The following is a 57182-nucleotide window of genomic DNA, read 5'->3' on the forward strand; positions in this document are numbered from 1 at the left end:
CGCAGCGTTGCTGCGAAGTGGAGCGCCATATTAACCGCTTCACTTTTAAAGTCAACAAGAAAATTTAATTTTTCTTAATTAAGCTTTCCGTTTAACTTTAACCTTCACTTTGGTTTGCGTTTTCTCTTGCAGCCCGCCGTGTCAGTGGATGCGCATTATAGGGAGATCCAAATTTGGATCAAGTGTTTTTTTTAAAAAAATGATAAAAACAATAAGACTGTGCATTATACAAACAACACGATGCTGCCATTTACAAAGTTGATCCGTATATGTACTTTTCTTTAACTCACCTATTTTAAGTTTCCATCAATTAAGTCTAAAATACGCCGATTTTTATATTATAGGAACATTGATTCAATGAAGAAATCAATCTTAGCACTTACCTTATTAACGAGCATGAACGCTTTTGCAACGGACAGCGAACAAAGCAACGTCACCTTTTCTCTTACAGCTGGTTATGTGTTTGGTGGTGATACAGTTGGAGAATTAATATATGAAGACAATGACTCGCAAAGCATTAAAGCGGGTCAAGGCTTCATTTTAGGAGCTGGCTTTTTATATGAGTTTAATTCTAAATGGTCACTAGATGTGAGCGCGAATTATCAAAGTGATACAGCTACTGCAAGTAATGGGGATTTGTCTTTCGAACGACTTGCGTTCAATGCAGTACCTTACTACAAAATTAACGACTCTTTTTCAGTAGGCTTAGGTTTAGGCATTCACACTAGTGTGGAATTAAGCAATGATTTTGGTGCTGATGTTGAATTCAGCAACGAAAGCGCTTTTATTAGCAGCGTCCGTTATCATTTTGAAACTATCCCGGCCGACTTAGAGTTTAGACATACTCGTGTTGAATATTCGGTAGACCGTATTGGCAGTTCAAACTACTCCTCGTACGATGCAACAGTTGATGGCAATAACACTGGATTATTATTCCACTGGAAATTCTAGTTAAACCTATTTCCATTTGTCCTACTAATAAGTGGGCATAGAAACAAAAAAGCCGAGCTAGTGCTCGGCTTTTTCGTGTCTTATAAAGACTTACTCTGCAGACTGCGCGTCTTCTTGAACTTCTTCAGTCGCAACTGGGCGATCTAGTAGTTCAATGTAAGCCATTGGCGCATTGTCACCTGCACGGAAGCCACACTTTAGAATACGAGTGTAACCACCTGGACGATCCGCGAAACGAGGACCGATCTCAGAGAACAATTTACCAACTACTTCTTTATCACGCGTGCGAGCAAACGCTAAACGACGGTTTGCTACACTGTCAGTCTTAGCCAGTGTGATTAAAGGCTCAATTACACGGCGCAACTCTTTCGCTTTAGGCAAAGTTGTTTTGATGATTTCGTGCTTCACCAAAGAACCAGCCATATTGCTGAACATCGCTTTGCGATGGCTGCTGTTACGGTTTAATTGACGACCACTCTTACGATGGCGCATGACCCTATCCTTCTAACTAAACTAATATAGTAATCTGATTATTCAGCTAGACTTGCAGGCGGCCAATTTTCTAAGCGCATGCCTAGAGAAAGACCACGAGAAGCTAGCACGTCTTTAATCTCTGTTAGAGATTTCTTACCAAGGTTTGGCGTCTTAAGAAGCTCAACCTCAGTACGCTGTACCAGATCACCGATATATTGAATTTGCTCGGCTTTCAGACAGTTTGCAGAACGTACTGTTAGCTCTAAATCATCAACAGGACGAAGTAGAATCGGATCAAACTCCGGCTTCTCTTCTTTTTCTTCTGGCTCAGAAACATCACGCAAGTCTACAAACGCTTCTAGCTGTTCAGCTAGGATTGTAGATGCACGACGGATCGCTTCTTCAGGATCTAGTGTGCCATTAGTTTCCATATCGATGATTAGTTTATCTAAGTCAGTACGCTGCTCAACACGGGCTGATTCAACCGAGTACGCAATACGCTCAACTGGACTGAATGAAGCATCAAGCAACAGACGACCAATTGGGCGCTCATCGTCATCAGAGGATAAACGACTTGACGCCGGAACATAACCACGACCGCGCTCAACACGGATACGCATACTGATATCGCTATTGTCAGCAGTTAGGTGACAAATAACGTGCTCAGGATTAGCAATTGTTACATCGCCGTCGTGCTGGATGTCAGCCGCAGTCACAGGGCCTACACCAGACTTAGTCAGGGTAAGGAAAACTTCATCTTTACCTTCTAAAGTAACTGCTAAGCCTTTAAGGTTTAACAGAATTTCAATGATGTCTTCTTGTACGCCTTCTTTCGCGCTGTACTCGTGTAATACACCGTCGATCTCTACTTCTGTCACTGCACAACCCGGCATAGACGAAAGAAGAATACGACGTAAAGCATTACCTAAAGTGTGACCAAAGCCACGCTCTAGAGGCTCTAAAACTACTTTAGAACGGGTTGAGTTGATAGCGTCGATATCGACTAATCTTGGTTTTAGGAATTCGGTTACAGAACCCTGCATTTTATCCTCTCTTAACTCTTAACTTTACTTCGAGTAAAGTTCGACGATTAGTTGTTCATTAATGTCCGCAGACAGATCAGAACGCTCAGGTAGGCGCTTGAAAGTACCTTCCATTTTCTTACCGTCAACTTCAATCCAAGTCGGCTTTTCGCGTTGCTCAGCCAACTCTAGAGCAGCGATGATACGCGCTTGTTTCTTAGACTTCTCACGGATTACTACTACATCTTCTGGAGTAATAACGAAAGAAGGAATGTTCACAACACGACCATTAACCATAATCGCTTTGTGGCTTACTAGCTGACGTGCTTCAGCACGTGTGCTCGCAAAACCCATGCGATATACAACATTGTCTAGACGTTGCTCTAGAAGCTGTAACAAGTTTTCACCTGTGTTACCTTTAATGCGAGCAGCTTCTTTATAGTAGTTGCGGAATTGCTTTTCAAGTACACCGTAGATACGACGAACTTTTTGCTTTTCACGTAACTGTAAACCGTAGTCAGATAGACGACCTTTACGTGCGCCGTGCTGACCAGGTGCTGTTTCTAGTTTACACTTAGAGTCAATTGCTCTTACGCCGCTTTTAAGGAACAGGTCAGTACCTTCACGACGACTCAGCTTGAGCTTAGGGCCCAAATATCTTGCCATGTTCTTTCTCCTAACCTATTAATTATACGCGACGTTTCTTCGGTGGACGACAACCATTATGTGGGATTGGCGTCACGTCAGTGATGTTTGTGATACGGAAACCAGCAGCATTCAATGCACGTACAGCAGACTCACGGCCTGGACCTGGACCCTTAATGAATACTTCTAGGTTCTTAAGACCGTACTCTTGTGCAGCAGTACCTGCGCGCTCAGCAGCAACCTGTGCAGCGAACGGAGTAGACTTACGAGAACCACGGAAACCTGAACCACCCGCAGTCGCCCAAGAAAGAGCATTACCTTGACGGTCAGTGATGGTCACAATAGTGTTGTTGAAAGAAGCATGAACGTGAGCCATACCATCAACAACTTGCTTTTTGACCTTTTTACGACGAATTGGTGCTTTTGCCATAACTTACCCCACCTTATTTCTTGATAGGCTTGCGTGGACCCTTACGAGTACGCGCGTTAGTCTTAGTACGTTGACCACGAAGTGGTAACGAACGACGGTGACGTAAGCCACGGAAACAACCAAGGTCCATAAGACGTTTGATGTTTAGTGTTACTTCACGACGAAGATCACCTTCAACAGTGTACTTGCCAACTTCTTCACGAAGGATGTCAAGAGTTTCGTCGTTTAACTCGCCGATTTTAGTAGTTTCAGCGATACCTGTCGCAGCTAAGATAGCCTTAGCGCGAGTTTTACCTACACCATAGATGCTTGTTAAACCGATAACAGCATGCTTATGGTCAGGAACGTTAATGCCTGCGATACGGGCCACTAACATATCTCCTATAAATAAACCTGATTATCATCTTGCTGGAAAGCCCGTATAGGATACCCAACCGACATTCAGGTTTTACCAATGAAACAGGCTAAGTAATTTACTTAGCCTGCACGACTAGATTTCTTAGCCTTGCCTTTGCTTGTGCTTAGGCTCACTGCAGATCACACGTACTACACCAGCACGCTTGATAACTTTACAGTTACGGCAAATTTTCTTAACGGAAGCACGTACTTTCATAACTCAACTCCGTAACAGACCCTATCGGCCGTAGCCTTTAAGGTTTGCTTTTTTCAGCACAGAATCATATTGATGAGACATCAAATGAGTCTGTACTTGTGCCATAAAGTCCATGATAACAACAACGATAATCAAAATTGATGTACCGCCGAAGTAGAATGGCGTTTGCCATGCCATGGTCATAAACTCGGGCACCAGACAGATAAAGGTAATGTACATTGCACCTGCCAATGTCAGGCGTGTCATCACTTTATCAATGTATTTAGACGTCTGCTCACCTGGGCGATAACCTGGAATAAATGCGCCAGATTTTTTCAAATTATCTGCTGTCTCACGCGGGTTAAACACCAACGCTGTGTAGAAGAAGCAGAAGAAAATAATCGCTGCGGCTAGTACCATTGCGTACAGTGGCTGACCTGGGGTCAACACAGCTGATACTGCTTGTAGTGCATCAGCAAGTGGACCTTCACCTTGGCCGAACCAGCTTGCAATTGTACCAGGGAACAGAATGATGCTGCTAGCAAATATTGGTGGAATAACCCCTGCCATGTTAACTTTCAATGGTAAATGCGTACTCTGTGCTGCAAAAACCTGACGGCCTTGCTGGCGTTTAGCATAGTTAACAACGATACGACGTTGACCACGCTCAAAGAACACTACCATATAAGTTACCGCGACAACGATAAACGCAATAAGTGCTAAGATAAAGACATTCAAATCGCCTTGGCGCGCCATTTCTGCTGTCGAACCGATTGCAGACGGCAGGTTAGCTACGATACCAACAAATATCAGTACTGAGATACCGTTACCGATACCACGCTCTGTAATTTGTTCGCCCAGCCACATCAGGAACATAGTACCAGTCACTAAACTCACAACAGCTGTGAAGTAGAAACCGAAACCAGGATTCACAACTAAGCCTTGCATCATGTTTGGCAGGTTAGTTGCGATACCGATCGACTGTATTGTAGCAAGCACGAGCGTGCCGTAACGCGTGTACTGGCTGATTTTCTTACGACCTTGCTCACCCTCTTTTTTCAGCTCTATCATCGCAGGATGTATATGCGTTAATAGCTGCATGATAATTGAGGCTGAGATATAAGGCATAATACCCAGCGCTAGTACAGATGCACGCTCAAGCGCACCACCACTGAACATGTTAAACATGGCAAAGATGGTGCCCTTTTGTTGCTCGAAGAACTCGGCAAGTACAGCGGCGTCAATCCCAGGGATAGGCACGAACGAACCTAAACGGTAAATAATGATGGCACCCAATACAAATAGTAATCGGCGCTTCAACTCCGCAAGCCCACTTTGTGCGCTTTGCATATCTTGACCTGGTTTAGCCATAATGTACTTCCTTAGTCTTCGACCTTGCCTCCGGCAGCTTCGATAGCTTCGCGAGCACCTTTAGACACTCTAATGCCTTTAACAGTAACTGCGCGTGAAACTTCGCCAGATTTAACAACTTTAACGAACTGAATGTTCTTCTTAACGATACCAGCTGCTTGTAGTGTGCTTAGTTCTACCACATCGCCTTCAACCTTCGCGATTTCGAAAAGGTTTACTTCAGCAGATACTAATGATTTGCGTGAAGTGAAGCCAAATTTTGGTAGACGGCGTTGCATAGGCATTTGACCGCCTTCAAAACCAACACGTACTTTACCGCCAGAACGCGATTTTTGACCTTTGTGACCACGACCACCAGTCTTACCTAGACCAGAGCCGATACCACGACCAACACGCTTACCAGCAGTTTTTGAACCTGCAGCAGGAGAAAGTGTATTCAATTGCATCGAATTAGCCCTCAACCTTAACCATGTAAGAAACTTGGTTGATCATACCACGTACTGCTGGCGTATCTTCTAGCTCAACAGTATGGTTGATACGACGTAAACCAAGGCCACGTAATGTAGCTTTATGCTTCGGTAAACGACCGATTGAGCTACGTACTTGTGTTACTTTAACTGTGTTTGCCATGGTTTCTTACCCCAAGATTTCATCTACGCTAAGACCACGTTTCGCAGCGATCTTCTCTGGAGAGTTCATGTTCTCTAGAGCAGAAATTGTTGCGCGAACGATGTTGATCGGGTTAGTAGAACCGTATGCTTTTGAAAGTACGTTCTGTACACCAGCAACTTCTAGTACTGCACGCATCGCACCACCGGCGATGATACCTGTACCTTCAGATGCAGGCTGCATGTACACTTTAGAACCCGCGTGGCGACCCTTGATTGGGTGCTGTAGCGTGTGACCGTTAAGGTCAACATTTACCATGTTACGACGCGCTTTTTCCATTGCTTTTTGAATAGCAGCTGGAACTTCACGTGCTTTACCGTAACCAAAACCTACTTTACCTGCGCCATCACCAACTACAGTTAGTGCAGTGAAGCTAAAGATACGACCACCTTTAACCACTTTAGACACACGGTTTACCGCGATTAGCTTTTCAGCCAAATCAGGCTGTTGTTGCTTTGCTTCTACGTTAGCCATTGTCTACTCCTAGAATTGCAGACCGGCTTCACGCGCTGCATCAGCAAGCGCCTTCACACGGCCGTGATATTTAAAGCCACTGCGGTCAAAAGCAAGTTTTTCGATGCCTTTGTCAGCCGCGCGTTCAGCAACTGCTTTACCAACTGCTTGTGCAGCTTCGATGTTGCCAGTGCCTTTAACTGTTTCAGCAATTGCTTTTTCAACAGTAGAAGCAGCAGCCAGTACAATACCCTCAACGTTTACGATTTGAGCGTATATGTGACGTGGCGTGCGGTGGATAACAAGACGCGTTGTGCCTTGTTCGATAATATTTCTACGAGTGCGCTTAGCACGACGTAGACGAGCTGTTTTCTTATCCATCGTCTTACCTTACTTCTTCTTAGCCTCTTTACGACGCACATGCTCATCAGCGTAACGTACACCTTTACCTTTATAAGGCTCTGGTTCACGGTATGAGCGGATGTTAGCAGCAGTTTGACCAACAAGCTGCTTGTCTGCGCCTTTAACAACGATTTCAGTTTGGCTTGGAGCTTCGATAGTGATACCCGCTGGGATCTCGAAGTTCACTGGGTGTGAGAAGCCAAGAGTTAAGTCTAAAACTTTACCCTTAACTGCAGCACGGTAACCAACACCGACTAGTTGTAGTTTCTTTTCAAAACCTTCGTTAACGCCGATGATCATGTTATTGATCAGAGCGCGTGCAGTACCAGCTTGAGCCCAAGCATTTGCTACTTCACGAGGTGCAGTAGTGATAACGTTGTCGTTAAGAACAACTTCAACTGCGTCGTTAAGAACGCGAGTCAATTCACCATTTTTACCTTTAACTTTGATTTCCTGGCCGTTAATTGCAACTTCAACACCGGCAGGAACAGCAATAGGAGCCTTCGCAATACGAGACATAGTTCCCCTCCGATTAAGCTACAAAGCCAATGATTTCACCACCAACACCAGCGGTACGCGCAGCGCGGTCTGTCATCAGGCCTTTAGAAGTTGATACGATAGCGATACCTAGACCACCCATTACCTTAGGTAATTCGTCACGTCTCTTATAGATACGTAGACCAGGGCGGCTAACACGCTGGATGCTTTCGATAACAGCTTTGCCTTCGAAGTACTTAAGTTCGATTGTCAATTCTGCTTTTACGTCGCCTGATACTGAATAACCAGTGATGAAACCTTCGTTTTTCAGTACGTCAGCAACAGCTACTTTCAGCTTTGAAGTTGGCATCGTTACTGATACCTTCTTCGCAGACTGACCGTTACGGATGCGTGTAAACAAATCCGCGATTGGATCTTGCAAGCTCATGTCTTACTCCCGTGATTCTATTACCAAGAAGCCTTTTTAAGGCCAGGAATTTCACCGCGCATAGCTGCTTCGCGAACTTTAATACGGCTTAAGCCGAACTTGCGAAGGTAACCATGTGGGCGGCCCGTAATGTTACAACGATTACGTTGACGTGAAGGGCTAGAATCACGCGGTAAAGACTGAAGCTTTAATACCGCGTCCCAACGCTCATCATCAGATGTTTTAACATCGCTGATGATAGCTTTAAGTGCAGCACGCTTTTCTGCGTACTGTGCAACTAATTTAGCACGTTTTACGTCACGCGCTTTCATTGAATTCTTTGCCATAACCCTACCCTTACTTTTTGAATGGGAAGTTGAACGCTTCTAATAACGCACGGCCTTCATCATCTGTTTTCGCAGAAGTAGTGATTGTGATATCCATACCGCGAACGCGGTCTACTTTATCATAATCGATTTCTGGGAAGATGATTTGCTCACGTACGCCCATAGAGTAGTTACCGCGACCGTCAAAAGACTTTGCGCTAACACCGCGGAAGTCACGAATACGTGGCATCGCGATTGAGACTAAACGCTCAAGGAAATCCCACATACGCTCACCGCGTAGGGTTACTTTACAGCCAATTGGGTAACCTTCACGGATCTTAAAGCCAGCAACTGATTTGCGTGCTTTAGTCACTAGAGGTTTCTGACCAGAGATTGCTTCTAGATCTGCTACTGCATTTTCTAGAATTTTCTTGTCAGCTAGGGCTTCGCCCACACCCATGTTAAGTGTGATCTTCTCGATCTGAGGGACTTGCATGACAGAGCTGTAACCGAACTTTTCAAAAAGTTCTTTTACTACTTTGTCTTTGTACACTTCATGCAGTTTCGCCATCGTCTACTCCAACTATTAAATAGTTTTGCCAGTAGACTTGAAGAAACGGACTTTTTTACCGTCTTCAAATCTAAAACCAACACGATCTGCTTTGCCAGTTTCGGCATTGAAAATCGCTACATTTGATACGTCGACAGACGCTTCTTTCTCAACAATACCGCCAGCTTGCTGTAGTTGTGGTACAGGCTTCTGGTGTTTCTTGATGATATTTACGCCTTCAACAAATACACGACCAGTTTCAGTTACAACTGAAAGCACTTTACCGCGCTTACCTTTGTCTTTACCGGCTAGTACGATTACTTCGTCATCACGACGGATTTTTGCTGCCATGATCGACTCCTTATAGTACTTCTGGTGCTAGTGAAACGATTTTCATGAACTTGTCGTTACGTAGTTCACGCGTCACAGGGCCGAAGATACGAGTACCAATAGGCTGATGACTATCATTTAAGATAACAGCCGCATTGCTATCGAAACGGATTAAAGAGCCGTCTGGACGACGAACGCCTTTCTTAGTACGCACTACTACTGCGTTTTTAACATCACCTTTCTTCACTTTGCCGCGAGGAATAGCTTCTTTAACAGAAACTTTAATGATGTCACCAACACGCGCGTAGCGACGGTGCGAACCACCAAGGACTTTAATACACTGCACTTTGCGAGCGCCGCTGTTATCAGCAACGTCCAGCTGAGTTTGCATTTGGATCATTGTCTATGCTCCGGTGTAGTTAACATTTACCTAGAATTTGTATAAAAGCTAAGCATTTAGATTAAATTCCACTCAAAAAACGAGGCTTTCGTCTTTCAAGGGCGGGGAATTGTAACAGCAAAGTTCAGGCAAAGATAGTTCAATTTTTAATTAATTTATCAATTTGCTCTGTCTGCCTTCACCGCCCATATACATATGAGGGCGGTGAAATGGAAAACAAGTCTATAGAGTAAATTTTAAACCTTTGTTACAGTTCAAAAAACAACCTAAAAAAGTTTACTTATGCTTTTCAATGTACGTTGCTACTTCGTCTACCGTAGCGAGCCAATAACCATTTTTTGGGTCCTTTAAATACACAATGAGTGCATTGAGCGCTTCTTTATCTACCGTATACATGCCTTTTTCACCGACGTCATGACCTGCCAAAATAATCCACTTGTTGTCTTCTTTAAGCAGATTGAGCATTTCTTTTATTTCAACAAAGCTCATGCCATCCATGCGATTACCAGCAAGCTGGGCAAAGTCTGTGTAGGTGGGGTTATTACCTGTCTCATCAAGCCAAGTTCGGCCTGTTTTAAATAACTCAGCAACTAAGGGCACATAACTTTGAACCTCGATACCTCTACCAACAAATGTATTGCCACAAGGGTAAGCAAATGACTTCGGTGAGACGTTCAGCTGTTGCTTCATAAATTGAGTTGTCGACTCTATGTCTCGCCTTAACCAAGCAAGGTCTACCTGCTCCAACCCTAAGTTGTCTTTTCTAAGCCATGCAAAGTTACCAGTGCAAAGGTGAGAGCTAGTATGGTTGCCTAGCTCATGACCATTCTTCACAGCCGCTTTCCAACCCGCTAACCGCTCCTTCGCAAATTGCGGATTGATATAAAAAGTACCTTTAACACCGTGTCTATCGAGTATGGGAAGGCCAACGTCCACCTGACTACTGCGTGCATCGTCGAAGCTCAATGAAATCGCATAACGAGCACCGTTCGGATAGCTAAAGCCTGTTTGCTCAGAAGCCTTTCCTGCGTTTGCAAAACCATTATTGGATAAAGTTAATAAGGTTACCGCCACTAGTTTACTAAATGTGTTAAATGAGCCCATACCATCTCCATTTTTTCGTTTAAAGTCGCTCACCATGCAGTGTGCGTATCACACCTTTTATCCGCCATGATGAAACAATGAAGGTAATCTTATTTTCTATTTATTAATTACAAACCTCTGATTTAATGGCTTTTATAGATTTAAGAATCAATAAAAGCAGCACTATCTCACAACCCAATACTCTGCTTTAAGCTTGCTTTCTACTTCTCTGATCCCTGTCTAAACAAGTGGGTCAGACTATCTAGCCAATTCACCTGTCTGTTTTGGTTGCTCGCTTTTTCTGGTTGAAACTTGAAAGCCAAGCTTTTTACTGCTTGCTTGGTGTTTAGCTAAAAAGAACTCTTTTGTACAACACAATCCCTTACCCAGCGGGCAATAATCGTCCTCAGCAGTATCAAGAGATAGCACAGCAGCGTCCAAAAGCTTCTCTCTTAAATAGGTAATCTGGGAGCGTATCCATGCTTTTGATACCCAAGTATTAAGCACCGGCCAAATAACCACATAATCACAATTAACTGCCAACGCAAGCCGCTCTGAAGTACGTTCAGCCAAGCTGAGTGTCAATCTAGTTGGCAACAGGCGTACATCAAACGTAGTTTTTTGATATGCTTCGATGCATAGCTCAGGAGAATGGCATATCACTAACTCAACAGGCTTAAGGGACTGCATTTCTAATACTCTTAGCACGCTGTGCAGCTCAGCCATATTTTTTATCGCACACACACAGGTTACTTCAATGACACCTGCAGACCTTGACACACTTTTATCTAACCCTCTGGGTTGATGCGTAAAGAGGTCGTCTTGTGAATATAGTGCATCCAACTTCATCTCAGAACACCTTGGCTAAGCGCTGTTTGCAAATACTCAAGCTAGAATCCAAATCAAAAGGCACAATAACAGTGTACTTTCGATCATAATATTCAAGTGGGGTCGTCAACTGTTGCAGTAAGTCAAGATGCCGCCAGTTGGAGAAGTCAAAGCTAGCTTGACTTATCCAACCTGCATTTAATAAATGTATATTTACACCTAAAACTTGGCGGCAATTCATTATCGTCTACTCACACAAATCTCTATGGCTATAACGTAAAGCAAGTGTGTTTGTTACTTCTCACTTTTTTAAAGGCGAGCTTTCCCTGTTAAATCGGCCAACTCGATTCTACCTGGTCGTCTTCTATCAGGGGAGAGCGCTCTCAATTCCACTTCAGCATCCGACGTTAATTGCAATGGCTCAACATACTCCTGCCACTTGCCGCTATTCAAACGATACTGAATAGGTAGCCCAGGAATAATCGTTGAAGCATGTAGCCTACTGTCGATCACTTTGCTGACAACATTTGGAATACGATAAAACACCCCTAGTCGGTCAAATTTCTCCAACTCTTTGTGTCCGACGGCATGAATGAAGTCTTGCCACTGCAGATCCCTTTGCTTGCGCATTTGCGCAGTTAGGAAACCAGTCGTGTGGTCATACTTCTCACCTGCGTAATTGTAAGGCACTTCCCACGCGGCTCTGTGCCATGCTTTCTCTGCCAATGCCAACAAGCGGGGAAACAACATGTACTCCGCTAAATGGTCTTTGCGGATAACTTCCGACCAAAGATGCCCTTGAATGCCAGTTACTCTAAAACCTTCAGGGAGTGGTTGATGTGTAAACTTGCCATGCTTGTCAACTTGTGTACGATCATCCGCAACGTAGTGCCTACCAATGGTGTCTTTTTTAACTTCCGCATTAGCAGGTAGATTATCTGGCATAAATTCAAAAATTGTTTGGCTGTTAGTCCTTCTTGCTCCCCACTTATAGCCGCTTTCTTTCGGATCTAATTCATATGGAAAATCTAAATAGGTCACATCGGGTGTTGCCAATATAATGTCCCAACCGCGTCTGGCGTGTGCACTCACTACCTTGTGCGCATTTTGTGGCAGCGTCGCCCATACATACGAGGCCACCTTATGTGGCATTTTGTCTTGTCTAGTTTCTGATAGACCATCATTCCACCCCGCCACTTCAATACCTTGTGCAGCAATCATTGCGGCAACACGTTCAATGAAATAGCCAGTAAGCTCTTCCACCTCATGTACATCGTTAGATTTATCCGCAATGAACTGCTTACAGGCTGGAGATTCAACCCATGCACCAGCCGTTTCATCTGCGCCAATATGGTAGATATTGAGGGGAGATCCCGCTTTTTTGTGCTGGTTCGCTACTTCTGTAATCACCTTATCAACAAATGCATAGGTTGACTCCATACACACATTTAACGTGTTGTCATTGTAATGCTGTATGGAGCGATACTCTGTAACGTCCTGTGGATCACTCACTAAATACTGGCGAGCGGCATCATGTTTGCCCTCTTTCGTCAGCGTATAAAAGCGTTTCTCCATCGCCTTTACCGCTGCACGCGAATGACCAGGCATATCCAAAGAAGGAATGATTTCGATGTGATGTTGCTTGGCAAAATTTAAAATCTCTTGGTAATCAGCAACAGAATAGTAACCATCTCTTCCTGTATTTATGGCCGAGCCCAATTGTGGCTGCAAACAGTGTTTATCATCTAAATCAATGCATCTATTTGATGATAGCGCTGTCAATTCAGGTAGATCAGGAATTTCTATGCGCCAACCCTCATCATCAGCCAAATGAAAGTGCAATTTATTGAGTTTGTATGCTGACATTTTACTGAGTAACCTCAATACAAACTCTTTTGAACGAAAGTTACGTGCGACATCCAAGTGCAAACCACGATAACCATACCGGGGTTTATCCTCAACCTTTACTGCTGCGACTTGCATTGTATCCAGCGATAAAAGACTTGCAACAGACTGTAACCCATAAAATGCGCCCGCACTGTCCTGAGCGTTAATTTGTATTTTGCCTTTTCGGGTACTCAGCTGGTAAGCACCGGCATGGCCTTGTGGCTTTCCGCTTACCGTGATAGACACGGCAATACCATTGTGAGTTTGTTTTACACCTAATGAATCTAACCGCTGTAAAGCTGCTGCAATATCGCCATATTCCAGTCCGGTTAAATGCAACTTAATCCCTTTACTCAAACTAAGCGGCGTATCTCTTTTAAACACTTCTATAGCTTCTGGGGTAGGAACGATAGCGTGCTGTACAGAATCAAGCGCATAACCCTTAACATCATATTTATCAAACAGGGCGGCGGATGTATATTTTGCATAATGGTCATCTGGGTGAGATTGCATAACACTGTTCTTTGCACTAACAGCCGCATATGGCTTTATCTCTAAACCCGTATCTGACTCAATGTACGATTGCGTGCTTTTGATGACTTTTGGCAGCAACCCTTGCGCAGTTAGAATATAATTGGGCATCAACTCACCTTCATTCAATAGTGAGCTGGCAACCCAAAATTCAATCACTTGACTCTTGCCTGCTTTGAACCCTGTGAAGTTACTACTGGGTGCAATATGATTAAGGTCACCATTAAAATGGCTTAGGGTCAGTTGCTTACTTTCACTGTGGGTTGCAGGATAGACTTGGCTGTACAGAATTTTCCAGCCATTCACATTCGCTGTAACGGGGCTCGTTATCTCAATTTGCGCGTGGTAGCAAAATTCGGCATTTGACCCGGGGCATTGCTCCGGCATGTTACTCAATAGACGATATTTCACATCTAGCGTATCGGCAAGTTGGTTAAGCTGTTGTTGATTAATGTTCTCTAGGCCTGTATTAGCCCACACAGGGCTAACCATTACCATGGTTGGCAGTAGCACAGCCAAAATACGATCCGTTAATGCTCTTTTATTTACATGCATATATCCGATCCTGCTTCTTCATTTATCATTAAAACATCTAATTGGTTAAAAATTAGCTAAAACAACTCAATCTAGAGCTTTTATGAAGCTGTTTCAATTTCGAAACATTCATAGTACAAGGAATAATTTAGTAAATGACAACAGCAAAAAATGCTCGACGCTATGGGCACTATATAGCCAGTTTGAAAAAGCGGATGGGTGTATATGATTCAACACAATGGCACTTACGACAGCGGTACAATCAGTACACTGGGTAAAAAATACATACTAGTGCCTATATTACTACATTCGTTCACGTCAAAGATTTCAACTCACGAGTAAAAGATATGTCTGAAAAAATTGATTTGCGCCGCGCTTTTTGAACCTTAAACTCTATCAGCAAGTATCATAGGGGGCCAAGTAAATTACTAAGATGTAAACCGTTTAAAAAGACACCGTTTTATTAATGAAAATTCAGAAATTCTCAGCAAGATAATTTAAAACTCACGCTCAACTCGTGTGGTAGCCAAAAAGCCACGCCAGTAGCGTGGTGGAGACTAAAATCTGTTTTTTTTAAATAGGAGTCTGTCGTATATTGCAGATGATTTAATGTATAAAGCATCACTGTCAACATGACTTTTATTCATTTTATACACCTGCTTTCGCTAGGAATTTAGCTCAAGCGACTTCAATGGCATGTTCTAACACCTGTTTTGCCAGCTCAATATCATTGTCGTATATCAATCGTCCATCTTTGATCACCAGTACCCTTTCACATAATGTCGAGATATCATCCACAGTGTCACTTGATACCAATACAGTTAATTTATCTTCTTTAGCCAACTGCTTTAGACAACGCATGACTTCACGTTGAGATAAATAATCGAGCCCCAAAGTGAGTTCATCCAAAAATAGCAGATCCGGACCATGTAATAGCGCTGCAATTAATTCCATTTTCAAGCGCTCAGCCCCGGACAGGCGACGCACCTGAATATCAAGCAAGTGTGAAACTCGAAAAAACTCAGTCAAATAGGACAACCTCTGCCGATATATGGGTAATGGGATCTCATAAATACTCTGGCACAGATTGAAACTATCGATAGCAGGTAAATCAGGCCAAAGTTGGTAACTTTGACCAGTTAAAAAAGAACAGCGCTTTTTGAAAGTGGCGGTTTGCGCACAAGGCGTATTACCGAATATTTTTATATGACCGCGTGTTGGATGTAAGATACCTGACAGCATCTTCATGGTCGTGGTTTTCCCAGCCCCATTCTCGCCAACAACAGCGACCATCTGTCCACGTTCAATGTCAAACGACATATCTTTTATCGCTTCTTTGTATTCAACTTCTCGATGGAATAGCTGTTTCAGTGAGGCAGAAAGACCCTGTGGCTTTTTAAAGTACTGGTAAGTTTTACTGACGCACTCAACTTGTATGACTTTCATCACACAACCTCCAGCGATATCGCCGTTGAGGTATTCAGTGCATATTTTCGATTGCATGGTAAACCAATTAAATCTAACAAGTCAGGGCCCGTGAACATGGTCTTTTAAGTTTTCTGAGTTGAGAATATGAGTAATAGAATTAAACGACCTGTGTGTATTTTTCAATCAAAAATATCACATGTACATAGCACTATTTACAATTACTGGATGAGAAAAAGTTTTATGTGCTAAATAATAGATATTTAAATATATGGCTACCCTAAACATATGCAAAATAGGGAATAATAAATTTATACTAAAGGATGGTTTACAATATGAAAAAGAGAGTTTGAGGAGTAAAAAACCCGAATTGTAAAGTGCCGAATCCTTCACAACATGCAAAAAAATCGACTCTTCAAGTCTCGGGCTCACAGTGCAAGAGGGTGGGTGCATATTGTGGACTTGCCACACTATATGCACCTGAAACCGCTTAGCCTCCGAATAAACCTTTAAACTTATCTTTGAGTTTGTCTTTAATGGTATCTTTTGCCTTGTCTTTGGCAGCACTGCTGAAATCTAAGCTGGTCTCGACTTGATGAAATGGGCCTTTAATTCTAGCTGGTATCTTAAAGCCAGTGCTTTTATCTCGGCTACTTTGCCCCTCTATAGTATCGACAATTCCAGTTACTAAACGGTAGTCCACAAAGGTTTTTGGTAGATCGACCACACCCGACCCAGTGATACGAATAAGTGGACTTGCCAGTAGGAGGTCTCTGTTTGTACCAATCCCTTTTGCAAACGTAAAGCTGCCCGTCAAAGCAGAGAAGTCCGTTTTTTGTTGTGGATCAAAATCTGCATTGATCCCTTCTGATAAACCAGAAAAATTACCTTTAAGCATTTCTTGGCCTTTGCGCACCATCTCCGCCAAGTTAGCACCTTTTACACCCCCATCCTTAAACTCAAAAGCCAATTTTCCTGCTAACTGAGAGATAAATTGCTTTTGACTGACACCAAGCGTACTTAATTGCCAATTGAGACTGCCTTTACCCAGTACTTTGTCAAAACCAATCGCATCGGTTAGTAATGGTTCTGCGTTAATCCCATTAAGTGCAAAGTCTGTATCGATTTGATACGGAGTCGCTGCTGCATTTACCTCCACTTTGCCTTTTCCTGTTCCGTTATAAGCATTGAAACTATCCAGTGATAACACAGCCTGACCCTTATCCAGTTTCACTGACAATTGGTTCTTTCCAAGTGTGATTTTGCGTGCTTGGAGGCCTGTAGATCGTACTACAATATCCGCATCTAACATGTTCAGCGCCGACAAGTCTATCTTAGTGTCATCCCACACAATCGGTGTTGCGGCGACCTCTTCTTCTGGCTTTGTAGGTTGTGTTGTGTTCACAGGATCAGGTAGATAAGGATTTAAATTCAACATTCCTAAATCCACATTGGCCGCAACAGACAAACGCTCACCAAGGTTGACTTGCGCATTACCTTTGATAGCCAATTCATCTAATTTTGCGCTAAAGCTTTCCAAGCTAAATACATTATTGGAAAATGTCATCGCCCCGGTAACTTCAAACTGATTAAACGCATTGTCTTTGGCGTCTAATACAACATTTTGCCATTTCGTCAATGACTTCACTGAGCTACCCGAAACAGCCAATTCACCCTCAAAGACACTCCCCTGTTTTAAAACGCCACCATTGAAATCTACATTCACTAAATCGTTGCGTAACTGTTTGGTAAATTTAAAATCTTCACTTTGAATAGCTTTAGCAGGGGTATCAACATTGAGCGCTAAATCAAAACGCTGTTTTTGAAATGTTACTTGCCCTTCGATCATAAGCGGTTGGTATAGAGAAGGGAGTACGACACTCAAGGCTAAATCGGTGAGCTGTTCATTGGTGCCCGCCTGAGCGTCGGCATACGTGATAGTACCGCCATAAATTGCGACCTCGCCTAAAGCAATATCGAATCCACTTGGCAATGTAACCGGACCAGATTGAGCCTCAGTCGCAGTCGATTCGGGCGTTTGAGATTGTGCCACCGGATCAAATAGCTGCCAATTTGGGCGCCCCTGTGCATCGACCTCCAATAATATCTGGGGGTTTTGAATTACAAAGCGTTCCAGTTGAAACTCACCTGATAGTAAAGAAAACCAAGGAACATGAACTGCAAGCTGGTCCATTTTAAGCATATGTGGCGCACTACCCGAGGGCATGTTGTCAAACGCCACTTGATTTAGCGTAATGTTCAGCTCAGGTAATATAGATAGCTCACTGTCGCCTGAAATGGTTAATTTCCGCCCTGTGGTTTTTTCAACTTGCGACGTGATCTGAGACACTATCGTTTCTGTTGGAATTAACATGGGCGCTAATATGATCAACGCTATCGTCAATACTATGAGACCCACAACACCTTTTAAAATCGCCTTCATCGATCATCCTTACACAGAAATAATTTTCTATTCACTATCATAGCGAGGCTGATAAAAAACCACAAAAGAAGCGCATAGGCGAATGGGGAAAAATGACAAAAAAGTTTTACAAAACGACCCAAAGTTCTCTTGCCACATATTCTAAACCTTTATAACCAATTGCTTTAATTAGTTAAAACAAAATCCGTTCTCACCCAAACTATTAGCTAATTACACTTAATTTAAAGTTCACAAATAGCATTATATTGCACGACAATCATCGAGAAGAAGCTAGCAAAACGAAGCGCATAAAAAAGGCGGAATAAGGTTCGCTGAAAAAAAGACCACAAACCGCGTTGCAACTGCGCTAGAACTCGGTATGATCCTCGCCCTTGCCAGTTTATCGATACGTTCGCTAAACTGAGTAGTCTAGATTTTAACCTAACCTTGGAGTATCCACGCAGCATGAAAAAGTTGCTCATTTCACCGTCAAATATGGCTTTGGGCGAACAAGAAAGTCAGATTTACCAAAACATCTTAAAACAATCTACTGAGATCAGCTTAAACCTGATGGCGGTTAAAGTAGAAAATCACCCAGAAGACTTTCTGGGCTGGTGTTATGAGTTACTCGACGTGGCTAAAAACCGCATTAATTTTGATCTGCTGGACGACCACCAGCTTCCAACTGTAAAAAAACTCCAAGATATGCTGATCTCAGCAATCAGCTTCCTGCAAGTCAAAACGTTGCGGATCGCGCCTTGGCCAGTGGTGAGTGACTTCATTGCCCAGCGCAGTGATGTGTTGGTGCTTGATGAGCAGTTAAAGCTCATGGATTACATTGCAACACTACGTGATGACAAATTACAAGACATGATCGTTGAAGATCGCTTAGCTTTTGCAGGTAAACACACAGCGAAACACGATACCAGTGTATATCAATTTGATGTTGAGTGGTTTGCATCAACAAAAAGTGCAAAAGGCTTTCATCAGCAATTTGCCGATTTGCCTGGCGCTTTTGACGAAGCACTCGCTCATATCCCATTAGAAGGTCCAGTCACACTTGAAAATTATCAAGGGTTTACAATCGCATTTCTAAGTGCCTTTAATGGCAGCGATGAAAAGCCAACCCTTGCCCCTGCGACACGCCTACTCGCCATGCGTCGCCCTGATGTGTTTACACCGATCACCAACAATCGCCTCGACGCACTGTGCCAAGCTTTGGGCGTCACACGTTTAAACAATCGTGATTTCGAGCGCTATTGGCAAGATATCGTGCAAGCAATCGCTAAAATGCCCTGGTTTGCGATGGCCAGTGGTACCAATGAACTCGAGTCGAAGCTTGCAGAGGTGAAAGCACTACTGCCAATCTTCTTCTATTATGCTGATGAAGACACAAAAACGTCTTCTAACTACTATAAATTACTGCACAAACCCAAACGCACCACAACTTCATCTGGTAGCAAATCTGTGCGTCGCAGCAAAGAGTCTGCCGCAACATTAGTTGACAGAGCACTCAGTGATGAGTCAATGCCTGAGCATATTCGCTCTAAACGCGACTCTATCATCGCTGAGGTAGAAAAAGGTAGAAGTGTAGATGAAACTATCCAGCTAATGCGTACCATATTTGGCTAATACAGGGGACATAGCCTGCATAATAACAGTGCAGGCTATGTTATTGCGCACCAAGGATGTGCACACGACATAACCTTTCCTACCACCAGCGCCATCAGTGCTTTGGTTTATCACCATTAATTTCAACTACCTAATAAACATTCACTCAGTCGTATTTAGGTTGGCGCAGAGCTTGCGATGCTTTGTTCACCATTGAATACAGGATTAAACAATTCTCTCAATGGTACTCGTATTAGAAAATGATTTATTCTGTGCCATATAGGAACCATTATGACAAACAAAGCTTCTTTCTTATTGGGTGCGTGCTTAGTGTTACTTTCTAGCAACGCCCTAGCTGCCAGTGGCCATACCGTTTCAGCCAATGCTGCTGCTAGCTCAAATTATTTTTGGCGTGGGATCACGCAATCTGATGATGGCGCGGCTGTTTCTGGTGGCCTCGATTACAGCAATGACTCCGGTTTTTACCTTGGAACTTGGGCGTCTAATGTAGACTTTGGTGAGACTTCCAGCACCAGCTACGAGCTCGATTTTTACTTGGGATTTAGCGGAGAGATCAAAGCGCTAAGTTATGATATTGGCTATATTCACTATGCTTACCCAGATGCTGCGGGCGATATTGACTTTGGTGAGGTTTATACTTCACTCGGCTGGCGTAATCTCAGTTTTAAAGCCAGTTATTTAACCCATGCCCAGTCAGGTAGCAGCACCGAAGAAGATATGCTTTATCTTGAACTCAATGCCACATTTCCGGTATTCAAAAGCGCTGAGCTTGGATTGCATGTCGGCAACTCACGGGGAGATACGGTCATGGAATGGACAGGAGAAGACGACAGCTATATGGATTATGGAGTCAACCTGAGTAAAGATGGTTACACATTTGGCCTAGTCAAAACTGACCTCGACGCCGATGACGATCTTAAAGTTTATGTAAGTTACGCTGTCGACTTCGATTTGTAAATTGATTTTTGCTGCAACTCAAAGGGCCAAACGGCCCTTTTTTGAGTACTTATAAAGTATATTCCACCGCCGCGCTGACTCTTTTGGCTTTTTCAACGGCCTGTTCAATGTGGGTATCCCTTGCTAATGCAACGCCCATACGCCTAACTCCCTGAACCTCAGGCTTACCAAAAAGCCGTAAGTCGGTGTTTGGCTCTGCCAACGCTTGAATTAAATTGCCAAACTGCAATTGTTTAGATTCACCTTCTACCAAAATGACACTGGACGCTGACGGACCGTGAAAGTGAATATTCGGGATAGGAAGTCCCAAGACTGCCCGTGCATGCAGGGCAAACTCACTCAAATCCTGTGATATTAACGTGACCATGCCGGTATCATGGGGCCGTGGCGAAACCTCACTGAAATACACATCATCTCCTTTGATAAACAGTTCAACACCAAATAACCCCCGACCACCGAGCGCTTCTGTGATTTTGCACGCAATTTCTTTGCTGCGCGCAAGCGCAACTTCGCTCATTGCCTGAGGTTGCCAACTCTGTTGATAATCGCCACCTGCTTGCACATGACCTATTGGCGCACAAAAGCTGGTCCCCTGAATATGGCGGATCGTCAACAGTGTGATTTCATAATCAAAATCAACAAACCCTTCAACAATAACGCGTCCTTGACCGGCTCTGCCGCCTTGTTGTGCGTATGTCCATGCCGCGTCAATATCGGCATCAGTTTTCACCACGCTCTGCCCTTTCCCAGATGAACTCATGATCGGTTTCACGACACATGGCATACCAATTTGGTGAATAGCAGCTGTAAAATCAGCTAAATTATCAACAAACTGATATGGGGATGTCGCCAAGCCAAGCTCCTCAGCTGCAAGTCGACGGATCCCTTCTCGGTTCATGGTCAATTGCGTTGCTTTAGCAGTGGGTACCACCGTAAACCCTTCACCTTCGAGCTCAACTAAGGTATCCGTTGCTATCGCTTCTATTTCAGGCACTATGTAGTCTGGCTGCTCTGCACGGATGATTGCTGCCAACTTATCACCATCAAGCATCGACAAGGTGTAACTCCTGTCCGCGACTTGCATCGCTGGCGCATTGTCATAGCGATCTAAGACAATGACTTCGGCACCGAGCCGCTTAAACTCAATCACCGTTTCTTTGCCAAGCTCCCCGCCGCCGCAAAACAATACTTTACACGCAGTGCTACTAAAAGGGGTTCCTAATGACTTAGTTTTCATACGTTTTCCTGATATCCGTAAATTCACCTCAATAGCCTAAGCTCAGGCTGCGTATCGAGTCCAGCAAATTATCTTCCATGCGGTAAAAACGGCGAAATGAAGTTAAATGCGTTTTTGCACCTGGCTACACAACCGCACCCCATCTCCTAATTGCAACGCCAGTGTATCTGTAACATTGAGCTCCCCCACACCTTGCGGTGTGCCAGTCATCACGATATCTCCTGGCTGTAATGTGAAGTAGCGACAGATCTCTTGTAACAGCAGGGGCAACTTAAAAATCATGTTGTCAGTCTCCCCTAATTGTTTCAGTTGGTCGTTTTGCCAAAATTGAAATTGCCATGGCAATTTCAGTTCATCTTCAGTGACTGGCATAAATGGAGTTAAACTGGCGCTGCCATCAAATGCTTTTGCACGCTCCCAAGGGTGACCCTGACGCTTTAACTGCGATTGCAGATCTCGCAAAGTTAAGTCTAAACCCAGCCCAATTCCAGCAATATGTGTGAGCGGATCTGTGCTGTTAACATCTAATGTCTTACCAACCAATAAGACAAGTTCAGCTTCATAGTGGTGCTTACCAAGCTGCTCGTTTATCGTAAATGCTGGGGTAAAGTCGCAAAATGCACTGGCTGGCTTGATAAATAATAGAGGAGATTCAGGTACAGGATTATTGAGTTCTTTTGCATGCGCAACATAGTTACGCCCTATACATACCGCTTTTCCTACTGGAAGTTGTACAGTCTCTCCAGAAACCCATTTGTGTTGATACATGGCTTTTATCCTTCACTATCAAATACATCACGCATAATTGTACCTAAGCATATGAGTAAATCAGAGCTTGCTGTTATTATAGCCAGTATACACACACGTTATTATGCTCACCTCACTGAACAGGTAGTAAACATATTTTGCCACTGTTATGGAAACTTTATGTTAACCATGGTACACAACAAGTTGAAACCTTTATAATCACAAGTTATAAAAAGCTCACAGCAAGTAACTAGGAACCACAAGCATGAAAGCCCATGACAATATCCCATTGACTGATTTTGTTGAGTATCCTCTACAAGAAATGCAACAAAGAGCAGACGACAACTTCGAGTTAATGCAGCGCAGACATACCATTCGTAGTTTTAGTGACCGCCCTGTGCCAAAAGAAATCATTGAAACCTGTATCAAAACAGCTGGACTTGCGCCAAGTGGGGCCAACCACCAACCGTGGCACTTTGTAGCAATTCACAGCAGTGATGTGAAAAAACAAATCCGTGAAGCTGCGGAGCAACTAGAGCGCTCATTCTATGAAGGCCGCGCTGGCGATGAGTGGTTAGACGCATTGAAGCCTCTTGGCACTGACGCGCAAAAACCTTATTTAGAGCACGCCCCTTGGCTTATTGCGATTTTCACGCAAAAAAAAGGCGGGATCCACGCGGATGACAAAAACACCAATTACTATGTACATGAGTCAGTTGGAATTGCCACGGGCTTTTTGATCCAAGCTTTGCACAATGCAGGCCTCGCCACTTTGACACACACGCCAAAACCAATGAGCTTTTTAACTGAAATTTGTCAACGTGACAAAGATAATGAGCGCCCGTACATGCTACTGATAGCCGGTTACCCTGCCGATGATGCCACAGTACCAGAGCATGCACTGGTTAAAAAGTCACTGGATGAGATCGCTTCATTCATTTAATAGTCAAGATGAGGTACTGGAGGAAACGGCCAGTATCTCTCCCGCTTTTAATCCAGATAACACCACCACCTTGTCATTCAGTTGTCGCCCTAATCGAATTAACCGTCTTTGTTTTATTCCCTGTTCCACAACATATACCATACTCAATTGCCCAGTTTGATAGACGAGCTGACGTGGCACCACAACCCTCGATACAGGTGCTGTTGGTAGCGTGATTTGCGCATACATGCCCGGCTTTGCGCCCTTTGGAGGCGTGATGTCTAATTTTATTTCAAACTGCCTAGCGAGACTATCTGCCACTGGGACAATTTCACTTACGTGGCCCATCACGGACTTATCTAGCGCATCTAACTTCACTTGTAATGGATCACCGACACTCAGCTGACCTGCCAAGTTCGAGCGCACTGCACCACTAATTTGTAAACTCGCAGGGTTGAATATTTCTACAATCGGAACTCCAGGACTGAGCATAACACCGGGTTCTTGTAATCGCTCTACAACTAAACCCGCTATAGGCGCATGTAGCTGAGTATAACTCAAGGCCACTTGTGCACCATTTAACTGCTCACTCAGTGCCAGATGACGCGCCTCCAATTCATCAACCTTGCTTTGCCACTCATCAACTATATTTTTTGCAATAAGGCCCTTTGTAAATAGAGCTTCACTGCGCGTCAGTTGCTTTTGTGCTTGCAGCAATTGAGCTGTATTGGCTTTACTTTGCGCTTTGATCTCTTGCAATGCCGCGCGCAGTTCAGCGCCGTCCAATGTCGCCAATAATTGGCCTTTTTGAACTAGCTGACCAGCCCGGACTTCCAGCGTTTCTAATTGTGCTAAGATCCGACTCGCAACGAGGGTATTTTCACGCGCAACCACTGTCGCACTGACAATATCACCCGATGCCACTGGTTGTGCTTGCACAAGATATTGCTCCCCTTGATATGGCCCAGGTTTGGCTCGCAGCTGGGGCTCGCGCTTTTTGTCAAATACACCGGAAAAGGCGGCCAATAGAATACCTAGGGCTGCAAACGCACCCAACGCGACCCACTTTTTATTCACTAAGTGCATTTGATTTCCCCTGCTGAAAGTTGTCCGAAAATACCAAGAAATAAACCACTGGCACCACCACCAGTGACAGCAATGTTGACGCCAACGTACCGAATATAATAGCCAGAGCCAATCCGCTAAATACGGGATCTAAGATGATCACCAAGTTCCCAAGCATGGTCGTTCCAGCAGTTAGCAAGACTGGTCGCATACGCACTTCGCCCGCTTGGTAAAGCGCTTCTTTAATCGCCACTCCTTGCGCACGTTGTTGATTAACGTATTCCACTAAAATCAAGCTGTTTCGTACCACTATCCCGGCCAAAGCGATCATCCCAATCATAGCCGTAGCAGTGAATAAAATGGGCTCTGGCGCATCGGCAATGGTGCGTTCACCAAACTGATTCAACAACCAAAAACCGGGCATGATCCCAATCATTGTCAAAGGGATAGCCGACATAATAATTCCAGCCAAAGCACTCGACGCGGTTTGCCAACGTAAGATCACAAATATGGCCGTAAGAGCAAAAGCAAAACCAAGCCCCATATCACGAAAGACATCTACAGTAATACGCCACTCCCCCTCTCCAGAAAAGCGGTATTCTGTACCCTGTGGTAATTGCCAGCCCATGCCGGACCCACTATTGATAAATGTACGTTCCTGCCAATTTCGCTCCTCCAACCCTGCTGCTCTATTTTCATCACTGACAATATCTGCGATAACAGATGCGGGCGTGCGGCCGTTCAGTTCAGCCGTGATATAAATGACTTCCTTTAAGTCTTTTCGATAAATTGCTTGCTCTACAGACCCCAACTGCCACTTTCCTAATTCTCCCAATGGCACCAATGGCTTGGCGGCATCTTCAAGCGATTGATCAGACGCACTTTTAGCAAGCTCAGCGCGGCCACGTAGTTGCAGGGCATTAAGCATTGGCCACTGGTTTCGTTCAATAAAAGGCAATTGCAATTCAATTTCTAATGGCGTGGCTTCAGAAGGCACATGCAATGTGCCAGCAACTAGGCCTCCACTGGCTATTTGTAACGTTTGATTGACGTCCTGAGTGGCAATACCAGATAAAGCGGCTTTACTTTTATCCAGTATAAATCGTTGACGAGTCGCTTGAGGCTCCAAACTTGAATCAACTTCTACGACGTGTGCTTCTTGTGCCAGTCTACTTGCCAATATTCTTGCAGCTTGTTCATGAGTCGCTCTGCCTGTAAACATATCTGAGGCATATACTTCTGCAACCAAGGTCGACATCACTGGGGGGCCAGGTGGCACCTCAACGACTTTAATTTTGATGCCGTGAGTCGCGAGAGATGACAGTAATTTTCGCATCCTTAGCACCACAGCATGAGATTGGTGAACACGTTGTCGCTTATCAACCAATAGCACACGAAGTTCCGCAAAATGACTGCCATGTCGCTGATAATACCCTCGCACCATGCCATTAAAGTCAACACTAGAGGGCTGCCCGATATAGGCCGCGATAGACGACACCTCTTGTAGCTGCCAAATTACCTCTTGAATACGCTGAACCTTCGCAGCAGTTGCTTCTAAACTGCTCCCCCTCGGCATATCGAGTACCACTTGTACTTCATTCTTGTTATCGAAAGGCAAGAGCTTTAGTGGTACGGCACGCAGCAAGGGCAAACAAGCACTAATGACAAAAAGCACCAGTATAGTCCACAAGAGCCATTTGGCTTTTTTTGGCTGCGAGAACAAGGCTGTTAGTACTTTCCTATACCAACCCTGCGTGCTTTTTGGCGTTGTATGTGTGTTTTTAATTAGCAATTTGCTACCCAGCCAAGGCGTAATAAATAGAGCCACTAAAGTGGACACAATCACGCTGACGGGAATATTAAATGCCATTGGCGCCATGTAGGGGCCCATCATACCGGTAATAAATGCCAGTGGAATAAATGACACAATGATGGTCAGTGTCGAAGTTAATAACGGCACTTTAACTTCAAGCATCGCTGAGGTAATAGCTTTGGTTTGTTTAGCGTGGCTTTGACTAGGCCCTAGGCGACGCAAAAAGCGTGTCATATTGTCTACGCCAGTTATGGGGTCGTCCACCAATAGACCGAGTGCTAAGATCAAAGCAAATAACGTAACCCGATTAATGGTATAGCCAAATGCATATCCTAAAATCAGCGTTATGCCGTAGCAGATAGGGATCGCCAAACCAATCACCAAAGCCTGACGCCAACCCAAAAAGACGCCGACAAATATCACCACAGTTACTATGGCAAAAGCCAAGCTCGCGGTCAGGTCATTTACTTTTTCATCTGCGGTTTCGCCATAGTTACGCAGTACATGGTAGTGCACACCTTCTGGTAGTAACTCTCTGCCCAACTTGTCCATCATTGCAAGACTTTGCTTGGCAACTGTCACTGCATTACTACCGCGCTGTTTGGCCACACTTAACGTTACCATTGGCAAGTTGCGTCGCTTTTCATCTAAGGTTAACCATTGATAATGCAGTGGCTCACTCGGACCATCTTGCACCTTGGCAACATCGCTTAGATAAATCTGCCTGTCATTAACCACATTGACAACCAACTTTCCGAGCTCAGCGGACGTACGTAATACATCACCTGCTTGCAATTGCCATTGCAGATCACCGACGACATAGCTGCCAACGGTCTGCAACTGATTCGCATGTTGGATAGCTCTCAGTACATCTAGCGGCGTAGTATGATGAGCCGCTAACGAACTTGCATTGAGTTCGACCTGAATTTGTCGCTGCCGCCCAGCTAATACCGTCACCTCACTGGTATCGGCAATCGTTTGCAGCTGTATCGAGACTTCCTGCGCGATACGAGTCAACTCGAAGTCACTATAACGACTCGGGTCTTCGCTATATAAGCCCAACATCAAGATCGCTACGTCATCTACTTCTACAGGCTTTATTTGCCACTTTTCAACAACGTGAGGCATGCGATCTTCATTGGCATACAGTTTTGTGTAGGTGTTGAGAATCGCTCGCTCGCGATCTTCGCCAACTTCAAAGCGCAATGTAACGGCAGCTTTGCCCGACACAGTCGTAGAATAGACATGCTCAACACCTGGAATTTGCCACAATAACTTTTCCAAGGGCTCAGTAACCAAACGTGTCACCTCAGGGGCCGCAATGTTTGGTACATCAACGTGAATATCTAAAATAGGCACGACTATTTGCGGCTCTTCCTCACGCGCAGTTTGATGTAACGCTAACAGCCCCAATACAATGCTCACCACTAGAATAAACAGAGGTATGCGACTGCTTAATAACAGTGTCATTACTCTAGCAAACATTAGCTAGACTCCCCATCTACTTGAGGCTGACAAAACAGTTGATACAACTGGGCCAAAATCGCAGTGACCTTATCATCAATGATGCGATAATAAATGACCTGCCCATCACGACGCGTCGCAACGACATTGGCTTTGCGCAGCCCAGCTAGGTGCTGTGACAAAGCTGATTGCGCCAAGGGCACCTGAGCATTTAACTCGCTAACGCTCATTTCTTGTTGCAATAAACTACACAATATCATCAAGCGATTTTTGTTGGCCATAAGCTTTAGCAAAGCCTCTGCATTCTCGGCACTTTTCGCCATATCTTGAACTTTCAATATCACGTCCAAACAATTTCTGTATGCCGAGATTATAGACACATACATTAGAAAGATCTAATATTAGTAAATTCTAATATAAAAGGTCATGAAATATGTTTCAACCTACTAAAGATCTGGTCACGGCCGTTAGAGCCAAGCAAAATTGTGTCGACGGTAAACAGGCAAAACAAGAGATCACAGTTAATCAGGGGCTCCTTATTGATGTTAGGGAAGCATCTGAATATCAAACAGGTGCTCCAAAAACAGCGATTCACATCTCTAGAGGTTTACTGGAATTTAAACTACCTGAACTAGCGCCAGACCCAAAAACGGCGATTTACTTGTACTGTGCCTCTGGCGGCAGAGCAGTGCTTGCTGCCGAACAGTTAAGACGACTTGGTTACCTAAATATTACCGTGCTCACGAGTTCGCCCGCTGAATTATGTACTATTTTTTCGAGTTAGTTGGTTTGTTCATGGGGTTTGCGTTTTCAACTTCATGGTAAAGCCACACCATGCGGTCTAAAAACCAAGTTTTAGTCAATATCAAGCCAACCGCCCCTACGCAGGTGCTGATCACTTCGTGGAAAAATAACCCCGCGACACACAACACAGTAAATATGCAGAGCAAAATTGAAATGACATCCAGCATTTTTGAATGGTGCGGCGGGATTTTTTCCGGTTGATAAATTAGTATGCGTTCACCTAATACGCTTTGTGACGTCCAATGACGAGTGTGTGGCGGCTTTTTGAAACACCTTGGGTTAACCCAAATCCAAACCATCAAGATCACCAAGATTGGCCAAAACCAGATATCTAGTATTTCTCGCCACCAAATGCAGGCAATTAACAAAGGTAAACAGCTGTATCGAGTCCACACACTCCAAGGGTTTGCATGTCGCTCCCACACTTCCTCACTCATAGCAAAATACTTCGCGGCAAGATTTTCTAATCGCATCAACATTTGTCCTTAAATTCGTCATCATATACAGCCTAACCATGATCCGCACACTGAACTGTTTAAAAATGTAGCATCGTTACAACATTTGTTGACGTTTTTTTCCAACTCCCTTACAGCACGAATCAACGGCTATTTGTAGACTCGATGTCACTTTAATCACCAATTGCAAAGGATTGTTCACAATGATACTGGCACCTAAATACAAGTTATTAATCGCTGCGAGCTGCTTAATTTTGAGTGGTTGCCAAGACAATCAAGATCATCGAAGCGACTTGCAGCGATCAGCTGGTATATGGCACAAACCAGCTTATGGTGAAGCACTGCACATTACAATGAGCCGAGTATTGCGCTACCAGTACAACAGCTATGGCTGTATCCAAACGTCAGAAATGACCCATCAAGAAGCAAATCGCCATTTAGAAGTAAAGAAAGCTCACTCGGCAGAGCGATTGCGTTTAAACCACAAAGGCCAAGTTTACCCTATTGATTATAGACAGATAACTGCCATCCCTACGCAATGTGATAATCCAATTTCGACATCAGGCACAGTGTCTCCCATCATGGTATTTGACTATTTTTGGCATGCTTTTAATGATTACTATGCCTTTTTTTCAATACGCAACCTTGACTGGCAGACACAGTATGACCTCTACCGCCCACTCGTCACAGAGTCAATGACTGAGCAGGCACTATTTGATGTTCTCTCAAAAATGATCGCTCCTCTTCAGGATATGCATGCAAGTATTTCATCACCTCAACAAGAGTATTTCTCCAGCAAGCCGGTTCCCCTTTTAAATGCCGTGCGACAAAAAATGGCTAACCTAAGCTACCTAGGAGAGGATCATGATATGTACAGCATTTTTGAACGCTACCAATCCCAGCTACAATCCATAAGCCAACACTATATTACGCCAGACAGCCTCAAAACCGTGCCGGAAGATAGCCAAACTGCCACTGCAATATGGGGGAAAACAGCAGATAATATTGGCATTTTGGTGCTCAATAACATGGATAGCTACTCTGAGACTCAAACGGCCAATGAATCCCAACAGCTCTTAGCTGCCCATAAAATGATGTCGCGTGTAATGTCTGACCTTGGCGACACAGATGCCATGATCCTAGACATTCGCCACAATACTGGTGGAGATGATGCCATTTCGTTAGCCATTGCAGGCTACTTTGCCGACAAAGAAGTATTGGCCTTTAACAAACAAGCGATCAACCAAACTGGTCGAGGGATCCCGGTACGGCAAAAATTAACGCTTAATCCAGATGCCTATACCAAACCGATTTACTTACTCACTAGCCAACTGACGGTCAGCGCAGCTGAAGTATTTACGATGGCAATGGACCAACTTGACCATGTTACCAAAGTCGGCGAAGAAACTGCCGGTGCGCTCTCAGATGCATTGCGGTTTGAGTTACCTAACGGATGGCAAATAAGCCTATCCAATGAGATCTATCGCAATGCGCAAGGAAATATGTTTGAACATACAGGGTTTGCTCCTGATCATCATGTCCCCGCTTTCAGTCAACATGATATCGATATGCAGCGCTTTGAAACATATGAATTTGTGTTCAATAAACTCAATAAAGATCTGCGACCGACCATGACATTGACAGATTTTGAACGCGAAATAACAGCACTGCAAAAACAGGGAGACATAGCCACAATTGCAGTTAATATAGTGTCGCAAGGTCAATCAATATATAGCCAAGGTTTTACAACAAATACAAGCAAGTTGGTCACTGCTGACACGCCATTTTACCTCACATCACTGAACGACATTTTAGTTGGTGCCACTATCGCTCACGCGAGTATTGATGGACATTTTCCTCTGGATGAGTCCATTGACGATATTTTACCTTTTGCCCTGGAGTATCCCGTTGATCATGACCACTCGATAACACTATCTAAACTACTTACACACACCAGTGGCATTGTTGACAACCGTGAGGTCCTCGACTGTGCAGTGCATACGGCAAATCCAGTGACGTCCTGTGTACACTCACACAAAGCCCGTGAAGATCTGCTAAAAGCTTATTTAAGTGCCGAAGGCCCGCTATATCAAGCTGGCAACTTTTCTAGTCACTATGGTGTTGCACCTGAGCATGCCGCCCTTTACTCACAAATGGGCATAGAATTGGCTACTTTTGTGCTCGAACAGAGTAGCCAAGAACCCATTTCGTCACTGGCACAACGTTATGTATTTGAGCCGCTCAAAATGCAAAATACTTACTGGCAGCATTCAAATGACTCAAACACCGCACACGCTCAATTTGTCTCCACGGCCAATGATTTGAGTCACTTACTTATCGCGAGTATGGACGAAGCCATTGCAAATGATACCCCACTACCAAATTACTTTTGGCATACCGACAACCAGAAATTTTACTACCGAGGTAATGTAGCAGCACCTAAAGCGCAGTTTTTTGCTGACTTATACAATCAAACGGGGTTTGTCATACTAACGGATTCGGATCCTGGCTCTAATAGGGCTGGCGCAGCATACCAAAAACTTGAAAAGCTGATATTTGATATGACTATGTATATGCATCACCGAATTAAGTAATAACTTAGTGAGGAGAAAATGAGGCAGCTGGCTCAATTAAGCTCGACGGGATTTTAGGTAGGTGATATGGCGCAACAAGTTGGTCTAGTGTCTTGTTTTTGGCCATACTGTGCATTTGCTTAGAAATGTGATCTCCCAATCTGGAGTTTGCAAATGACTCACTCATCGCCATATAGCCATAAATTGCTTGGGTATGGCGATATTGCATTTTCTTTAGTCTGTGAATCGGTTGGTCAAGTGCGTCCATTGCAATATCAGCCGTATCCTCCACCGCTATCACCAAATCGACTCGTCCTTTGAGCACTAAGTCAACAGCGACACGCTCAGAGGGAACGGCTATTTTATTTAGGCTATTGTCTTTATCAAAACGGGGAAAAAAGGCACCGCCACGCATCACTGCAATGCGTTTACCTTGCAAGTCTTCATAGCGTTCAACTTCAATATCACTGTTTTGCTGTCCATAAAACACAAATGATGAAGACAACACCATGTAAGGTGGCTCAACAAAAGACATGATTTTTTCACGTTCAGGAGTTCTGATCAGTCCCCCCATCACATCCACTTTACCTTTACTCAGTAAACGGACACAACGTGAGAAAGGGCAAGGCACCGCTTTTATCTTGTACTTTTTATCACTGGTCAATTGGGCATATTTGAGAATATCCAAGATCAAGCCCTGAGAGTGGTTGTTTTCACTCAGCCGGCTATAAGGAGGCGCATGATCCACAGCCACATGAACAATTTGCTCTACCGCTAGACTATACGTACTAAAAGTTAAAGCCAACACACTCTGTATTAGTACGTTATATAACTTCATTCGACCACCCACTTAAAAACACGCCTTTAAACACCAAGACATTGTGCGTACTTGCGATTACCTATGTCATGCTCTCCTGCTATATAACATATCTCATTGTCACGAAAATACCACAATAAAATAGTTTCCTGAACCACCACCATATCACAGACGAGATGACTACTCAGTCATTTTTTTACCAATGCGATTAACAGCTGATCCCGTCTAGGATAAAAGACAAGGATACTCCAGAGTGTGATTTAAGCCATAGCACTGCGTGTGTCAAATGTTTGATAGGGGCGTAGTTCAAACTCTTTAATGAGCAATAACATCTGGTCAAGTATATTAGCTTGAATGTGCTCATAGTTAACCCAACTTTTGTCTTTACTAAAGCAATACAGCTCAATAGGCAGGCCATTATGAGTCGGAGAAAGCTCACGCACCATACAAATACACTCTGTATTTATTTCGGGCCGTTGTTTTAATAACAGTTCAGCGTACATTCTAAATGCTGTTAAGTTGCTACACATTTCTGGTAACTTTAATGCATTCAATTCCACAAACTTGTCTTTCAACACTACCAATTGCTGCTCAGACAACAGGGATACACTGTTCATATCTATTGGAATAGTACGCTTAATGCGTCGTCCAGCAGACTCTTGCATAGCACGCCAGTTTTTAAAGGAATCAGAGATCAACGCATAGGTAGGAATTGTTGTCACCGTATTATCCCAATTACGAACTCGCACGGTATTTAAACCCAAATCAATGACTTCTCCATCGGCACCAAAAGTATCAACTTGGATCCAGTCTCCCGTCGCAACCAGTTTGTTTGCTGCAATTTGTATACTCGCGACTAGGCCTAAAATAGTGTCTTTGAAAACCAATAAGGTCACCGCCGCGATGGCACCAAAGCCAGACAAAATATAGGTTGGAGACTTATCAACCATAGTACTGACAACCAAAACAGTTGTGACAATAAAGACCATCAGCTTGGCCAGCTGTACGATGCCCTTAATCGGAACGTCTTTCGCGAATTTTTGCTGCTGATATATTGCATGAGCAATATTCATCAAAGAGCTTACTAAAAAGCCAAAAGCAATAATTAAAATGACCTGCGCTAATACTTGTAATTGCGCCATGACCCACAAAGGCGCGACAAACAAATGTTTGTTAACCATCACAAACAACATACTACAAATAAGTAAAGCCACCCGGCCACTCAACTTACTTAATTGAGGAGCAAGAAACGCTATTTTTGCCTGCGAAAAACGCGATAGCATACGTTTGACTTTTGGAACCAATGCTAACTTGATCAGTGCGAAGATGATCACTAAAACAATCAACGACACACTATTTGTAAGAGAAGCTAGAACAAAAGGATGCATGTTAGCGCCACCAATAATTGGTGAGATCACATCTTGTACATGCATTGAGTTCATAGTGGTTTTACCTCTGTTGAATACTTCCCAGTTGCGTCATCGAGCCGTTGCTCTATGGCTTTAATTTGCAGAGATTTGTGTTGCCATAGTTGATTCATATAGGCCTGAAATTGCACGCGATACGCTTTATCAAGTTGATAATCCCCTTTGGGCAAGTCATCTATTGGAATATAGTCAACTTCCAGAGAAACCGCTTCTAACTGGCCACGGAAAAATGCGCGGCAAATATGCTCATCTTCACTATGATAAACCAAAGCTGTATTTAATAAGCCGTCAACCTGCTCACTCAACACATCTAAAGCAAAAGCAGTTCCCCCCGCTTTTGGCTTTAATAAATTATCAAATGGACTCCCTTGGCGCTGCTGTTTTGCCGCAGTAAAACGAGTACCTTCAGCAAAGTTTATTACTGTCGTAGGATGTTGTTTAAAGTTTTTACAACTCTGCCTGGTGCGCTCCACGTCCATGCGCTTTAATTTCGGGTTTTTAGCTATTTGCGCTTTACTAGCGCGCTTCATAAACGGCATATCCAATGCCCACGCTCCAGTTCCAATAAAAGGCACATATTTTAGCTCATCCTTAAGGAAAAATTTCGGAGCTGGCAGTTGATCTTGCGCACTTAGCACCACAATATCCAGCCAACTAATATGGTTGGAAACCAATAAATACCAACCATTTGTCGATACAGACTGTGGGATCTTGACGTCCATCAGCACGCCACCTAGTTTTAATCCAATACGATTTCCAAGACACCATTTGTGGTAAGCCCAATGCAATAACACAGAGACGGATTTGGTGCGGATACACCATTTAGTCACACCAAGTAATAGTACTATCACACCCCAGAACACGGTGTTTAGTAATAAAAATAATGTTCCAACTGCACCGTAAAACCGCCTCGGTAATATACTCTTCATTATTTCTGTTCCTATACTCGCTGCTTATTCCGTGTAGAACCTGTTTACTTCGAAGGCGTTGCCAGCTCGTCGATGCTCTTGTCTTTTTCAGACCATAAGCGATTAAGCTCCCCTTGAAATTGCACCCGAAACTCATTGTCTCCGGTGTAATCCCCCACCAGCTTATCACTGACTGGCATCAACTCGACTTGCACGTTAATTTGGCCTACTTTTCCAGCCACAAAGTCCATAAAAGTAGGCACGCCATTTGGATAGTGGATGGTTACATTGACCACTTGATTGATCTGCTCCCCCATGGCTTGCATGACAAAAGCTATGCCCCCAGCTTTAGGCTTGAGTAAGTGCTTAAATGGACTGTTTTGTCTTTGATGTTTTTCTTCGGTATAACGGGTTCCTTCAACAAAGTTCACAATACTGACAGGCATCGTTTTAAACTTTTCACACGCCTTTCTTGTGGTTTCGATGTCCTTGCCTTTGAGTTTAGGGTTTTTTCTGATCTGGCTTTTACTGGTACGAGTCATAAATGGAAAGTCCAGTGCCCACCAAGCTAACCCCAAAAATGGCACGTACAGCAGTTCTTTTTTGAGAAAGAAGTTTAAAAAAGGAATTTTGCGATGCAGCACTCTTTGCAATACCAGTATATCAACCCAGCTTTGATGGTTGGCGATCACTAGGTACCAATCTTTTGTATCCAGTGCATCAGCGCCTGAAACTTGTAAATGATAAGGCGAAATAAAGCTCTGATTAATGTTGTTGCCAGCCACCCACATGCTCGCACATGATTTTGCCAATTTACTCAATAAGCGCTGCAAAATGGGGATCGGTATCAGTTTTAATACGCCACAAATGAAAATCGGCACGAACCACACTAATGTATTTAGGACATATAAAATAAGCCCTACGATTTGACGGACTAGCGACATGCAAAGTTCCTTTACTACTATTATTTATTCGAGGACATCTCATCACAATTCATACTGTGATGAGGTCATCATACGCATTTTCAAGGTCAGAAAAAATCTGAGCAGTACTTATCAATCTTCAAAGTATGTATATCCAGCCAAACCCGAATTAAGCTCTTGTAAAAATGCGTGTTGTGTTTGCACAGGCAAAGCCGTGGCATTTATCTGAGAGTTAAAATTGTCGACCAATTGCTGTTTGTCATAATGTACAAAGCGCAATACATCTTCGACGCAGTCCCCTTTAAGCGCATTTGTCAATTGATAACCTTGTTCAGTGAGCTCAACATGAACTGAGTCCGTGTCGCCAAATAGGTTGTGTAAATCTCCCAATATCTCTTGATATGCACCGACCATGAACATGGCTAAATGATATTGCTCTGCGCTGCGATATTGCGGCATTGGCAAACTGGATTCTATTCCAGCCCCTTCAACATACTCGCGAATTTGCCCATCCGAGTCACAGGTTATGTCTTGGATGATGGCTCTTTGAGTTAAGGGTTGATCTAGGTTGGCAATTGGCATGACTGGGAACAACTGCTGGATCCCCCAAACGTCAGGCAAAGATTGAAACAGTGAAAAGTTCACAAATAGCTTGTCAGCTAATTTCTCATTTAAATCATCCAACACTTCTCGATGTGCTCTAGATTGCGTACTCAGGCTGTCACGTACATTTCTCAATATTGTAAAATACAAACGTTCGATCTGCGCCCACTGTGCCATCGTGATAAGACCATGAACATATTGATCGTGGGCATCTTGGAACAAATGCATCGCATCATGGTAGGTTTCCAAAGCCAACCTTGGCGTCAATCGCGACAGCGATAGCCGTAACTCTTGGATCAAATGGTGTTCATCTCCAGACACCTGATCTGGCACAGCTTCGCAAGGCGCCGTCTCAATATCAATAACATCCGTAATAAGTACCGCGTGATGGGCGGTTAGTGCTCGCCCAGACTCGGTAATTATATCTGGATGAGGTAAGCCGTGTTGTTCTGCAACTTCAGCAAATGCGTTCACCACATTTCGGGCATATTCACCAACAGTGTAATTCATAGAGCAAGCGCTACGCGAGCCCGAGCCTTCATAATCAACGCCGAGTCCACCACCAACATCAACGGTTTTTAACGGTACACCCACCTGTGTCAATTCAGCGTAGTGTCTCGCACACTCTCTCAGTGCACGTTGAATATCGCGAATATTGGCAATTTGAGAGCCAATATGAAAGTGTACCAACTGCATCAAGTGCAGCTTATTGTGACGACGTAATGTTTCTACTGCATTGAGTACTTGTCCTGCGGTCAGGCCAAACTTGCCCTTTTCTCCACCCGTATTTTGCCACTTGCCCTTTCCGATTGAGTTGAGGCGAATGCGAATGCCAATGGCCGGCTCGATTTGCATGTCATCTATTTCAGCAATGAGTGCATCCAGTTCAGACAGCTTTTCAACCACAATCTGTACCTTGTGCCCCATGGCTTGTCCAATCAGTGAAAGACGAAGAAACTCTCTGTCTTTGTAGCCATTGCAAACAATCGTAATTGGTGAAGTAGCGAGACCCAAAATGGCCATCAGCTCAGGTTTAGAGCCCGCTTCCAACCCCACTAACCCACTTGGATGACTGAGTAGCTTACTGACCACAGAACGCTGCTGATTAACTTTAATCGGATAAACACAAGTGTATTGACCATGGTAGCTCTTTTGAGCACGTGCATCTTCAAATGCGTGCGTCAGTGTATCTACTCGGTTTTGCAAGATATCGGTAAAGCGTACCAAAACAGGTAGCGTCAGCCCCTGTGCTTTAAAACGCTCGGTAAGGTCAGATAATGAAATAGGGCTTTTGCTACGATCGCCATCTGGATAGGCAACTAACTTACCAGCATCATCAATATCAAAATAACCATCACTCCAATGTTGTACATTGTATGTATTACGTGCTGTATCGACTCCCCACTCCATCATCTTCTCTGCTAAATAACTCTAATATGCCGCTCATTTTAATACGCTTAAGCGTGATTAGCGATAGGGGGAGGTCGCTTTTCTATGCACTTAGGGACGCAATTTATGGTAAACAGACAAACTAGGCACAATCGACTAAAATAGATTGAGCAAATTCTTTGGCGCTGGCAAAATTGCGCCTGTTAACAATTCAACGTGAAAACAAAAATGTCTAATTTAGAAGCAAACCGCTGGTTTACAGAGATCAGTGACCGAGATGGTAGCGCTTTTTCTCTGCGTATCAATAAAAAGCTAGATGAAGTTCAATCACCGTTTCAAAAGGTCGAGATGTATGAAACAACCGACTTTGGGAATTTGATGATCATAGATGGCTGCACCATGGTCAGTACACGTGAGAACTTTTTTTATCATGAAATGATGAGCCACACTGCACTCTTTGCTCACCCGGCACCTAAAAATGTCGTGATCATTGGCGGTGGAGATTGCGGAACACTGCGCGAAGTACTCAAACACCCGGACGTCGAGTCAGTTACACAAATAGACATCGATGAAGTGGTGACACAAATGTCACTTAAGTACTTCCCAGAACTATGCGCCTCAAATGACGACCCACGTGCCACGGTGATGTTTGATGACGGTATCAAATATATGCGAGAAGCCCCTGCAAACTCTATTGATGTGGTCATTGTTGACGGAACAGATCCTGTAGGTCCAGGCGAAGGCCTGTTCAATCACGCATTTTATACGAGCTGTTTAGCGGCACTGCGCGAAGGTGGGATTTTAATCCAGCAAAGTGAATCACCTCTGATGCATATGGCACTGCTAAAAGAAATGCGTCAAGCAATGAAAGATGTGGGTTTTGCCGATTTGCAAACCTTGCCATTTCCACAGCCAATTTACCCAAGCGGCCTATGGTCGGCAACACTCGCGCGTAAAGGGCAACACTTCAACGGCTTTAGAGAGCAGGATGTTGAAGCTGCACAGTTTGAAACCGAATATTACAATAGCGGTATTCACCATGGCGCCTTGGCAACGCCTTACTTTATGCGCCGCGCATTTGACGAATAGCGCTCAAGCCATAAAGTAAAAAACCCAAGCAATGCTTGGGTTTTTTGTCTTGTCAGACTATCACTTTTGATGATACTGGCGACTAAATTCATGGACTGAATTAATGAATACACCTGCATTTTCAGGGTCAACATCCGGCGTGATACCATGGCCTAAGTTAAATACGTGACCATTGCCTTCTCCGAAGCCTGCCAAGATTGACTGAACTTCTTCACGAATGCGCTCTGGTGTACCATGTAACATAGCAGGATCCATGTTGCCTTGCAGCGCGACTTTATCACCCACACGGCGTTTTGCATCGGCAATATCTATGGTCCAATCCAGACCAATTGCATCACAGCCCGTTGCAGCAATCGCTTCAATCCATTGCCCGCCATTTTTGGTAAACAAGGTAACAGGCACTTTACGACCATCGTTTTCACGGATCAGGCCATCGACAATTTTGTGCATGTACTGTAGCGAGAACTCTTTATAGTCACGAGGGCTTAACACACCACCCCAAGAATCAAAAATCATTAGAGATTGTGCACCTGCTTTCACCTGCGCATTTAGATAATCAATGACTGAGTCAGCGACTTTATCAAGTAGTAAATGCAATGTCTGCGGTTCAGCAAATGCCATTTTTTTAATCTTACCAAAGGTTTTACTGCTACCGCCTTCGATCATGTATGTGGCAAGCGTCCATGGAGAACCAGAGAAGCCGATTAAAGGAACTTCTCCTTTTAGCTCTCGGCGAATAGTGCTCACTGCATTCATCACATAACCAAGCTCGTCCGTCGGATCGAGTTTTGGTAACTTCTGAACATCAGCTAGCGAGGTGATTGGACGTTCAAACTTTGGACCTTCACCTGTTTCAAAGTACAAGCCAAGTCCCATAGCGTCAGGGATAGTTAAAATATCACTGAATAGAATCGCAGCATCCAGTGGGTAACGACGTAGTGGCTGCAATGTCACTTCACAAGCTAATTCAGCATTTTTACACAAGCTCATAAAGTCACCAGCTTGCGCTCGTGTAGCTCTGTATTCAGGGAGGTAACGACCCGCTTGTCGCATCATCCATACAGGTGTCACATCAACCGGCTGCTTCTGCAACGCGCGTAAATAACGATCATTTTTCAACTCGCTCATAGCGTGATTCAATTCCAGTGCTGTAAAAATTGTTCGAATTGTATCACTTTATCCCCAAGCCCCCTAGCTGTTCAACCGTTTAAATCACATCTCCATGATCCAGATTAATGAGCAGCTCATTCAAATACCCTCTTTGTTGGCCCAAAACACCAACAAACCCTTTCTCATAAACTCGCTTTCATATTTTTGAGATATTAAATTCATAAAAAAATGTTCGTGATTATTTGCACCACAAAAAAAACCTTGCTATAAAAATGCTGCGCAAAATAACAAGAACAAAACACCTTCTAACAAGAATAAGTGCTATTTGCTAAACTGTTTTGAACCACCTTAGGGTGGTTTTTTGTTTTTTATCACCCAGCAAACATCACTCCGCCTACCTGAATACTAAATAAAAATGATTAACACCAAGACTAAAAAACCCAGCTAAGGTACAAATGAAAGAAATTATGTGCTTTTTGCAAAAAGTGGTTGATCTTTTCATCAGTTTTCCTTTTTATAGGAGGCAAGATTAAGTATTCAGTATTACCAAATTGCTGTCTCTTATTGGGTCCAAACCATCCTATTTTTGATGTGCCCATAAAAATAAAACCTAATATACAAACACAATTTGGTCATTGCAGGGCCTAAAAAAACGACCCGCTAAGGAGATAACTATGCTTTCACGGTTAGAACAAGCCCAACAAAAATGGGGAGGGAGTCATAGTGTTATCGACAACTGGCTCATGGAGCGTCAAGAGTTACTGTTACTGTACTACAAAGTAGCTGGCCTATCGCCTTTTGAGAGCGTAGATAAAGCGCTGCCAGAACAGGTTCAAATCCAGTCCTTTTGTCAGATATTGATGGACTACTTGTCAGCTGGACACTTTGAAATATACGACAATATTGTTGCTGCGTGCAAAGAAAAAGGCCCAGATAGCTTGAAGCTAGCTCAGTCTATCTACCCGCAAATTACGGCATCAACTGATTTAGCACTCGACTTCAATGATAAATACGCCGAAGCAAGTAGTGACAATCCCCTGGAAGATTTCGACAAAGATCTATCAACGCTCGGCGAAGCACTGGAGCAACGGTTTGGACTAGAGGATGAACTGATTGATAACCTCTTTGCATATCATACCGAATAAACTAAACAAGTATAAAAAAAGGGCCCTGTAGGCCCTTTTTTTATTTGCTTGCACCTTAGGCTGCAGGCTTCTCTTTATCTTCTTGGATCTCCAGTAGCTCAACTTCAAACACAAGTGTTGAGTTAGCAGGGATCTTACCTAAGTTACGCTCACCGTAACCTAGCTCTGCAGGAATAGTAAATTTATACTTTGATCCTACAGGCATTAGCTGTAAACCTTCAGTCCAACCAGCAATAACCTGGTTAAGTGGGAAAGTTGCAGGCTGGTTGCGCGAATATGAGCTATCAAACTCAGAACCGTCTAGTAGCGTACCTTTGTAGTGTACTTTAACCACGTCAGTTGCAACTGGCTTTTTACCTTCACCCGTTGAAATTACTTCGTACTGAAGACCAGACTCAGTCACTGTAACGCCATCTTTCTTGGCATTTTCAGCTAGGTACTTTACGCCTTTTTCTTTGTTTTCTTTCGCATCAGCTTCTGCTTTAGCAGTTTGCTTTTCACGTACAGAGGTATCAAGTGCAGTGAGCACTTCACGAATTTTTTCATCATCTAGTTTTGAGTTACCAGCAAGCGCATCTTCAAAGCCTCTCATAAGCAATGCTTGATCAAGCTCAATGCCTAGGCCTTGCTTATCAGCAAGATCTTTTTGTAGGAAGTTACCCACAGATGCACCAATACCGTATGCTTGCTTTTGAACTTCAGTTTCTAGTTTTACTTCTTCTACTTTTGCAGTTTCCTGCGCTTTTTGATTACACGCAGTTAGTGCAAGTACTGAGGCTGCAATTAAAGACAGCTTAATAGTTTGTTTCATTTTACTTTCTCCGACATCCGAGCAGCCAGCAATGTTTCATTGCTCTCTAACTTCATTGTCATGTTAAATAATTATTAATTTAAAAGGTGATGTCACATTATCACTCATTGCCACCAAAGCCAAGATTCATACCCATAGAACCTTGCTTTAGGAAAAACCCATGTTACTGGCGACATACTTTAGCTAATACGCTAATATCAGTTTTGTGGCCCAATCAATTTTACCACTAGTCTACTCGGTGCAAATCATAGAGTTAAGAGGAAATACCGAATTTATGGCCAAATTTTTTAAATTGCACATACGACTCTTCGTTTGCTTATCTATCCTGATGCTATCAGGTTGCTCTCCCGACAGCTCCAAAGCGCAATTGACTGTCGAACACGCAGCACGCGGTGCATTTGCAGCCGCTATTTCACACGATGGTCGTTACAGTTTAGTGTCATCAGTCGAACACGGTGCAGTTTTATGGGACAACACCACCCATGGCTTGAAGTATCAGTGGTCTCACTCAGATCAGCCTGATGAGCTCATTCACTCTCTCGCCATTGCTCATGACAGTTCTACAGCGGTGACAGCCGCCAACGATCGATTTGCTGTGTGGCAGCTCTCCGACGGTAAAAACATTGGCTACTATCAAATAGACACTGGCACTATCAGAGACATCGCTGTCAGTAACCAAGGCAGATATGTCCTATATGGTCGCAGTGACAATGTTGTTGTGCATCTCGACTTAGATAGCGGAAGACGAATAGAGTTCCTTGGACACCAAGAAAAAATTAATAGTATTGCACTCTCGCCCAATGGCCACTTCGCACTTACAGGTGCCAATGACTATAGTGCATACTTTTGGGACACCAGAACTGGGCAAGTATTGCACCGGTTTAATCACCCGAGTCGAGTGACCAAAGTGGCGTTAGATCCACAAGGTCGCTACGCATTTACTGCCGATAGCATGAAAAAAGCCAGTATTTGGCAACTCACTTCAGGTGATCTTGTGGCACAATTACAGTATATTGCACGGCAGAAAATATTCAGTGCCGTGCGCTTCAATCAGCAGGGTGACCTGCTCGCAACAGGCTCCCCTAATCGCCAACTGACACTTTGGCGGATCAGTGATGGCACCAAGTTAAACACTTGGCTAGTTAAACCCAGAGAAGGCAGCCGACCCAAATCTGCAGTCGTATTTGACGTTGCGTTTGCAAAGCGCGACGGCATTTTGGTTACCGAGAGTTCAAGCGGTTTAATGGAGCAATTCGAAAGAGTAAAAGAGTAATGACAGAGTTAGAAAGTCGCGTAATTGAACTTGAAGCAAAAGTGGCATTTCAAGAAGACACCATCGAGACGTTAAATGATGAGTTAAGAGTCCATCAAGCAAGGCTGGCAACAATGCAACATCAAATCAGATTGCTAGCCGAAAAAATCAAAGAGGGTAAAGATGACGGCATGATGCCTATTGAGCAAGAGCCCCCGCCACCGCACTATTAACCGATCACCGTATTTGATGCGCATAGGCGCATCAGATTATTGCGGTTTAAAAACCCCAATGACTTGTTCAAACTGACGCGTTGACGCTTGTACTGCTTCTTCAGGCTGAGTCATTGAATGGCCACAAGCGACACACTCGACCTTTTCAACATCATGCTCTTTATAAAGCATCATGACATCCATTTTGTTACAAGCCGGACATGACGCACCAGCAATAAAGCGTTTTTTCGTTCTCACAATACAACCCCACCTACTCTGTGAAAGGCTATTTTAACTCAAGTTAGGACACAATTATACGCTTGTTCCCTAGTTATAGATCCATGTTATCATTCACTCAGTAATTTTGACTCGAGCTTATTATGATCCAACTTTCTGATATTGAACTGTTACGCGGCGGCAAAACTCTATTGAAAAATGCCAGCGCAACCCTCTTTGCACAGCACAAAGTCGGTTTAGTCGGCGCCAATGGTTGCGGCAAATCGTCACTGTTTGCGTTGCTCAAATCACAACTGCACGCAGATGCCGGCGACTTTCAAATCCCAAAAGATTGGTCTATCGCTTCAGTTAAGCAAGAAACACCAGCACTATCTATTTCTGCAATGGAGTATGTTTTACAGGGTCATCAGCAGTACTATGAATTACGAGCTGCATTACAACAAGCCGAAGCACAAGGTGATGGCGAAAAACAGGCCAAGATCCACCAGCAAATGGAATTGGTCGGCGGATACAGTATTGAAGCTAAGGCCGGAGAATTATTACATGGCTTAGGATTTAGTAATGAGCAACTAGATTTTGCAGTCAGTGAGTTTTCCGGTGGTTGGCGAATGCGCCTCAATTTAGCCCAAGCCTTGATCCGCGACGCCGATTTACTATTGCTGGATGAACCAACTAACCACCTTGATTTAGACGCTGTTTACTGGCTGGAACGATTTCTAAAGGCCTATCAAGGCACCCTAGTACTCATCTCTCACGATAGAGAGTTTTTGGATGCGGTAATCGATCAGATCTGGCACATCGATCAGCAGTGTATCAATGTTTACAAAGGTCATTACTCACAGTTCGAACGTCAAAAAGCAGAACGCATGGCACAACAGCAAGCTATGTATGAAAAACAGCAAGAGACCATCGCACATCTCGAAAAGTTTATTACTCGCTTTAAAGCTAAGGCCAGTAAAGCCAAACAGGCACAGAGTCGGGTGAAAGCACTTGAGCGCATGGAAAAATTGGCACCCGCACATGCAGATTCACCATTTAGTTTTGAATTTGCCAACCCTGAAAATATGCCAAACCCTTTGATGACATTGGATGAAGCACAAGCAGGCTATGGCGACATCACTATTTTGCATCAAATTAAACTCAACTTAGTACCCGGTAGCCGAATCGCTCTGTTGGGAAGAAATGGCGCAGGTAAGTCCACCTTAATTAAACTGCTGGCTGGCGATATAACACCTCAAGCAGGCGAGGTATTTCAACATCAAGGTTTAAAAGTTGGCTACTTTGCCCAGCATCAACTTGAATCTCTCGATTTAAATGCCAGTGCGGTCACCCACTTACAACGTTTAGATCCACAGGCAACCGAGCAGTCTTTACGTGACTTTTTAGGCGGCTTTGCCTTTCATGGCGACAAAGCGCTTGATCCTGTTGCGCCATTCTCTGGTGGTGAAAAAGCGCGATTAGTATTGGCCATGTTGGTGTATCAGTCACCCAATCTATTGTTGCTGGATGAACCTACTAACCACCTAGACTTGGAAATGCGTCATGCGTTAGTCATGGCGCTACAGGGGTTTGAAGGCGCTATGGTGACCGTTTCCCACGATCGTCATATGCTGAAAAATACCGCCGATGAGTATTACCTAGTCGATAACGGCACAGTGTCGGCATTTGGGTATGACTTGGACGAATACTATCAGTGGCTGCTTAATGCCAATAAAGAAGCAAAGCAAAAGCCACAGGTAGAAGACAAAGCGCATTCAAGCGTCAATCGAAAAGAGCAAAAACGCTTAGAAGCAGAATTCAGAAAGTCGGTTCAACCACTTAAAAAATCAATAGATAAACTAGAAAAGCAGCTCGACAAATATACTACTGCACTGGCCGAAATCGAGTCTCAGCTAGCGGACAATTCGCTCTATGAGGCAGAAAACAAAGCGAAGTTGAGCGAATTATTAAGTGAACAAGCACGTTTGACGCCTCAATTAAATGAAACCGAAGAGGCATTATTAATCTCGCTGGAAGAACTGGAAGAAAAAGAAGCCCAGTTCGCAAGTACAGGAGAAGTATGCTAAGTCGCGATGCCTTTTGGCAATACGCTTGCACGATTTATCAAAACGAGCAGGTTCAGCAGGTACTTTTAGAATGCCAAGATAGGTATGACAAGAACGTTAACCTGTGTTTGTTACTCGACTATTTAAGCTATTTAAATGTGCAGCTAACTGAGCAACAAACTTGCGAATTAGAAGCCGTTGTAAAACAAATTGATCGGGAACTGCTGGTTCCCTATCGCGCTACCAGAAAACAAGCCAAGACACGGTATCACGCTTACCCAGATTACCAACAACTCAGAGCCAGTTTGCTCGCGACTGAGCTAGAGCTTGAAAAACTGCAACAGCACCATTTAATTGAGCATGTCAAAACGTTCTCTTTACAAGACCATGTAAAAGACCCTAACAACCTGCTTCATTATTTGCCAAAGTCACTCTACACGCGGTTTCAACACGCCAAACTATGATCAAGATCAAGTGCCGTTACTCGGACTGATCGGCTAAATAATAAACTTGATCTCGATCATAACGATTGCTCAGGTGCTCCTCTACTATTAACTCATCGACAAATTGAGGAGACACAGCCATGAACGTATTCTTTAGAGATTTCTTTTCCGACCCGGTACTGTATTTATCTTTTGGTATACTCGGGATCGTGATCGCGCTGTGCATCTATTACGTCTACTACTTTGTGAAAAAGGTCAATGAGGCTGAAGTACCAGAGTAAGACACAGTCACACAGATCTAGTTAAGCAAACTTAGTTCCCGTTTCAGAATTAAGCACGACGCACAAAGCACCTTACCAGCTTCGCTGGTCGGGTGCTTTTTATCTCACATAGACAAATTCTTTAGGTCCATACTCATTTTGTAGCAGCTTTGGTACACTATTTGGGTTAATCGTCACAAAGAGATCGTCACCTATCTATGTCAAAGCAGCTCGATTTAAATTTTCAGCCCGCTTGGTGGATGCGCAACCGTCATGTGCAAACTATTCTTCCACGCGCTTTTCGACCAAGATTAAAAGCGGATGTCAGCTATGAGCACCTCACCACGCCAGACAACGACTTTTTAGAACTTGCTTGGGCCAAAAATGGCAATCAACAGGCGCCTCTCGTAGTGGTGCTGCATGGTTTAGAAGGCAATATAAACAGCTTTTACGCAAAAGGGATGCTACATGCCCTTACCAAATCCGGGTTAGATGCGGTACTGATGCACTTTCGTAATTGCTCTAGAGAAGTGAATAAACAACCACGGGCATACCACAGTGGAGAAACACAAGACTTAGGGTTCTTACTGCAAACATTGAGTAAGCGATTTCCCGGCCGGGCTCTGTTTGCCGTTGGCTTTTCGTTAGGTGGTAATGTATTGGCAAAATACCTTGGAGAAAAAGGCCATGCAAGCCGCTTAGCTGGTGCTGCGGTGATCTCCGCTCCCTATCATTTGTCATCCTCTTGCCAAGTGATCCGAAAAAGCTGCTTCAAACTGTATCAAAAATACCTACTGGATAGAATGAAGCATTCTTTTTCACGTAAATTAGACCAGATCCACACTTCCATTAATATGACTGCCCTTGAGCTGTCACAAATTAAAGACCTTTGGCAATTTGACGATCGAGTCACCGCCCCTTTACATGGCTTTAAAGGCGCTGAAGACTATTATGCACAGGCCAGTGCACAACCGTATTTAAGTTTAATAGAAACACCGACACTGCTTATCCACGCTGAAGATGATCCTATGCTGTCAAAACAAGCTATCCCTCTGATCCAGCAAGTCAGTGAGCAAGTGAAGCTTGCGGTATCCTCTAAAGGCGGTCACGTTGGCTTTATTTCTGGCGCAAACCCATTTAAGCCAATCTATTGGCTGGAAAAAGTCGTGCCTGATTACATCCACTCATTAATAAAATAGCGATACATCCATGCTTATTCCTTATCAACAAATTGCCACTGAGACGCTGAACAGCTTGATCGAGCACTATGTGTTACGTGAAGGCACAGATTATGGTGACAGTGAAATCTCAACGGAGCAAAAAGTTGCGCAAGTCAAAGCCCAACTGCAAAGCGGTGATGCGCTGATTGTATTTTCTGAGCTTCATGAATCAGTCAATATTGTCAGTAAAGCTGAGTTTCATGCTATGCAAAGTCAGGACTATACTTCAGAGCCCATTTACTAAGTATTCTCCGCTTAATGTAGCACCACATGTTGAGCCTTTATAATTAGTTGTTACAATCAAACTTCACAATCATAATAAAGGCGCAAACATGAAGTTAAGCTCAGCTCTTTGTGTTCTGACACTGGCCATCTCCTCTGCCCAGGCAAAAGAATACACCGCATCCGACCGTGCCATTCGTTTGGCTCAAGAAAACTTACTTATTGATACCCACATCGACGTCCCCTATCGCATCAATATGAAATGGGATGATGTTTCTAAAGCAACACAAGGGGGCGATTTCGACTACCCTCGTGCAATGCAGGGCGGGCTTAACGCGCCTTTTATGTCAATTTATATACCTGCTAGTTTAGAGTTTGAAGGCAAGGGCAAAAGCTACCAGTTAGCAAACCAGCTTATTGACGGTATGGAAGCGCTGGTACATCGCGCACCACACAAGTTTGCTATTGCACATAATACCAAAGACATCGAGGCACAATTCGATAAAGGGTTGATGTCGATTGCCATGGGTATGGAAAACGGCTCTCCCATTGAAGGGGATCTAAAAAATCTACAGCACTTTTTTGACCGCGGCGTACGCTATATCACCTTGGCTCATTCGCAAAGCAACCACATTTCTGACTCTTCGTATGATCTGCGCCGCAAATGGAAAGGGTTAAGTCCATTTGGTAAAAAGCTCGTCGTCGAGATGAATAAGATTGGTATGCTGATCGATGTTTCACACATTTCAGATAAAGCCTTTTATCAAGTCATGGAAGTCTCAAAAGTTCCTGTGATCGCCTCACATTCGTCGCTCAGAAAGTATACGCCAGGGTTTGAGCGCAATATGGATGACGAGATGTTATTGGCTCTGAAAAAAAATGGCGGTGTGATCCAAATAAACTTTGGCTCTAGCTTTGTCACTTCCGCATCGCGAACATGGTCTGATAAACGCACTAAAGAAGAGCAAGAAGCGACCAGTCGTGGCGCGACTAAAACCGACTTCCGCGCAGCATTTCTCGCGCGTAACCCTTACCCTTTTGCCTCTTTAGATCAGGTATTGGACCATATTGACCACGTAGTCAAGTTGATTGGTATTGAACACGTAGGTATTGGTTCTGATTACGATGGTGTGGGTGACTCTCTCCCTGTCGGATTAAAAGACGTGTCTACCTACCCAAATCTTGTACAAGGCCTTTTGGATCGCGGCTACAGCGATAACGACATTAAACTGATCCTCGGTGGTAATACGCTGAGAGTCTGGAAACAAGCTGAAGTATTCGCTGCGAAATTTTAACTTAAATCAGGTAGGCTACTCGGTCTACCTGAATTCTTTTCACTAAGTTAACGCCTTAACCCTGTAACAGCGTATAGCTGAGAACACACAGATGAACTCCCCATCATACGCCACCTAGGTCAAATATAGTGTGAATGATGATGTCTTTTCATTACACAGAGTTCGTTACTTTAGCAGTAAAGCTCACACTACACGTAAGGCGCGTGTACCTTTTATTTTAGAAGTGTAAATTAACTATATCATTCAGTGAGAACAAATAAGCGTAGAGGCCTCTGATATATTACTCATTGCATGACAGCCAACAGCATCCTTTACAGCTGAGCTTCAATACGCCTCTTTTTAGGTTAAGCAAAATGGTATGCCAACTTAGTTTTTTCCTAAAGCAGCATAGGTTCGATATTAAACTTTTCATTGTTCAAGTTCGGAGTGTTTTTTTAATTTTATATTTGGCCTATATTAAATATGCATGCTAGTGAAATCTAATCAACTTTCAATTCATGCAAAAACATCTCAAGTATAAAAGGAAATTAAAATGAAACTAAAAATACAAAAAAAGAAACTCAAGTCTCTATCTAGTGACAAAGGCATTATGAATGAACAAACCCCACAGGTAGCAGGTGGCGGTGTGTCTCAAGAAGGCTATGGCTGCAATGTAACAAATAGCTGTGCAACCAACCTTTCTTTATGCTGCCATGCATCTAAAGAAGCCAGTTGTATCGGTGGCTTTTCTTGCCGCTGCTAACTGTAATGCTAGGTGAGCGCGAGCCTTTTTAGGTTCGCGCTATTTAATACATGTAGTTATTAATTTATTTTAAGTCCAATAAACCCATAGCTATATAACTAAAATTAACGACTCAATATAACCCCATTGAACCGATAAAACCCAAGGCGTTAAAATAGACACCATTTTATAAAACCAAATTAAAAACCTCATAAAAACAGAAAATATAAAATAAAGTTGATTTTAAAAAATGCACTATATTAACTGTTTTAGTTGACACTTAACGTGTAACTTCGACTAATCAATTATTAAAAAGGAGAATTTAATGAAACTTAAGGTTGAAACAAAGAAGCTTAAAATACTGACTCACTAAAAAGTGTTAGAGTCTAAACACTCCCCAAATGTTGCAAGTGCAAGAACTGCTAATAAGGTATGCACCAAGATTAGATGGCGCACAGTTGTCTTGGTGATCGTTCGTCTTGTCGCCGTTAGCTGCAAACACATTACTTAGAGCTATTTTGCCCTAAAAACCCACAGAGCATGAACTCAGCTAACAATGGGACAAATAAGCTGTAAATTACGTATAAAAAAGATGAAAATGGCAAGCTGAGTGAAAAGTCAGAAAATTTCAATAAAGGGAAGAATAGTATTTGAAAAGCTTAAATACAGGAATTGGTTGCGGGAGCCGGATTTGAACCGACGACCTTCGGGTTATGAGCCCGACGAGCTACCAGGCTGCTCCATCCCGCGCCTGTATTGTTAAGTTTGTTTTACTTCTCTCTTAACTAAGAAGTTGGTTGCGGGAGCCGGATTTGAACCGACGACCTTCGGGTTATGAGCCCGACGAGCTACCAGGCTGCTCCATCCCGCGCATGCATCTAATTAAGATGCGCTTTAAGAAGTGTGCTTTTCAGCTCTTCCTTAAAGAGGTCGCTATAATATCTAAATTTATTTTTATTGCAAGGATTTGACATAAAATAATTGTTTAAACGAACAAAAATACATCAATAACACTTATTTTTAGAGATAACCCTACTTTTAGAGGCCTAAGTAGATTTATTGCAGGCGTATTTTATCAACAAAATACGCCTTCTGTTCGGGTAAAATTACCTCTGATGAGGGCTTATCAACTTTTGAAATTGCCAATCTGGATGGCCCATAACAATAAAGTCTGGGTTTTCAGTTGTTTCACGCTGGTTATAAGTGAGTGGATTAAATTGTGCATCGGTAATGCAACCACCTGCCTCTTCTACAATTACCTGCGACGCGCCAGTATCCCATTCACCGGTAGGTCCAACTCGTAAAAAGCAATCGGCTTTCCCTTCTGCGATAATACACGCCTTAAGAGAACAGGAACCAAGCGCAATGGTGTCGAATTGACTATTCAAATATTGGCTCACCGCTTCGATTTTTTGTCTTCGGCTCACCGCAAGTGTCAAAGTATCTGGCGGTGATACAAAGATCTGTTCATCTTGCTGCTTGTCACGTTTGAATGCACCGCCGCCTTTAGTTGCAAAATAGGTGACGTTTTTGGCAGGCCAATGGATCACTCCTAAGACAGGTTGATTATCTTCAATTAGTGCAATATTAACGGCAAAATCACCGCTTTCTAAAATAAACTCTCCGGTACCATCCATAGGATCCAACAGCCAGTAGCGCTGCCAGCTTTGTCGCTGCTCAAGAGGGGGGATCGGAGTTTCTTCGGACATCACCGGGATCTCTGGTGCTAACGTCTGTAAACCATTAAGCAATACTTCATTAGCAGCTAAATCCGCCGCAGTGACCGGTGTATGATCTGATTTTTCTTGTTGGCCAATATCATCTTGTTGATAAATTGCCATAATGGCTTTACCTGCCAACTGCGCCAATTCGATACAAGGCTCTAAGTAGGTTTGCAATTTAAACCTCCTTTAATAAATGCTGCTGTAATAACAACAATGCCGCAACACTACGCGCTTCAGTAAAGTCACTTTGCTCAAGTAATGATTGCCAATCATTCAAAGGCCACTTTACAACAACAAGAGGTTCTGGCTCATCGCCTATCAAGCGCTCAGGGTATAGATCTTTTGCAAATAGAATATGCATTTGCGCTTTAAAATAACTTGGCGCTAATGATACGGTTTTCAAATTCACAAATTCGTTAGCCCCAAAACCGACTTCTTCTTTTAACTCTCTGTTTCCCGCTTCAATCGGTGTTTCACCAGGATCAATCAACCCTTTTGGAAACCCCAATTGATAGTCATGTGTGCCCGCACAGTACTCTCTGACTAATAATAGTTCATTTTCAGCAGTTATTGGCACAATCATCACAGCGCCACGCCCACCCCCTTTCACACGCTCATATTGCCTTCGCTCTCCGTTTGAAAATTGCAATGACAAAGCTTCAACTGTAAACAGCTTACTTGATGCAACAACGTCAGATGACAATATTTCTGGCGGACATGGGTGCTTTTTCTGTGACATAAACTTTTATTTGCTATGATGTTGGTAACCTAATCATAAAGCCTTTGCAGTTAAAAGCCTATGTTAAATTGGTCTAAAATCGATACCGTTCTGTTGGATATGGACGGCACATTGTTAGATTTACACTTCGACAACCATTTTTGGTTAGAGCTCATTCCCAGAGCCCACGCTCAGAGACAGGGCCTGAGCCTTGAACAGGCTCGCGCAGATATACTTGCCAGATATGAAGCCGTGATGGGACAAATAGAGTGGTATTGTCTCGATTACTGGCAGGAACAGCTTCAGCTCCCCATTATGGAGCTAAAACGAGAAGTGCAGCATCTAATTTCTGTCAGAGAAGACGTGCCCGCGTTTTTACAAGCACTCAAGGACGCCGATAAAGAATTAGTTCTGCTAACTAACGCACACCCCGACAGCTTAAGCCTCAAGATAGAACGCACGCAACTTAGTGGTACTCAGTTCGATGGGTATTTAGATAAAGTCATTTCAACCCATGAGTATGGTGTCAGTAAAGAAAGCCAATCGCTTTGGCATCAAGTACAAGCTGATATTGGGTTTGATAAAACACGTACTTTATTTGTTGATGATAGCCTGAGTGTGTTGGCTGCTGCCAAAAAGTACGGAATAGGCCACCTATTGGCAATTAATAATCCAGACAGCCAGCAACCTCCTAGAGAGATCACTGACTATTTGGCGATCAGTGACTACCGCACATTGCTGCCAATCAAGTAGCCTAAGCAGGGTAACGGGCTGTTAGGCCGCTATAAACTTGCTTAGCAAAGTCTGGATGCTCTGTATCCAGACTTTTTACAATCTCAACTAGGTGTTCATTGTCTTCTTTGCCGTCCCACTCTTTGATATAAGTGCCATCTTTATAACCATGATCTTGACGGAAAAAATTCAAGGTGTTCTTACCGACATAACCACGGTATAAATCGTCAAGGCTCATGCCGATTTGTGCCATACATCCTGAAAATGCGGCTGCGTTAAAAGATTTTTCTGCCACAGCACTCGCCGCTAACTGCTCAAGTGTTTGTTTAAAATCGTCTGCTTGTGTAGGCGCAGCCAATTCTTGGTCAAGCTGCGTTGCCAGCGCTTCGAATGATGTTTCGCCATCGATTCTCAAAGATAGCCCAAAGTGAAAAATATCGACCAACTCCAAGATCACTTGCTCGGTATCCGGCGTTTGCTTTTTCCACCACTTCCAACCATAGTGGTCAAGCATTTCTGCGCACTCAACCCATATCGCTCGATACCATTCAAAACCCTGACTGAACCATTGCTCATGCACTTTGGTATTCATCGCATTTTGCATTTCCAGCATCACCACTAGCTTTGTGATATTTGCAGACATATTCGCTCTCTTTGACGTGATAAAATTACAAGGATAAAAACAATATCATACCCGAGCGAAAGTCTTTCGTCACTTTGCCTGTCTAATATCACTGACCAAACATTTAGACAGAGGAATTTTATGCAAATACTACTCTTTATTTTGCTTCTAGTTATGCTCCCGAGTGTATCAGCTGCGACTGCTACCAATATCACTAACTCCCCAGATACAGTCGCGCCTTTATTGCCTGGCCTTGATGCCCCTAAATTGATACTTAAAAACAGCCAAGGTAAGCCAGTAGAATTGGCGCAATTATATAAAAACAAAACCACCTTAGTGGTCGTGTACCGTGGGGGATGGTGTCCATATTGTGTTCGCCAACTTAATGGCATTCAAAAAATTGAGTCTCAATTGGCTAAACTCGATGTACAGATTGTTGCAATTTCTCCAGACTCGCCAAAAGAACTGGCTAAAAGTACCATTGAGTCACCAAATTACATGCTACTGTCTGACGACCAACTGGCCTATTCACAAGCTTTGGGTTTGGCTTATTATTTAGATGACAAAACAGCAACAGCCTATCGCAATAAATTGGGTGTAAATTTTGTGGATCTCAGCGGAAAAGACAGAGTCGCACTACCTGTACCGGCAGTATTTGTTATCGATAAAAAAGGGTTAATTCAATTCCAGTACGCCAACCCAAATTATAAAGTACGATTGGATGAGCAAGTATTACTCGCTGCGGCAAAAGCAGCCAGTGCACTTTAAAATGCCAAACGGTGACAGATGAGGTATCTATCACCGTCTAACTTTTTAACGGTTTTCTAGTCGGTTATAGTCAAATAACCCAAACTCAACACCGCGTGTCTGTTTTGCAATTTGGTGTAGTAAATCACTGTATTGCCAAAACTGCGGATGTGTGCGTCTTATCCCAAACTGCGCTTTTAATGCCTGATAACTTGCTTCACTAGACACCTCCATTAGGCCGCTGGTAAAGGCGTTGGCATGCGCTTCGTTTGGCAAATACCAAATGGCTTCTGGATAATCACCAACAAAACCAGGTAAAACAGTGACGTAGTCTTCCGCATAAGCGCGCTGGCCTTCCTCATTCAATAATGACGAAATATTAAAATGCGCGTTGTGGCGCAATAAGGTGTAGCCTTTTAACTCACCCAGCTCATCATTCGCAAGTATAAATGACACTTGAGGCAGAGTCGCCACCGCAGTATTGGGCAAGTTATTTAACACACGCAAGACCGGAGGCACAGACAAATAGTCGTACTCTCTATGCATGACAGGGGCGAGGTATTCGGCGAGTTTTTCATAGAGCTCTCGCTGAGGGTCATCACTTTGGTAATTAATATGACTAGGCGCGCCGAGCAAGCTTTTACGATTGATAAACTCACTCAAGCTCAAATGTGATTTGCGATACCAGTGCTGCTTTATTTGTTGACGATGGCTGCGCGGAAGCAGATTAAGAAAATTTTGCTCCCCTTCAAGTCGCAAAAAGTCCATATACAGACGTGTGATCAGCTGGTGACCAATATTGCCATATACATCAAAGCCTGCCACCAATAAATAATGAATACGCTCGAACAATGCGTAATCTAAAACCCACGCTGTTTTTGGCTGTTGGCCAACAAACCCTTTCACAACTGTGGCACTGTTAAAGTGGCGAAATATGGTCAGTGCTGCGTTGGGATTGTGACCATCACCTTGCCATATTAGTGCTAAATCAATCTTTCCATTCTGATTGAAGATTTGCTCAGATAACCGGTTTTTAGCTTCTAGGTAATCACTTTGATGTTTTGCATATTTAGCCCAGCTAGACAACGGCAACACATTACTTTGCTCAGCGGCTGGTAGAAGTAGATCATCGTCATGCTGCATCAATAAAGCCTCAACAGCTGGCGAAGCATTTTTCTCTGGATCAACAAATGCCACCCAAAAATGGTCGTTGATCACATTCAATGCAATTTGTCCGCGACATACAGGCCCCTTGATAAAGCCCTTTACTATCAACTCAGCTTCATCCAACATAAACTGATAACGGGACTTTACTGGAATATCCGCAAATGTCTTAAACGGGTTTGCAGCCAGTTTTGGCGCGTAGTCTGGTAACTCGGAGACCGTGTAATCAAGGCCAATAAACTGCGTGTATAGGCGGGCCAACTTTTTATCATCTAATGCTAACGGCAAATGCGTTTTAGACAAAATGGTACTGCGCTCGTGCAGTAATCGATAATACACCCTATCTACTTTTGGATCATCAAACGGGCGAACCGTCGCGATCAGCTCAATTGGCTCACCGGGTGGTGTTTTAGACCTGACTAGCTTAAAGAAGTCAGTGTGACTGTGCTGTGCAAAATAGATATTAGCCAAGTACCAGTGCTCATAAATATAGCGAGCAGCCAATTGGTGTTTGTTACCAGACTGATTGAGAAACTGCTCCCACTTTGTCACCTGCTGTGCAACCGCCTTTGATGGTGCAGCCACTTCGCTCATTGGAGCGCCTTGTTCCATCCATGCTTGCAATTGCCCATACTCATGGCTTGTCAGTGCAGGCAAGCCATAAGGCATACCAGCATGGGGGTTATCCTGAGCATACTGCCCATATTCATCCATTGTTGGGCAGGTTTGCTGTCTATCAAGGGAAAAGTCAAACGCATCATTCAAAACGGTTTGCTGAGGAAATGGCGTACGCTGCTTGAGCAATAAACTGTGGTACATCACACTGCCTTGTAAATTGGCATAAGCTGTTTGAACTCGCTCATTCAGCACGGGTGTGAAACCCTTGTCACGCCACTGACTAGTCGTTGTTGCATCAAATAGCAACCGTGTGGGAGGCTGAGCCAGAATTCGCGTGCCGTCATACACTAAGGTTTTACTCAGCCCTCTATCAATGCCTTGAGGCGAGCTCAATTTCAGTTGGCACGGGGCATCATAGCACCCATGACACACCACGCAGCGGTTATCCAGAATAGGCTTTACTTGCTGCAAGTATTGCGCGCCACCTTGGCGATATTCGACTAAGCGTTGACGAGGCTGTTCCGGTCCAAACAAATCATCATAATGACTTACCCCAAGAACAGCACAGCCACTGAGTACAATTAACGCAGCTACCAACCAAATCTGGCGCTTTTGCAACATGACTAAATCCCCTTAGACTTTATGCTCTTCTTCACCATCATCGTCATCATCTAAACCGAGATCAAAAGTCGGCATCATATCAACGGGAGGGGAAACAAAAAGCACATCTTCACCAAGTGGACTCAATACCGCGCTCAACACAGGGCCGTGATTCAGGATAAGCTGAGCCTGATGTCCTTCACTGAGCATTGTCGCAACATTCGCTTCAA

At 43.7% G+C, this 57182-nt stretch carries 60 protein-coding genes and 2 tRNA genes (1 of these 62 running past the window's edge); 19 read left to right on the forward strand and 43 right to left on the reverse strand.

Annotated features, from left to right (window positions below; genetic code table 11):
- Window positions 1-357 precede the first annotated feature (357 nt).
- Window positions 358-951: an outer membrane beta-barrel protein gene (locus tag MHN81_RS25710; protein WP_023401259.1), complete on the forward strand. Its 594-nt coding sequence runs from the start codon at window positions 358-360 to the stop codon at window positions 949-951.
- A 90-nt stretch (window positions 952-1041) separates the two neighbouring features.
- On the opposite strand, the gene rplQ is transcribed toward MHN81_RS25710, so the two are convergent.
- The 22 genes from rplQ to MHN81_RS25820 all read right to left on the reverse strand — a co-directional run bounded on the left by rplQ (window position 1042) and on the right by MHN81_RS25820 (window position 18250).
- Complete coding sequence (gene rplQ / locus MHN81_RS25715; protein WP_010386932.1) at window positions 1042-1443, reverse strand: 50S ribosomal protein L17; 402 nt, start codon at window positions 1441-1443, stop codon at window positions 1042-1044.
- A gap of 38 nt (window positions 1444-1481) precedes the next feature.
- Complete coding sequence (rpoA, locus tag MHN81_RS25720; RefSeq protein WP_023401260.1) at window positions 1482-2468, reverse strand: DNA-directed RNA polymerase subunit alpha; 987 nt, start codon at window positions 2466-2468, stop codon at window positions 1482-1484.
- Between the two features lie 24 nt (window positions 2469-2492).
- Window positions 2493-3113: a 30S ribosomal protein S4 gene (gene rpsD / locus MHN81_RS25725; protein ID WP_023401261.1), complete on the reverse strand. Its 621-nt coding sequence runs from the start codon at window positions 3111-3113 to the stop codon at window positions 2493-2495.
- Between the two features lie 22 nt (window positions 3114-3135).
- Window positions 3136-3522, reverse strand: coding sequence for a 30S ribosomal protein S11 (gene rpsK / locus MHN81_RS25730; RefSeq protein ID WP_010386935.1), 387 nt, complete (start codon window positions 3520-3522; stop codon window positions 3136-3138).
- A gap of 13 nt (window positions 3523-3535) precedes the next feature.
- The gene (gene rpsM / locus MHN81_RS25735) at window positions 3536-3892 is read right to left on the reverse strand and encodes a 30S ribosomal protein S13 (protein ID WP_010378282.1); all 357 of its coding nucleotides are present in this window, start codon (window positions 3890-3892) and stop codon (window positions 3536-3538) included.
- A gap of 129 nt (window positions 3893-4021) precedes the next feature.
- Window positions 4022-4135 carry a 50S ribosomal protein L36 gene (rpmJ, locus tag MHN81_RS25740; RefSeq protein ID WP_002959476.1) on the reverse strand — a complete coding sequence of 38 codons (114 nt, stop codon included), beginning with the start codon at window positions 4133-4135 and terminating at the stop codon, window positions 4022-4024.
- 21 nt (window positions 4136-4156) lie between these two features.
- On the reverse strand, window positions 4157-5485 hold the full coding sequence (secY, locus tag MHN81_RS25745; protein WP_023401262.1) for a preprotein translocase subunit SecY: 1329 nt from the start codon (window positions 5483-5485) through the stop codon (window positions 4157-4159).
- A gap of 11 nt (window positions 5486-5496) precedes the next feature.
- Window positions 5497-5931, reverse strand: coding sequence for a 50S ribosomal protein L15 (gene rplO / locus MHN81_RS25750; protein WP_023401263.1), 435 nt, complete (start codon window positions 5929-5931; stop codon window positions 5497-5499).
- Window positions 5932-5935: 4 nt separating this feature from the next.
- Window positions 5936-6115: a 50S ribosomal protein L30 gene (gene rpmD, locus MHN81_RS25755; protein WP_010378276.1), complete on the reverse strand. Its 180-nt coding sequence runs from the start codon at window positions 6113-6115 to the stop codon at window positions 5936-5938.
- A 6-nt stretch (window positions 6116-6121) separates the two neighbouring features.
- Window positions 6122-6628 (reverse strand): 30S ribosomal protein S5, encoded by a 507-nt coding sequence (gene rpsE / locus MHN81_RS25760; RefSeq protein WP_023401264.1) that lies wholly within the window; start codon window positions 6626-6628, stop codon window positions 6122-6124.
- A 9-nt stretch (window positions 6629-6637) separates the two neighbouring features.
- Window positions 6638-6988 (reverse strand): 50S ribosomal protein L18, encoded by a 351-nt coding sequence (rplR, locus tag MHN81_RS25765; protein WP_023401265.1) that lies wholly within the window; start codon window positions 6986-6988, stop codon window positions 6638-6640.
- A 9-nt stretch (window positions 6989-6997) separates the two neighbouring features.
- The gene (gene rplF, locus MHN81_RS25770; RefSeq protein WP_023401266.1) at window positions 6998-7528 is read right to left on the reverse strand and encodes a 50S ribosomal protein L6; all 531 of its coding nucleotides are present in this window, start codon (window positions 7526-7528) and stop codon (window positions 6998-7000) included.
- 13 nt (window positions 7529-7541) lie between these two features.
- Complete coding sequence (rpsH, locus tag MHN81_RS25775) at window positions 7542-7934, reverse strand: 30S ribosomal protein S8 (protein WP_023401267.1); 393 nt, start codon at window positions 7932-7934, stop codon at window positions 7542-7544.
- 20 nt (window positions 7935-7954) lie between these two features.
- Window positions 7955-8260 (reverse strand): 30S ribosomal protein S14, encoded by a 306-nt coding sequence (gene rpsN, locus MHN81_RS25780; RefSeq protein ID WP_023401268.1) that lies wholly within the window; start codon window positions 8258-8260, stop codon window positions 7955-7957.
- A 10-nt stretch (window positions 8261-8270) separates the two neighbouring features.
- Window positions 8271-8810: a 50S ribosomal protein L5 gene (rplE, locus tag MHN81_RS25785; RefSeq protein ID WP_010386945.1), complete on the reverse strand. Its 540-nt coding sequence runs from the start codon at window positions 8808-8810 to the stop codon at window positions 8271-8273.
- Window positions 8811-8825: 15 nt separating this feature from the next.
- Window positions 8826-9140, reverse strand: coding sequence for a 50S ribosomal protein L24 (rplX, locus tag MHN81_RS25790; RefSeq protein ID WP_023401269.1), 315 nt, complete (start codon window positions 9138-9140; stop codon window positions 8826-8828).
- A gap of 10 nt (window positions 9141-9150) precedes the next feature.
- Entirely contained in the window at window positions 9151-9519 is a 369-nt protein-coding gene (gene rplN, locus MHN81_RS25795; RefSeq protein WP_023401270.1) for a 50S ribosomal protein L14, read from the reverse strand.
- 276 nt (window positions 9520-9795) lie between these two features.
- Window positions 9796-10623 (reverse strand): polysaccharide deacetylase family protein, encoded by an 828-nt coding sequence (locus MHN81_RS25800; RefSeq protein ID WP_023401271.1) that lies wholly within the window; start codon window positions 10621-10623, stop codon window positions 9796-9798.
- Between the two features lie 237 nt (window positions 10624-10860).
- Window positions 10861-11451 carry a hypothetical protein gene (locus MHN81_RS25805; RefSeq protein ID WP_239427140.1) on the reverse strand — a complete coding sequence of 197 codons (591 nt, stop codon included), beginning with the start codon at window positions 11449-11451 and terminating at the stop codon, window positions 10861-10863.
- 288 nt (window positions 11452-11739) lie between these two features.
- Window positions 11740-14403: a family 20 glycosylhydrolase gene (locus MHN81_RS25810; protein WP_239427141.1), complete on the reverse strand. Its 2664-nt coding sequence runs from the start codon at window positions 14401-14403 to the stop codon at window positions 11740-11742.
- A 657-nt stretch (window positions 14404-15060) separates the two neighbouring features.
- The gene (locus MHN81_RS25815; RefSeq protein WP_239427142.1) at window positions 15061-15885 is read right to left on the reverse strand and encodes an ATP-binding cassette domain-containing protein; all 825 of its coding nucleotides are present in this window, start codon (window positions 15883-15885) and stop codon (window positions 15061-15063) included.
- A 412-nt stretch (window positions 15886-16297) separates the two neighbouring features.
- Window positions 16298-18250 (reverse strand): AsmA family protein, encoded by a 1953-nt coding sequence (locus MHN81_RS25820; RefSeq protein ID WP_239427143.1) that lies wholly within the window; start codon window positions 18248-18250, stop codon window positions 16298-16300.
- Window positions 18251-18694: 444 nt separating this feature from the next.
- Here MHN81_RS25820 and MHN81_RS25825 point away from each other — a divergent pair, with 444 nt between their 5' ends.
- Window positions 18695-19861, forward strand: coding sequence for a hypothetical protein (locus tag MHN81_RS25825; protein ID WP_023401277.1), 1167 nt, complete (start codon window positions 18695-18697; stop codon window positions 19859-19861).
- Window positions 19862-20131: 270 nt separating this feature from the next.
- A complete protein-coding gene (locus MHN81_RS25830; RefSeq protein ID WP_239427144.1) occupies window positions 20132-20818 on the forward strand; it encodes a TorF family putative porin in 687 nt (228 codons plus the stop codon).
- Window positions 20819-20867: 49 nt separating this feature from the next.
- Here MHN81_RS25830 and purT read toward each other — a convergent pair whose 3' ends face one another.
- Together purT and MHN81_RS25840 are read right to left on the reverse strand one after the other, a co-directional pair.
- Complete coding sequence (purT, locus tag MHN81_RS25835) at window positions 20868-22055, reverse strand: formate-dependent phosphoribosylglycinamide formyltransferase (protein ID WP_023401279.1); 1188 nt, start codon at window positions 22053-22055, stop codon at window positions 20868-20870.
- A 102-nt stretch (window positions 22056-22157) separates the two neighbouring features.
- A complete protein-coding gene (locus tag MHN81_RS25840) occupies window positions 22158-22823 on the reverse strand; it encodes a fumarylacetoacetate hydrolase family protein (protein WP_023401280.1) in 666 nt (221 codons plus the stop codon).
- Window positions 22824-23067: 244 nt separating this feature from the next.
- On the opposite strand from MHN81_RS25840, the gene MHN81_RS25845 reads away from it, so the two are divergent.
- Complete coding sequence (locus MHN81_RS25845) at window positions 23068-23745, forward strand: nitroreductase family protein (protein ID WP_023401281.1); 678 nt, start codon at window positions 23068-23070, stop codon at window positions 23743-23745.
- Window positions 23746-23748: 3 nt separating this feature from the next.
- Here MHN81_RS25845 and MHN81_RS25850 read toward each other — a convergent pair whose 3' ends face one another.
- The 3 genes from MHN81_RS25850 to MHN81_RS25860 are packed head-to-tail and all read right to left on the reverse strand — an operon-like array spanning window position 23749 to window position 28404.
- Window positions 23749-24810 carry an efflux RND transporter periplasmic adaptor subunit gene (locus tag MHN81_RS25850; RefSeq protein WP_023401282.1) on the reverse strand — a complete coding sequence of 354 codons (1062 nt, stop codon included), beginning with the start codon at window positions 24808-24810 and terminating at the stop codon, window positions 23749-23751.
- Window positions 24794-28087, reverse strand: coding sequence for an efflux RND transporter permease subunit (locus tag MHN81_RS25855; RefSeq protein WP_239427145.1), 3294 nt, complete (start codon window positions 28085-28087; stop codon window positions 24794-24796). The genes MHN81_RS25850 and MHN81_RS25855 overlap by 17 nt, the downstream gene beginning before the upstream one ends.
- Complete coding sequence (locus MHN81_RS25860; protein WP_036977121.1) at window positions 28087-28404, reverse strand: metalloregulator ArsR/SmtB family transcription factor; 318 nt, start codon at window positions 28402-28404, stop codon at window positions 28087-28089. The genes MHN81_RS25855 and MHN81_RS25860 overlap by 1 nt, the downstream gene beginning before the upstream one ends.
- A 95-nt stretch (window positions 28405-28499) precedes the next feature.
- On the opposite strand from MHN81_RS25860, the gene MHN81_RS25865 reads away from it, so the two are divergent.
- The gene (locus MHN81_RS25865) at window positions 28500-28850 is read left to right on the forward strand and encodes a rhodanese-like domain-containing protein (protein ID WP_023401285.1); all 351 of its coding nucleotides are present in this window, start codon (window positions 28500-28502) and stop codon (window positions 28848-28850) included.
- Here MHN81_RS25865 and MHN81_RS25870 read toward each other — a convergent pair.
- Complete coding sequence (locus MHN81_RS25870; protein WP_239427146.1) at window positions 28834-29343, reverse strand: DUF6653 family protein; 510 nt, start codon at window positions 29341-29343, stop codon at window positions 28834-28836. The genes MHN81_RS25865 and MHN81_RS25870 overlap by 17 nt on opposite strands.
- Window positions 29344-29528: 185 nt before the next feature.
- Here MHN81_RS25870 and MHN81_RS25875 point away from each other — a divergent pair, with 185 nt between their 5' ends.
- A complete protein-coding gene (locus MHN81_RS25875) occupies window positions 29529-31919 on the forward strand; it encodes a S41 family peptidase (protein ID WP_239427147.1) in 2391 nt (796 codons plus the stop codon).
- A 4-nt stretch (window positions 31920-31923) separates the two neighbouring features.
- Here the strand turns inward: MHN81_RS25875 and MHN81_RS25880 are convergent, their stop codons facing one another.
- The 5 genes from MHN81_RS25880 to speA all read right to left on the reverse strand — a co-directional run bounded on the left by MHN81_RS25880 (window position 31924) and on the right by speA (window position 37986).
- Entirely contained in the window at window positions 31924-32736 is an 813-nt protein-coding gene (locus MHN81_RS25880; protein WP_023401288.1) for a transporter substrate-binding domain-containing protein, read from the reverse strand.
- Between the two features lie 239 nt (window positions 32737-32975).
- Window positions 32976-34157 carry a mechanosensitive ion channel domain-containing protein gene (locus MHN81_RS25885; protein ID WP_023401289.1) on the reverse strand — a complete coding sequence of 394 codons (1182 nt, stop codon included), beginning with the start codon at window positions 34155-34157 and terminating at the stop codon, window positions 32976-32978.
- The gene (locus MHN81_RS25890; RefSeq protein WP_023401290.1) at window positions 34154-35071 is read right to left on the reverse strand and encodes an acetyltransferase; all 918 of its coding nucleotides are present in this window, start codon (window positions 35069-35071) and stop codon (window positions 34154-34156) included. Before MHN81_RS25890 ends, MHN81_RS25885 begins: the two co-directional genes overlap by 4 nt.
- Before the next feature lie 44 nt (window positions 35072-35115).
- Window positions 35116-35994 (reverse strand): acyltransferase, encoded by an 879-nt coding sequence (locus MHN81_RS25895; RefSeq protein ID WP_239427148.1) that lies wholly within the window; start codon window positions 35992-35994, stop codon window positions 35116-35118.
- 111 nt (window positions 35995-36105) lie between these two features.
- Window positions 36106-37986 (reverse strand): biosynthetic arginine decarboxylase, encoded by a 1881-nt coding sequence (speA, locus tag MHN81_RS25900; protein WP_023401292.1) that lies wholly within the window; start codon window positions 37984-37986, stop codon window positions 36106-36108.
- A 207-nt stretch (window positions 37987-38193) separates the two neighbouring features.
- Here speA and speE point away from each other — a divergent pair, with 207 nt between their 5' ends.
- Window positions 38194-39054 (forward strand): polyamine aminopropyltransferase, encoded by an 861-nt coding sequence (gene speE, locus MHN81_RS25905; RefSeq protein WP_239427149.1) that lies wholly within the window; start codon window positions 38194-38196, stop codon window positions 39052-39054.
- Between the two features lie 60 nt (window positions 39055-39114).
- Here the strand turns inward: speE and hemE are convergent, their stop codons facing one another.
- On the reverse strand, window positions 39115-40182 hold the full coding sequence (gene hemE, locus MHN81_RS25910; protein ID WP_023401294.1) for a uroporphyrinogen decarboxylase: 1068 nt from the start codon (window positions 40180-40182) through the stop codon (window positions 39115-39117).
- A gap of 656 nt (window positions 40183-40838) precedes the next feature.
- On the opposite strand from hemE, the gene rsd reads away from it, so the two are divergent.
- Window positions 40839-41309, forward strand: a complete 471-nt coding sequence (gene rsd / locus MHN81_RS25915) for a sigma D regulator (protein WP_239427150.1) — start codon at window positions 40839-40841, stop codon at window positions 41307-41309.
- A gap of 55 nt (window positions 41310-41364) precedes the next feature.
- Here rsd and fkpA read toward each other — a convergent pair whose 3' ends face one another.
- Window positions 41365-42120, reverse strand: coding sequence for an FKBP-type peptidyl-prolyl cis-trans isomerase (fkpA, locus tag MHN81_RS25920; RefSeq protein WP_023401297.1), 756 nt, complete (start codon window positions 42118-42120; stop codon window positions 41365-41367).
- A 328-nt stretch (window positions 42121-42448) separates the two neighbouring features.
- Here fkpA and MHN81_RS25925 point away from each other — a divergent pair, with 328 nt between their 5' ends.
- Both MHN81_RS25925 and MHN81_RS25930 read left to right on the forward strand, forming a co-directional pair.
- On the forward strand, window positions 42449-43393 hold the full coding sequence (locus MHN81_RS25925) for a hypothetical protein (protein WP_231105476.1): 945 nt from the start codon (window positions 42449-42451) through the stop codon (window positions 43391-43393).
- A complete protein-coding gene (locus MHN81_RS25930; RefSeq protein WP_023401299.1) occupies window positions 43393-43605 on the forward strand; it encodes a SlyX family protein in 213 nt (70 codons plus the stop codon). Before MHN81_RS25925 ends, MHN81_RS25930 begins: the two co-directional genes overlap by 1 nt.
- 36 nt (window positions 43606-43641) lie before the next feature.
- On the opposite strand, the gene MHN81_RS25935 is transcribed toward MHN81_RS25930, so the two are convergent.
- Complete coding sequence (locus MHN81_RS25935) at window positions 43642-43842, reverse strand: YheV family putative zinc ribbon protein (protein WP_023401300.1); 201 nt, start codon at window positions 43840-43842, stop codon at window positions 43642-43644.
- A 122-nt stretch (window positions 43843-43964) separates the two neighbouring features.
- Here MHN81_RS25935 and MHN81_RS25940 point away from each other — a divergent pair, with 122 nt between their 5' ends.
- The 7 genes from MHN81_RS25940 (at window position 43965) to MHN81_RS25970 (ending at window position 50048) form a co-directional block, all read left to right on the forward strand.
- Entirely contained in the window at window positions 43965-45887 is a 1923-nt protein-coding gene (locus tag MHN81_RS25940; RefSeq protein WP_239427151.1) for an ATP-binding cassette domain-containing protein, read from the forward strand.
- A complete protein-coding gene (locus MHN81_RS25945) occupies window positions 45881-46330 on the forward strand; it encodes a TIGR02444 family protein (protein ID WP_239427152.1) in 450 nt (149 codons plus the stop codon). The genes MHN81_RS25940 and MHN81_RS25945 overlap by 7 nt, the downstream gene beginning before the upstream one ends.
- Window positions 46331-46449: 119 nt before the next feature.
- On the forward strand, window positions 46450-46590 hold the full coding sequence (locus MHN81_RS25950; protein WP_023401303.1) for a hypothetical protein: 141 nt from the start codon (window positions 46450-46452) through the stop codon (window positions 46588-46590).
- 197 nt (window positions 46591-46787) lie between these two features.
- Window positions 46788-47768 (forward strand): hydrolase, encoded by a 981-nt coding sequence (locus tag MHN81_RS25955; protein WP_023401304.1) that lies wholly within the window; start codon window positions 46788-46790, stop codon window positions 47766-47768.
- A gap of 10 nt (window positions 47769-47778) precedes the next feature.
- Window positions 47779-48033, forward strand: a complete 255-nt coding sequence (locus tag MHN81_RS25960; RefSeq protein ID WP_023401305.1) for a YheU family protein — start codon at window positions 47779-47781, stop codon at window positions 48031-48033.
- A gap of 88 nt (window positions 48034-48121) precedes the next feature.
- Window positions 48122-49306, forward strand: coding sequence for a dipeptidase (locus tag MHN81_RS25965; protein ID WP_023401306.1), 1185 nt, complete (start codon window positions 48122-48124; stop codon window positions 49304-49306).
- A gap of 532 nt (window positions 49307-49838) precedes the next feature.
- The gene (locus MHN81_RS25970; RefSeq protein ID WP_023401307.1) at window positions 49839-50048 is read left to right on the forward strand and encodes a hypothetical protein; all 210 of its coding nucleotides are present in this window, start codon (window positions 49839-49841) and stop codon (window positions 50046-50048) included.
- 652 nt (window positions 50049-50700) lie between these two features.
- Here MHN81_RS25970 and MHN81_RS25975 read toward each other — a convergent pair.
- The 4 genes from MHN81_RS25975 to nudE all read right to left on the reverse strand — a co-directional run bounded on the left by MHN81_RS25975 (window position 50701) and on the right by nudE (window position 52490).
- Window positions 50701-50777, reverse strand: a tRNA-Met gene (locus MHN81_RS25975).
- Window positions 50778-50821: 44 nt separating this feature from the next.
- Window positions 50822-50898: transfer RNA gene (locus tag MHN81_RS25980), tRNA-Met, on the reverse strand.
- Window positions 50899-51133: 235 nt separating this feature from the next.
- The gene (gene cysQ, locus MHN81_RS25985) at window positions 51134-51925 is read right to left on the reverse strand and encodes a 3'(2'),5'-bisphosphate nucleotidase CysQ (RefSeq protein WP_023401308.1); all 792 of its coding nucleotides are present in this window, start codon (window positions 51923-51925) and stop codon (window positions 51134-51136) included.
- 1 nt (window position 51926) lies between these two features.
- A complete protein-coding gene (gene nudE / locus MHN81_RS25990) occupies window positions 51927-52490 on the reverse strand; it encodes an ADP compounds hydrolase NudE (protein ID WP_023401309.1) in 564 nt (187 codons plus the stop codon).
- 60 nt (window positions 52491-52550) lie between these two features.
- Here nudE and yrfG point away from each other — a divergent pair, with 60 nt between their 5' ends.
- Window positions 52551-53222: a GMP/IMP nucleotidase gene (gene yrfG, locus MHN81_RS25995; RefSeq protein WP_023401310.1), complete on the forward strand. Its 672-nt coding sequence runs from the start codon at window positions 52551-52553 to the stop codon at window positions 53220-53222.
- A 1-nt stretch (window position 53223) separates the two neighbouring features.
- Here yrfG and MHN81_RS26000 read toward each other — a convergent pair whose 3' ends face one another.
- Window positions 53224-53844, reverse strand: coding sequence for a dUTP diphosphatase (locus MHN81_RS26000; protein WP_239427153.1), 621 nt, complete (start codon window positions 53842-53844; stop codon window positions 53224-53226).
- A gap of 120 nt (window positions 53845-53964) precedes the next feature.
- On the opposite strand from MHN81_RS26000, the gene MHN81_RS26005 reads away from it, so the two are divergent.
- Window positions 53965-54591, forward strand: a complete 627-nt coding sequence (locus MHN81_RS26005; RefSeq protein ID WP_023401312.1) for a peroxiredoxin-like family protein — start codon at window positions 53965-53967, stop codon at window positions 54589-54591.
- 45 nt (window positions 54592-54636) lie between these two features.
- Here the strand turns inward: MHN81_RS26005 and MHN81_RS26010 are convergent, their stop codons facing one another.
- Window positions 54637-56973: a fatty acid cis/trans isomerase gene (locus MHN81_RS26010; RefSeq protein WP_023401313.1), complete on the reverse strand. Its 2337-nt coding sequence runs from the start codon at window positions 56971-56973 to the stop codon at window positions 54637-54639.
- A gap of 12 nt (window positions 56974-56985) precedes the next feature.
- Window positions 56986-57182, reverse strand: the 3' portion of a protein-coding gene (locus tag MHN81_RS26015) for a hypothetical protein (protein WP_023401314.1). The gene runs 196 nt beyond the window's last position; the window shows 197 of its 393 coding nt (coding positions 197-393); the start codon falls outside the window, past its right edge; it ends in the stop codon at window positions 56986-56988.

This window comes from Pseudoalteromonas sp. Of7M-16, assembly GCF_022347805.1.
Taxonomy (GTDB): Bacteria; Pseudomonadota; Gammaproteobacteria; order Enterobacterales; family Alteromonadaceae; genus Pseudoalteromonas; species Pseudoalteromonas luteoviolacea_F.

Bases quoted from the DNA above. Each gene is read 5' to 3' on its own strand.
- MHN81_RS25850 (WP_023401282.1), bottom strand. From the start codon at position 24,810: ATGCACTTAGTGAATAAAAAGTGGGTCGCGTTGGGTGCGTTTGCAGCC.
- rsd (WP_239427150.1), top strand. From the start codon at position 40,839: ATGCTTTCACGGTTAGAACAAGCCCAACAAAAATGGGGAGGGAGTCAT.
- rplN (WP_023401270.1), bottom strand. From the start codon at position 9,519: ATGATCCAAATGCAAACTCAGCTGGACGTTGCTGATAACAGCGGCGCT.
- MHN81_RS26005 (WP_023401312.1), top strand. From the start codon at position 53,965: ATGCAAATACTACTCTTTATTTTGCTTCTAGTTATGCTCCCGAGTGTA.
- MHN81_RS25825 (WP_023401277.1), top strand. From the start codon at position 18,695: ATGAAAAAGTTGCTCATTTCACCGTCAAATATGGCTTTGGGCGAACAA.
- nudE (WP_023401309.1), bottom strand. From the start codon at position 52,490: ATGTCACAGAAAAAGCACCCATGTCCGCCAGAAATATTGTCATCTGAC.
- rpsK (WP_010386935.1), bottom strand. From the start codon at position 3,522: ATGGCAAAAGCACCAATTCGTCGTAAAAAGGTCAAAAAGCAAGTTGTT.
- MHN81_RS25875 (WP_239427147.1), top strand. From the start codon at position 29,529: ATGATACTGGCACCTAAATACAAGTTATTAATCGCTGCGAGCTGCTTA.
- MHN81_RS25810 (WP_239427141.1), bottom strand. From the start codon at position 14,403: ATGCATGTAAATAAAAGAGCATTAACGGATCGTATTTTGGCTGTGCTA.
- MHN81_RS25710 (WP_023401259.1), top strand. From the start codon at position 358: ATGAAGAAATCAATCTTAGCACTTACCTTATTAACGAGCATGAACGCT.
- MHN81_RS25940 (WP_239427151.1), top strand. From the start codon at position 43,965: ATGATCCAACTTTCTGATATTGAACTGTTACGCGGCGGCAAAACTCTA.
- MHN81_RS25870 (WP_239427146.1), bottom strand. From the start codon at position 29,343: ATGCGATTAGAAAATCTTGCCGCGAAGTATTTTGCTATGAGTGAGGAA.
- MHN81_RS25945 (WP_239427152.1), top strand. From the start codon at position 45,881: ATGCTAAGTCGCGATGCCTTTTGGCAATACGCTTGCACGATTTATCAA.
- MHN81_RS25890 (WP_023401290.1), bottom strand. From the start codon at position 35,071: ATGAAGAGTATATTACCGAGGCGGTTTTACGGTGCAGTTGGAACATTA.
- secY (WP_023401262.1), bottom strand. From the start codon at position 5,485: ATGGCTAAACCAGGTCAAGATATGCAAAGCGCACAAAGTGGGCTTGCG.
- yrfG (WP_023401310.1), top strand. From the start codon at position 52,551: ATGTTAAATTGGTCTAAAATCGATACCGTTCTGTTGGATATGGACGGC.
- rplX (WP_023401269.1), bottom strand. From the start codon at position 9,140: ATGGCAGCAAAAATCCGTCGTGATGACGAAGTAATCGTACTAGCCGGT.
- rplO (WP_023401263.1), bottom strand. From the start codon at position 5,931: ATGCAATTGAATACACTTTCTCCTGCTGCAGGTTCAAAAACTGCTGGT.
- MHN81_RS26010 (WP_023401313.1), bottom strand. From the start codon at position 56,973: ATGTTGCAAAAGCGCCAGATTTGGTTGGTAGCTGCGTTAATTGTACTC.
- MHN81_RS25930 (WP_023401299.1), top strand. From the start codon at position 43,393: ATGACAGAGTTAGAAAGTCGCGTAATTGAACTTGAAGCAAAAGTGGCA.
- MHN81_RS25820 (WP_239427143.1), bottom strand. From the start codon at position 18,250: ATGAAGGCGATTTTAAAAGGTGTTGTGGGTCTCATAGTATTGACGATA.
- rpsD (WP_023401261.1), bottom strand. From the start codon at position 3,113: ATGGCAAGATATTTGGGCCCTAAGCTCAAGCTGAGTCGTCGTGAAGGT.
- MHN81_RS26000 (WP_239427153.1), bottom strand. From the start codon at position 53,844: ATGTCTGCAAATATCACAAAGCTAGTGGTGATGCTGGAAATGCAAAAT.
- MHN81_RS25815 (WP_239427142.1), bottom strand. From the start codon at position 15,885: ATGCAATCGAAAATATGCACTGAATACCTCAACGGCGATATCGCTGGA.
- MHN81_RS25970 (WP_023401307.1), top strand. From the start codon at position 49,839: ATGAAACTAAAAATACAAAAAAAGAAACTCAAGTCTCTATCTAGTGAC.
- speA (WP_023401292.1), bottom strand. From the start codon at position 37,986: ATGGAGTGGGGAGTCGATACAGCACGTAATACATACAATGTACAACAT.
- MHN81_RS25955 (WP_023401304.1), top strand. From the start codon at position 46,788: ATGTCAAAGCAGCTCGATTTAAATTTTCAGCCCGCTTGGTGGATGCGC.
- purT (WP_023401279.1), bottom strand. From the start codon at position 22,055: ATGAAAACTAAGTCATTAGGAACCCCTTTTAGTAGCACTGCGTGTAAA.
- rpsE (WP_023401264.1), bottom strand. From the start codon at position 6,628: ATGGCTAACGTAGAAGCAAAGCAACAACAGCCTGATTTGGCTGAAAAG.
- speE (WP_239427149.1), top strand. From the start codon at position 38,194: ATGTCTAATTTAGAAGCAAACCGCTGGTTTACAGAGATCAGTGACCGA.
- rpsH (WP_023401267.1), bottom strand. From the start codon at position 7,934: ATGAGCTTGCAAGATCCAATCGCGGATTTGTTTACACGCATCCGTAAC.
- rplR (WP_023401265.1), bottom strand. From the start codon at position 6,988: ATGGATAAGAAAACAGCTCGTCTACGTCGTGCTAAGCGCACTCGTAGA.
- hemE (WP_023401294.1), bottom strand. From the start codon at position 40,182: ATGAGCGAGTTGAAAAATGATCGTTATTTACGCGCGTTGCAGAAGCAG.
- MHN81_RS25830 (WP_239427144.1), top strand. From the start codon at position 20,132: ATGACAAACAAAGCTTCTTTCTTATTGGGTGCGTGCTTAGTGTTACTT.
- rpoA (WP_023401260.1), bottom strand. From the start codon at position 2,468: ATGCAGGGTTCTGTAACCGAATTCCTAAAACCAAGATTAGTCGATATC.
- rplE (WP_010386945.1), bottom strand. From the start codon at position 8,810: ATGGCGAAACTGCATGAAGTGTACAAAGACAAAGTAGTAAAAGAACTT.
- rpmJ (WP_002959476.1), bottom strand. From the start codon at position 4,135: ATGAAAGTACGTGCTTCCGTTAAGAAAATTTGCCGTAACTGTAAAGTT.
- MHN81_RS25965 (WP_023401306.1), top strand. From the start codon at position 48,122: ATGAAGTTAAGCTCAGCTCTTTGTGTTCTGACACTGGCCATCTCCTCT.
- fkpA (WP_023401297.1), bottom strand. From the start codon at position 42,120: ATGAAACAAACTATTAAGCTGTCTTTAATTGCAGCCTCAGTACTTGCA.
- MHN81_RS25885 (WP_023401289.1), bottom strand. From the start codon at position 34,157: ATGAACTCAATGCATGTACAAGATGTGATCTCACCAATTATTGGTGGC.
- MHN81_RS25895 (WP_239427148.1), bottom strand. From the start codon at position 35,994: ATGTCGCTAGTCCGTCAAATCGTAGGGCTTATTTTATATGTCCTAAAT.
- MHN81_RS25845 (WP_023401281.1), top strand. From the start codon at position 23,068: ATGAAAGCCCATGACAATATCCCATTGACTGATTTTGTTGAGTATCCT.
- MHN81_RS25805 (WP_239427140.1), bottom strand. From the start codon at position 11,451: ATGAAGTTGGATGCACTATATTCACAAGACGACCTCTTTACGCATCAA.
- MHN81_RS25800 (WP_023401271.1), bottom strand. From the start codon at position 10,623: ATGGGCTCATTTAACACATTTAGTAAACTAGTGGCGGTAACCTTATTA.
- MHN81_RS25925 (WP_231105476.1), top strand. From the start codon at position 42,449: ATGCTATCAGGTTGCTCTCCCGACAGCTCCAAAGCGCAATTGACTGTC.
- rplQ (WP_010386932.1), bottom strand. From the start codon at position 1,443: ATGCGCCATCGTAAGAGTGGTCGTCAATTAAACCGTAACAGCAGCCAT.
- rpsN (WP_023401268.1), bottom strand. From the start codon at position 8,260: ATGGCAAAGAATTCAATGAAAGCGCGTGACGTAAAACGTGCTAAATTA.
- MHN81_RS25950 (WP_023401303.1), top strand. From the start codon at position 46,450: ATGAACGTATTCTTTAGAGATTTCTTTTCCGACCCGGTACTGTATTTA.
- MHN81_RS25865 (WP_023401285.1), top strand. From the start codon at position 28,500: ATGTTTCAACCTACTAAAGATCTGGTCACGGCCGTTAGAGCCAAGCAA.
- rpmD (WP_010378276.1), bottom strand. From the start codon at position 6,115: ATGGCAAACACAGTTAAAGTAACACAAGTACGTAGCTCAATCGGTCGT.
- MHN81_RS25960 (WP_023401305.1), top strand. From the start codon at position 47,779: ATGCTTATTCCTTATCAACAAATTGCCACTGAGACGCTGAACAGCTTG.
- MHN81_RS25880 (WP_023401288.1), bottom strand. From the start codon at position 32,736: ATGAAGTTATATAACGTACTAATACAGAGTGTGTTGGCTTTAACTTTT.
- MHN81_RS25840 (WP_023401280.1), bottom strand. From the start codon at position 22,823: ATGTATCAACACAAATGGGTTTCTGGAGAGACTGTACAACTTCCAGTA.
- MHN81_RS25855 (WP_239427145.1), bottom strand. From the start codon at position 28,087: ATGTTTGCTAGAGTAATGACACTGTTATTAAGCAGTCGCATACCTCTG.
- rplF (WP_023401266.1), bottom strand. From the start codon at position 7,528: ATGTCTCGTATTGCGAAGGCTCCTATTGCTGTTCCTGCCGGTGTTGAA.